This window comes from Aeromonas sp. R7-5 (genome assembly GCF_040908015.1).
GTDB lineage: Bacteria > Pseudomonadota > Gammaproteobacteria > Enterobacterales > Aeromonadaceae > Aeromonas > Aeromonas caviae.
In genome coordinates, this window is record NZ_JBFOCZ010000032.1 from 392,698 (window position 1) to 450,368 (window position 57,671).

Annotated in this window: 47 protein-coding genes and 1 tRNA gene (2 of these 48 only partly in view); 38 read left to right on the forward strand and 10 right to left on the reverse strand. The window is 58.0% G+C overall.

Annotation, left to right across the window (positions count from 1 at the left end; all coding sequences use genetic code 11):
• The 6 genes from AB5Y53_RS14870 to tesB all read left to right on the forward strand — a co-directional run.
• Positions 1 to 188: the 3' portion of a PHP domain-containing protein gene (locus AB5Y53_RS14870; protein WP_319858931.1), read on the forward strand. It extends 694 nt beyond the left edge of the window; only the last 188 of its 882 coding nucleotides appear in the window; its start codon lies off the left edge, out of view; it ends in the stop codon at positions 186 to 188.
• A 132-nt stretch (positions 189 to 320) separates the two neighbouring features.
• Positions 321 to 941, forward strand: a complete 621-nt coding sequence (locus tag AB5Y53_RS14875; protein WP_010673702.1) for an L-threonylcarbamoyladenylate synthase — start codon at positions 321 to 323, stop codon at positions 939 to 941.
• Positions 934 to 1,815, forward strand: coding sequence for a ScpA family protein (locus AB5Y53_RS14880; RefSeq protein ID WP_010673703.1), 882 nt, complete (start codon positions 934 to 936; stop codon positions 1,813 to 1,815). Before AB5Y53_RS14875 ends, AB5Y53_RS14880 begins: the two co-directional genes overlap by 8 nt.
• Before the next feature lie 41 nt (positions 1,816 to 1,856).
• A complete protein-coding gene (scpB, locus tag AB5Y53_RS14885; protein ID WP_042014199.1) occupies positions 1,857 to 2,549 on the forward strand; it encodes an SMC-Scp complex subunit ScpB in 693 nt (230 codons plus the stop codon).
• Entirely contained in the window at positions 2,542 to 3,465 is a 924-nt protein-coding gene (rluB, locus tag AB5Y53_RS14890) for a 23S rRNA pseudouridine(2605) synthase RluB (protein WP_039039190.1), read from the forward strand. Before scpB ends, rluB begins: the two co-directional genes overlap by 8 nt.
• Before the next feature lie 251 nt (positions 3,466 to 3,716).
• On the forward strand, positions 3,717 to 4,580 hold the full coding sequence (gene tesB, locus AB5Y53_RS14895) for an acyl-CoA thioesterase II (protein ID WP_041214836.1): 864 nt from the start codon (positions 3,717 to 3,719) through the stop codon (positions 4,578 to 4,580).
• A gap of 63 nt (positions 4,581 to 4,643) precedes the next feature.
• On the opposite strand, the gene AB5Y53_RS14900 is transcribed toward tesB, so the two are convergent.
• From AB5Y53_RS14900 to AB5Y53_RS14910, 3 genes are all read right to left on the reverse strand, one after another.
• Positions 4,644 to 5,819: a dicarboxylate/amino acid:cation symporter gene (locus AB5Y53_RS14900; RefSeq protein ID WP_042014198.1), complete on the reverse strand. Its 1,176-nt coding sequence runs from the start codon at positions 5,817 to 5,819 to the stop codon at positions 4,644 to 4,646.
• Between the two features lie 168 nt (positions 5,820 to 5,987).
• Positions 5,988 to 6,551, reverse strand: a complete 564-nt coding sequence (locus AB5Y53_RS14905) for a class I SAM-dependent methyltransferase (RefSeq protein ID WP_368182413.1) — start codon at positions 6,549 to 6,551, stop codon at positions 5,988 to 5,990.
• A 90-nt stretch (positions 6,552 to 6,641) separates the two neighbouring features.
• Positions 6,642 to 7,277, reverse strand: coding sequence for a TetR family transcriptional regulator (locus AB5Y53_RS14910; RefSeq protein ID WP_010673709.1), 636 nt, complete (start codon positions 7,275 to 7,277; stop codon positions 6,642 to 6,644).
• 154 nt (positions 7,278 to 7,431) lie between these two features.
• Here AB5Y53_RS14910 and AB5Y53_RS14915 point away from each other — a divergent pair, with 154 nt between their 5' ends.
• From AB5Y53_RS14915 to AB5Y53_RS14930, 4 genes are all read left to right on the forward strand, one after another.
• On the forward strand, positions 7,432 to 8,613 hold the full coding sequence (locus AB5Y53_RS14915) for an efflux RND transporter periplasmic adaptor subunit (protein ID WP_368182415.1): 1,182 nt from the start codon (positions 7,432 to 7,434) through the stop codon (positions 8,611 to 8,613).
• Between the two features lie 17 nt (positions 8,614 to 8,630).
• Positions 8,631 to 11,780, forward strand: coding sequence for an efflux RND transporter permease subunit (locus AB5Y53_RS14920; RefSeq protein ID WP_010673711.1), 3,150 nt, complete (start codon positions 8,631 to 8,633; stop codon positions 11,778 to 11,780).
• Positions 11,773 to 13,188: an efflux transporter outer membrane subunit gene (locus AB5Y53_RS14925; protein ID WP_368182417.1), complete on the forward strand. Its 1,416-nt coding sequence runs from the start codon at positions 11,773 to 11,775 to the stop codon at positions 13,186 to 13,188. Before AB5Y53_RS14920 ends, AB5Y53_RS14925 begins: the two co-directional genes overlap by 8 nt.
• A 330-nt stretch (positions 13,189 to 13,518) precedes the next feature.
• A complete protein-coding gene (locus AB5Y53_RS14930) occupies positions 13,519 to 14,514 on the forward strand; it encodes a sulfate ABC transporter substrate-binding protein (RefSeq protein ID WP_286701225.1) in 996 nt (331 codons plus the stop codon).
• 240 nt (positions 14,515 to 14,754) lie between these two features.
• On the opposite strand, the gene AB5Y53_RS14935 is transcribed toward AB5Y53_RS14930, so the two are convergent.
• A tRNA-Thr gene (locus AB5Y53_RS14935) sits at positions 14,755 to 14,830 on the reverse strand.
• Positions 14,831 to 14,917: 87 nt separating this feature from the next.
• Positions 14,918 to 15,658, reverse strand: coding sequence for a phosphatase (locus AB5Y53_RS14940; RefSeq protein WP_039041236.1), 741 nt, complete (start codon positions 15,656 to 15,658; stop codon positions 14,918 to 14,920).
• 467 nt (positions 15,659 to 16,125) lie between these two features.
• Between AB5Y53_RS14940 and AB5Y53_RS14945 the strand changes: the two genes are divergently transcribed.
• The 4 genes from AB5Y53_RS14945 (at position 16,126) to AB5Y53_RS14960 (ending at position 23,434) form a co-directional block, all read left to right on the forward strand.
• Complete coding sequence (locus AB5Y53_RS14945) at positions 16,126 to 16,779, forward strand: TetR/AcrR family transcriptional regulator (protein ID WP_005324182.1); 654 nt, start codon at positions 16,126 to 16,128, stop codon at positions 16,777 to 16,779.
• 47 nt (positions 16,780 to 16,826) lie between these two features.
• Entirely contained in the window at positions 16,827 to 19,151 is a 2,325-nt protein-coding gene (locus tag AB5Y53_RS14950; protein WP_041213197.1) for an acyl-CoA dehydrogenase, read from the forward strand.
• A 161-nt stretch (positions 19,152 to 19,312) separates the two neighbouring features.
• Positions 19,313 to 22,375, forward strand: coding sequence for an efflux RND transporter permease subunit (locus tag AB5Y53_RS14955; RefSeq protein WP_042017492.1), 3,063 nt, complete (start codon positions 19,313 to 19,315; stop codon positions 22,373 to 22,375).
• 15 nt (positions 22,376 to 22,390) lie between these two features.
• The gene (locus AB5Y53_RS14960) at positions 22,391 to 23,434 is read left to right on the forward strand and encodes an efflux RND transporter periplasmic adaptor subunit (protein ID WP_368182419.1); all 1,044 of its coding nucleotides are present in this window, start codon (positions 22,391 to 22,393) and stop codon (positions 23,432 to 23,434) included.
• 67 nt (positions 23,435 to 23,501) lie between these two features.
• On the opposite strand, the gene pyk is transcribed toward AB5Y53_RS14960, so the two are convergent.
• Positions 23,502 to 24,941 (reverse strand): pyruvate kinase, encoded by a 1,440-nt coding sequence (gene pyk, locus AB5Y53_RS14965; protein ID WP_041214849.1) that lies wholly within the window; start codon positions 24,939 to 24,941, stop codon positions 23,502 to 23,504.
• Between the two features lie 160 nt (positions 24,942 to 25,101).
• Complete coding sequence (locus AB5Y53_RS14970; protein ID WP_029314760.1) at positions 25,102 to 25,956, reverse strand: MurR/RpiR family transcriptional regulator; 855 nt, start codon at positions 25,954 to 25,956, stop codon at positions 25,102 to 25,104.
• A gap of 348 nt (positions 25,957 to 26,304) precedes the next feature.
• On the opposite strand from AB5Y53_RS14970, the gene glk reads away from it, so the two are divergent.
• The gene (gene glk / locus AB5Y53_RS14975; RefSeq protein WP_048208005.1) at positions 26,305 to 27,273 is read left to right on the forward strand and encodes a glucokinase; all 969 of its coding nucleotides are present in this window, start codon (positions 26,305 to 26,307) and stop codon (positions 27,271 to 27,273) included.
• A 369-nt stretch (positions 27,274 to 27,642) separates the two neighbouring features.
• Here glk and AB5Y53_RS14980 read toward each other — a convergent pair whose 3' ends face one another.
• On the reverse strand, positions 27,643 to 29,025 hold the full coding sequence (locus AB5Y53_RS14980) for an ATP-binding protein (RefSeq protein ID WP_368182421.1): 1,383 nt from the start codon (positions 29,023 to 29,025) through the stop codon (positions 27,643 to 27,645).
• On the reverse strand, positions 29,025 to 29,699 hold the full coding sequence (locus AB5Y53_RS14985) for a response regulator (RefSeq protein ID WP_162540546.1): 675 nt from the start codon (positions 29,697 to 29,699) through the stop codon (positions 29,025 to 29,027). The genes AB5Y53_RS14980 and AB5Y53_RS14985 overlap by 1 nt, the downstream gene beginning before the upstream one ends.
• Before the next feature lie 975 nt (positions 29,700 to 30,674).
• Between AB5Y53_RS14985 and rfbB the strand changes: the two genes are divergently transcribed.
• From rfbB to AB5Y53_RS15080, 19 genes are all read left to right on the forward strand, one after another.
• On the forward strand, positions 30,675 to 31,796 hold the full coding sequence (gene rfbB, locus AB5Y53_RS14990; RefSeq protein ID WP_368182423.1) for a dTDP-glucose 4,6-dehydratase: 1,122 nt from the start codon (positions 30,675 to 30,677) through the stop codon (positions 31,794 to 31,796).
• Positions 31,796 to 32,671 (forward strand): glucose-1-phosphate thymidylyltransferase RfbA, encoded by an 876-nt coding sequence (gene rfbA, locus AB5Y53_RS14995; protein WP_368182424.1) that lies wholly within the window; start codon positions 31,796 to 31,798, stop codon positions 32,669 to 32,671. The genes rfbB and rfbA (AB5Y53_RS14995) overlap by 1 nt, the downstream gene beginning before the upstream one ends.
• Before the next feature lie 4 nt (positions 32,672 to 32,675).
• On the forward strand, positions 32,676 to 34,106 hold the full coding sequence (locus AB5Y53_RS15000; RefSeq protein WP_368182426.1) for a lipopolysaccharide biosynthesis protein: 1,431 nt from the start codon (positions 32,676 to 32,678) through the stop codon (positions 34,104 to 34,106).
• Positions 34,107 to 34,145: 39 nt separating this feature from the next.
• A complete protein-coding gene (gene vioA / locus AB5Y53_RS15005; protein ID WP_368182428.1) occupies positions 34,146 to 35,255 on the forward strand; it encodes a dTDP-4-amino-4,6-dideoxy-D-glucose aminotransferase VioA in 1,110 nt (369 codons plus the stop codon).
• Positions 35,256 to 35,259: 4 nt separating this feature from the next.
• Positions 35,260 to 35,829: a hypothetical protein gene (locus AB5Y53_RS15010; RefSeq protein WP_368182429.1), complete on the forward strand. Its 570-nt coding sequence runs from the start codon at positions 35,260 to 35,262 to the stop codon at positions 35,827 to 35,829.
• A gap of 10 nt (positions 35,830 to 35,839) precedes the next feature.
• Positions 35,840 to 36,817 (forward strand): glycosyltransferase family 2 protein, encoded by a 978-nt coding sequence (locus AB5Y53_RS15015; RefSeq protein WP_368182431.1) that lies wholly within the window; start codon positions 35,840 to 35,842, stop codon positions 36,815 to 36,817.
• Positions 36,814 to 38,007, forward strand: coding sequence for an oligosaccharide repeat unit polymerase (gene wzy / locus AB5Y53_RS15020; RefSeq protein ID WP_368182432.1), 1,194 nt, complete (start codon positions 36,814 to 36,816; stop codon positions 38,005 to 38,007). The genes AB5Y53_RS15015 and wzy overlap by 4 nt, the downstream gene beginning before the upstream one ends.
• Positions 37,997 to 38,395, forward strand: coding sequence for an adenylyltransferase/cytidyltransferase family protein (locus AB5Y53_RS15025; RefSeq protein WP_368182433.1), 399 nt, complete (start codon positions 37,997 to 37,999; stop codon positions 38,393 to 38,395). The genes wzy and AB5Y53_RS15025 overlap by 11 nt, the downstream gene beginning before the upstream one ends.
• A 19-nt stretch (positions 38,396 to 38,414) precedes the next feature.
• A complete protein-coding gene (locus tag AB5Y53_RS15030) occupies positions 38,415 to 39,299 on the forward strand; it encodes a glycosyltransferase family 2 protein (protein ID WP_368182434.1) in 885 nt (294 codons plus the stop codon).
• Positions 39,296 to 40,450, forward strand: a complete 1,155-nt coding sequence (locus AB5Y53_RS15035; protein WP_368182435.1) for a CDP-glycerol glycerophosphotransferase family protein — start codon at positions 39,296 to 39,298, stop codon at positions 40,448 to 40,450. The genes AB5Y53_RS15030 and AB5Y53_RS15035 overlap by 4 nt, the downstream gene beginning before the upstream one ends.
• Before the next feature lie 53 nt (positions 40,451 to 40,503).
• Positions 40,504 to 41,325, forward strand: a complete 822-nt coding sequence (locus tag AB5Y53_RS15040) for a glycosyltransferase (RefSeq protein ID WP_368182436.1) — start codon at positions 40,504 to 40,506, stop codon at positions 41,323 to 41,325.
• Between the two features lie 23 nt (positions 41,326 to 41,348).
• Positions 41,349 to 42,629, forward strand: a complete 1,281-nt coding sequence (locus tag AB5Y53_RS15045) for a sugar transferase (protein ID WP_368182437.1) — start codon at positions 41,349 to 41,351, stop codon at positions 42,627 to 42,629.
• 5 nt (positions 42,630 to 42,634) lie between these two features.
• Positions 42,635 to 43,525: a dTDP-4-dehydrorhamnose reductase gene (gene rfbD / locus AB5Y53_RS15050; protein ID WP_139736362.1), complete on the forward strand. Its 891-nt coding sequence runs from the start codon at positions 42,635 to 42,637 to the stop codon at positions 43,523 to 43,525.
• Between the two features lie 47 nt (positions 43,526 to 43,572).
• Positions 43,573 to 44,478 (forward strand): glucose-1-phosphate thymidylyltransferase RfbA, encoded by a 906-nt coding sequence (gene rfbA, locus AB5Y53_RS15055; protein ID WP_045524120.1) that lies wholly within the window; start codon positions 43,573 to 43,575, stop codon positions 44,476 to 44,478.
• Positions 44,479 to 44,532: 54 nt separating this feature from the next.
• Entirely contained in the window at positions 44,533 to 45,087 is a 555-nt protein-coding gene (gene rfbC, locus AB5Y53_RS15060) for a dTDP-4-dehydrorhamnose 3,5-epimerase (protein WP_236758736.1), read from the forward strand.
• Entirely contained in the window at positions 45,084 to 46,172 is a 1,089-nt protein-coding gene (locus AB5Y53_RS15065) for an LPS O-antigen chain length determinant protein WzzB (protein WP_368182438.1), read from the forward strand. The genes rfbC and AB5Y53_RS15065 overlap by 4 nt, the downstream gene beginning before the upstream one ends.
• A gap of 94 nt (positions 46,173 to 46,266) precedes the next feature.
• Positions 46,267 to 47,970 carry a Wzy polymerase domain-containing protein gene (locus tag AB5Y53_RS15070; protein WP_368182460.1) on the forward strand — a complete coding sequence of 568 codons (1,704 nt, stop codon included), beginning with the start codon at positions 46,267 to 46,269 and terminating at the stop codon, positions 47,968 to 47,970.
• A 263-nt stretch (positions 47,971 to 48,233) separates the two neighbouring features.
• Complete coding sequence (locus AB5Y53_RS15075; protein WP_039040218.1) at positions 48,234 to 48,887, forward strand: YceH family protein; 654 nt, start codon at positions 48,234 to 48,236, stop codon at positions 48,885 to 48,887.
• 218 nt (positions 48,888 to 49,105) lie between these two features.
• The gene (locus tag AB5Y53_RS15080) at positions 49,106 to 52,942 is read left to right on the forward strand and encodes a DEAD/DEAH box helicase (RefSeq protein ID WP_368182439.1); all 3,837 of its coding nucleotides are present in this window, start codon (positions 49,106 to 49,108) and stop codon (positions 52,940 to 52,942) included.
• 81 nt (positions 52,943 to 53,023) lie between these two features.
• On the opposite strand, the gene AB5Y53_RS15085 is transcribed toward AB5Y53_RS15080, so the two are convergent.
• The gene (locus AB5Y53_RS15085; RefSeq protein ID WP_039040220.1) at positions 53,024 to 53,917 is read right to left on the reverse strand and encodes a DNA replication terminus site-binding protein; all 894 of its coding nucleotides are present in this window, start codon (positions 53,915 to 53,917) and stop codon (positions 53,024 to 53,026) included.
• A gap of 529 nt (positions 53,918 to 54,446) precedes the next feature.
• Here AB5Y53_RS15085 and AB5Y53_RS15090 point away from each other — a divergent pair.
• The 4 genes from AB5Y53_RS15090 to AB5Y53_RS15105 all read left to right on the forward strand — a co-directional run.
• Complete coding sequence (locus AB5Y53_RS15090) at positions 54,447 to 54,656, forward strand: DUF1127 domain-containing protein (RefSeq protein WP_010675316.1); 210 nt, start codon at positions 54,447 to 54,449, stop codon at positions 54,654 to 54,656.
• Between the two features lie 269 nt (positions 54,657 to 54,925).
• The gene (astE, locus tag AB5Y53_RS15095) at positions 54,926 to 55,945 is read left to right on the forward strand and encodes a succinylglutamate desuccinylase (RefSeq protein WP_010675315.1); all 1,020 of its coding nucleotides are present in this window, start codon (positions 54,926 to 54,928) and stop codon (positions 55,943 to 55,945) included.
• Positions 55,946 to 56,216: 271 nt separating this feature from the next.
• Entirely contained in the window at positions 56,217 to 57,305 is a 1,089-nt protein-coding gene (gene pdhA / locus AB5Y53_RS15100; protein ID WP_368182440.1) for a pyruvate dehydrogenase (acetyl-transferring) E1 component subunit alpha, read from the forward strand.
• A protein-coding gene (locus tag AB5Y53_RS15105; RefSeq protein WP_139736365.1) for an alpha-ketoacid dehydrogenase subunit beta crosses the window boundary here: on the forward strand, positions 57,302 to 57,671 show its 5' portion. The gene runs 617 nt beyond the window's last position; only the first 370 of its 987 coding nucleotides appear in the window; it begins with the start codon at positions 57,302 to 57,304; its stop codon lies beyond the right edge, outside the window. Before pdhA ends, AB5Y53_RS15105 begins: the two co-directional genes overlap by 4 nt.

Sequence of the window (57,671 nt, forward strand, 5' to 3'; positions counted from 1 at the left end):
TCGGCCAGTGGGCCAGGGAGCACGATCTCTATATTTCGGTGGGGTCCGATTTTCACTTCCCCTCCAACTGGACCGAGCTTGGCCGCCACCTCTGGCTCCCCAAGGAGGGGATGCCGCTGTGGCTCGGTCACCCCGGTCATTTCGGGCTCACCCCCGAGGAGCATGCGGGTCTGCTGGCCAGCCGCTAACTCCCCGGGCCCCGGGCCGGTATCTTTGATGCAGGCGAGTCTGCGTCAAACAGGTTAAGGTAGTGTCATGGGCCAAGGGGCCCTTGACCATGAAGCGGGCAACGAGCGTGCCCCCTATCGCGAGAAGAGCATATGAGTCAGCATTTTTACGTACATCCCGACAATCCCCAGGTTCGCCTCATCAGCCAGGCGGTGCAGATCCTGCAAAACGGTGGCGTCATCGTCTATCCCACCGACTCCGGCTATGCCCTGGGCTGCCAGATGGGCAACAAGGATGCCCTGGAGCGCATCTGCCGCATCCGTCGCATCGAGCCGAACCACGACTTCACCCTGGTGTGCCGGGATCTCTCGGAGATCTCCACCTATGCCAAGGTGGACAACACCGCCTTCCGGCTGGTCAAGAACAACACCCCCGGACCCTACACCTTCATCTTCAAGGCCACCAAGGAGGTGCCGCGTCGCCTCATGAACGAGAAGAAGAAGACCATCGGCATCCGGGTCCCGGCCAACAACATCGCGCTGGCCTTGCTCGAGGCCCTCGGTGAGCCGCTGCTCTCCACCACTCTGATCCTGCCGGGCTCCGAGATGGCGGAGTTCGACCCCGAGGAGATCGCCGACAAGCTCGGCAAGCAGCTGGATCTGGTGGTCAACGGCGGGTATCTGGGCGAGCAGCCCACCACTGTGGTGGACTTCTCCGACGACGAGCCCGTGCTGCGTCGCCGCGGTGCCGGGGATCCGACGCCGTTTGAGTGATCTTGCCGACCCCGTGCCCGCGCTGACAACCCCCGCGGGCACGACGGGGGAGGCTTCCCTTCCCCCGCCCATCGCCACCGTGCTGGGGCAGCCCTACCATGAGCTGCCCCAGGACTTGTTCATCCCCCCCGATGCGCTGGAGGTGTTTCTCGACACCTTCGAGGGGCCGCTGGATCTCTTGCTCTACCTCATCCGGCGCCAGCAGCTCGACATCCTCAACCTGCCCATCCTGCAGATCACCGCCCAGTACATGGAGTACGTGGATCTGATGCAGGGCCTCAACCTCGAGCTGGCGGCGGAATACCTGCTGATGGCGGCCTGGCTCGCGGAGATAAAGTCCCGCCTGCTGCTGCCCAAGGCCCCGGAGCTGGAAGACGAGGAGGAGGGAGAAGACCCTCGCGTCACCCTCATTCGTCGCCTGCAGGAGTACGAGCGCTACAAGCTGGGGGCAGAGCGGGTCAATGCCCTGCCGAGGGTGGAGCGGGAGATCTTCGTCGCCGCCGCCATGGCGCCGGATTTTGGTGCCTTGAAGCCATTGGCGCCCGATGTTTCTCTGGTTGAACTCGCCCTTTACATGCAAAGTGTGGTAAAACGCGCGACTCATTTTGAACATCACCAGATCCGCCGCGAGCAGATCCCGACCCGGGTACGGATGGCGGAGATCCTCGCCATGCTCTCCCTGGGCCAGACCCTGCGCCTGGAGCAGGTGCTGCGGGCCGAGGAGGGGCGCATGGGGGTGCTGGTGACCTTCCTGGCCCTGCTGGAGCTGTGCAAGGAACAATTGATCTGGATCTTGCAGGCGGAGCCCCTGGGGCCCATCCATTTTGCCCTGGCCAGTCAGGGGAAAGGGGAGGAGCATGAGCATCTACACTGAGCGAGGGGCTGCGCCAGGGGCGTGGACCCGGGAGGTCCACCGTGGCGCTGCCTGCTGAACGATTGAAGACCCTGATCGAGGCGGCGATCTTCGTGGCGGGGCGTCCCCTCACGGTGAGCGAAATCAAGGGCAGCGTGCTCTCGGACTACCCGGTCACCGGCCGCTATGTCCAGCTGCTGCTGGCAGAGCTCAGACAGGATTACAGCGAGCGGGGGGTCGAGCTCAAAGAGGTGGCCTCCGGCTGGCGTTTCCAGGCCCGCCAGGAGTATGCCGAGGAGCTGTCGCGCCTGTGGAGCGAGCGGGCTCCCCGTTATTCCCGCGCCGTGATGGAGACGCTGACGCTGATTGCCTATCGTCAACCCATCACCCGGGCGGAGATAGAAGCCATCCGCGGGGTGGCGGTGTCGAGCCAGATCGTCAACACCCTCAAAGAGCGTGGCTGGGTGCGCAGCATCGGTCACAAGGAGGTGGCGGGTCGCCCCGAGCTGCTCGCCACCACCCGTGAATTTCTGGACTATTTCAACCTGCAGAGTCTGGAGCAGCTCCCCGAGCTGGATCCCGAGCTGCAGGCCCCCTTGTCGCTCATGCCGGGCGAGGGCGGTGACGGTCAGCCTCTGGCAGGCCGTGCTGAGCATGAACATGGTGGGGAGGCCAACGGGGCCTTCCCACAAGAGCCAAGGTTGTCCGCGATGTCGGCGGGCAGCGATCAACAATCAGGTAAACCCGATGAGTGAAAAACTGCAAAAAGTATTGGCCCGCGCGGGTCAAGGCTCCCGTCGTGAGATGGAGGCCCTGATCACCGCAGGTCGGGTCAGCGTGGATGGCAAGGTCGCCACGCTGGGGGATCGCGTCGAAGTGAACGCCGTGATCCGGGTGGATGGCCACCAGGTCAAGACCCGCGCCGCAGAGGAAGTGATCTGCCGCGTGCTGGCCTACCACAAGCCCGAAGGGGAGATGTGCACCCGCCACGATCCGGAAGGACGTCCCACCGTGTTTGATCGTCTGCCCAAGATGGATGGCGCCCGCTGGATTGCGGTCGGCCGCCTCGACGTCAACACCTCCGGTCTCTTGTTGTTCACCACCGACGGCGAGCTGGCGAACCGGCTGATGCACCCGAGCCACGAAGTGGAGCGGGAATACGCGGTGCGCGTCTTTGGCGAGATCACCGAAGCCATGTTGCAGCGCCTGCGCAAGGGCGTGCAGCTGGAAGACGGCATGGCCAAGTTCAACAAGATCAAGCCCGCCGGCGGTGAAGGGCTGAACCAGTGGTTCAACGTCACCCTGACCGAGGGCCGCAACCGGGAAGTGCGCCGCCTGTGGGAGTCCCAGGAAGTGCAGGTGAGCCGCCTGATGCGTATCCGCTACGGCGACGTCAAGCTGGATCGCGGCATCCCCCGCGGCGGCTGGCAGGAGCTGAAACTCCCCGAGGTGAACTACCTGCGCGGCCTGGTCAACCTGCCGAACGAGACCGAATCCAAGGTCGATTTGCAGCAGGATGGCAAGAGCACCCGCCACAAGCAGGCCGCCCAGATCCGTCGCGCCGTGAAGCGCCACAAGGAGATGCAGGGCAAGGAGCCGCGCGCCCGTGCTACCACCGCCCGTCGCAAGCCGACCTCCTCCACCCGCAACTCCGGCACCGGCAGCAAGTAAGCCGCCGCCACGGGCCGCTCGCCCCGGACACGCCACAAGCCCGCCCCCCAAGGTGCGGGCTTTTTTGTGTTCCGGACATGTTCCCGGCCTAGTACGACAAAGAGGGCGGCGCAGGGGGCTTTTTCATTCCTTTTACTAATGCATTTTTGTTTTCATCAATTTCTCTTTCTTTTTTTCGACCCTGCCGAGGGAGCTGTTGCCCTGCCGGGACGGGCTTGTTAGCCTTTCGCGCACAAAGACAGGAGAAACCAATGAGCAAGGTACTGGATGAGCTGCTGGCGTTGCTGGCGCTCGAAAAGATCGAGGAGGGCCTGTTTCGGGGCCAGAGCCAGGATCTCGGGTTGCGATCCGTGTTTGGCGGACAGGTGATGGGGCAGGCCTTGTCAGCCGCCAAGCAGACGGTGGCAAGCGACCGCCAGGTCCACAGTTTCCACTCCTACTTCCTGCGCCCCGGGGATGCCAACAAGCCCATCGTCTACGACGTGGAGAACATCCGCGACGGCCAGACCGTCTCCACCCGGCGGGTCAAGGCCATCCAGAATGGCAAGCCCATCTTCTACCTCAACGCCTCCTTCCAGGTGGAGGCCGAGGGCTTCGAGCACCAGGCGAAGATGCCGGGCGGCATCACGCCTCCCGAGCAGCTCAAGAGCGAGCTGGAGCTGGTGCGTCCCTACGAGCAGATGATCCCGGCGGCCCTGCGGGACAAGATCCTGTGCGAGAAGCCCATCGAAATTCGCCCCGTGACCCTGGTGGACCCCATTCGCCCGGATGTCCACGAGCCCCTTCGCTACACCTGGTTCAAGGCCAATGGCCCGGTGCCGGATGATCAGCGGGTCCACAACTACCTGCTGGCCTATGCCTCCGACTTCCACTTTCTGTTCGCCGCCCTGCAGCCCCACGGGGTCTCCTACTGGGAGCCGGACATGCAGGTGGCCACCATCGATCACTCCATGTGGTTCCACCGGGAGTTCCGGCTGGACGACTGGCTGCTCTACGTGGTGGACAGCCCGAGCGCCAGCGGCGGTCGGGGTCTGGTGCGCGGCCAGTTCTTCACCCGGGATGGGGTATTGGTGGCGAGCACCATGCAGGAAGGGGTGATCCGCCGCCGGGGCTGAGACGCCCTCTTGCGCCAACGAAAAACGGGAGCCGATGGCTCCCGTTTTTTATTGCCTGCGCTATCAGGCTGCGTCCTGCTCGGTGCTGAGTGCTGGCTCGCCCCGGGCGAAGCGGTCGGCCCACAGGGCGATGACGCCGTCACCGGTGACGTTGCAGGCGGTGCCGAAGCTGTCCTGGGCCAGGTAGAGGGCGATCATCAGGGCGATGGAGGCCTCACCGAAGCCGAGCATGGAAGTGAGCAGGCCGAGCGCGGACATGACACCGCCACCCGGTGCGCCCGGCGCGGCAATCATGATGACGCCCAGCATCATGATGAAGGGCACCATGGTGCCGTAGCCCGGAATGGCCAGGTGTTCGGAGAGGAACATCACCGCCGTGGCGCAGGTTACCAGGGTGATGGTGGAGCCGCACAGGTGGATGGTGGCGCACAGGGGCACGGTGAAGTTGGCGATGCCGTCGCTCACGCCGTTGCGCTTGCTGGCTTGCAGGGCCACCGGAATGGTGGCGGCGCTGGACATGGTGCCAAGGGCGGTGAAGTAGGCGGGCAGCATGTTCTTGATGAGCATGACGGGGGAGCGCCCCTGGGCGAGACCGGTGCCGACGAACAGGACGCAGAGCCAGATCCAGTGCATGACGATGGCCATCACCAGCACTACCCCGAAGGTCTTGAGGGTGGCGAAGACGGTACCTTCCACCGTCATCTCGACGAAGACGCCGGCGATGTAGAAGGGCAGCAGGGGAATGATCACGCGTGCCAGCAGGCGGTCGATGATGTCACGGCCCTGATCGGCGACCCGGCGCAGGTCGGTGGCCTGGGTGGCGCTGATGCCGATGCCGAACACGAAGGCGGCGGCCAGGGCCGACATCACCCCGAACAGGGGCGGGATCTCGAGATTGATGTAGGAAGCGAGCTTGGTGGCTGCCTCGGCGGTGGGTTCGGCGGCCGTGGTCAGGTGCGGGATCAGGTGGCTCGCCACGGTGAAGGCGAACAGGCCCGCCAGTATGGTGGAGCAGTAGGAGAGCCCCACCGTCTTGCCCAGCAGCTTGCCGGAGTTCTTCGGCAGGCTGGCGATGCCGCTCATGATGAAGAAGAGGATGATGAGCGGGATGGTGAAGGTGATGAGCTGGCCTATCACCGTCTTGGCGGTGAACAGCACGCGGGCGACCCATTCGGGGGCATAGAGACCGAGCAGCAGGCCGGCGAGGATACCGGCAACCAGATTGAGAACGAGTTTCATGGGGGAATCCAGGTGTTGGTGTCTGATTTGTTATTTAATTTTGATTTTAATGCCGCTTTTTAACACAAAAACCGCATCTTGTCTGCTTTATGGTGGTTAACTCAGGGTTAAATATTGCTAATGGGCTGAATGCCGTGAGGTGTCACTGTCCCCGGGGGCTTTCGCGGATCAGCACCGCACCAGCAAGGCGTGCAGCCAGGGGCCGTTCACCTCATCTTCCCCCACCCAGCCGTGGTGCAGGGTGAAGGGGAGGGGAGCGATCAGGCGTCGCAGCCCCGCCTCGTCGAGCCGGGTCTGCAGGGGATATTCCCCCGACCGTGGCTGCGGTTCGCCCATCCCGTGGGGGAAGGAGGCGTAGAGGGGGCCCCCGGCCTTGAGCAGGGTGGCCAGATGACCGAGCGCCGGGGCTATCTCGTGCTCGGGCAGACAGGGGAGGGAGCCGCTGGCCCAGATGCCGTCATAGGGAACGACGCTTTGCATCTGCTCGAAGCGGCAGACCCGCACCGGCTGGCCGCACAGGCGCGAGGCGGCGGCGGCCTGCGCCCGGCTCGCATCGAAGGCGGTCACGGTGAGGTCCTGCTGGCGAAAGAGGCGCAGATCCTCTCCTGCCCCGCAACCGGCCTCCAGCAGATGACGGCCGCTGCCCAGCAGGGCCAGGAAGAGGGCATGGGCGCCTGCCACGAGGGCGGGGCGAGGGGCGGCGTCGTGCGCCGGCGCGGGGGCGTGTGGCAAGGGTGTCGGGCTCATCGTGGTGGGGGGCGTTACTCTAGCAGGTTTGCCCCCGGCTGTTGAGCATTGGCGGGGGCGGCGCGCCTTGCAGACTCAGGGGTGGCGGCGAAGGGTGGGGCTCGCGATGAGGGTGAACAGGGTATCGAGGAGAAAGTCCGACTCTTCAATCAGATCGATGCGATCCGGGAAGTGCAGCCAGTTGATGATGTAGCCATCCAGGGTGCAGTGGAGCAGGGTGGCGGCACGGCGCAGATCCAGCCCCTCGGGCAGTTGGCCGCGACGCACGGCATTGGCCAGGGTGATCTCCAGATCCCGGAAGAAATTCATGGATTGCAGGTGCATGTGCTCGCGCATGACGGCGGCCTCTCCCTCCATGGATTCCAGATTGAACATGATGGTGAACATCTGCTGGTGGGCGGGCTCGGTGCTGATCTTGAGCATCACCTCCTTGAGAAAGCTGCGCAGCTTGCCCAGGGGATCCGGCTCCGCCTCGTCGACGCAGGCATCGAGCTGGTGGGAGAGGGGGGCACACAGCTCCTCCCACAGGGTGACGAACAGCTCTTCTTTATTCTTGAAGTGCCAGTAGATGGCGCCCCGGGTGAGGTCCGTCGCCTTGGCGATATCGGTCAGGCTGGTGCGTGCCAGCCCCTGTTGGCAGAAGAGATCCAGGGCCGTGCTCATGATGTTGCAGCGGGTTTGCTGCGCCTCTTCTTTGGTGCGTCTGGCCATTGACTCCGGTCCTGTTTAAAAGTGAAAAAAGTTTCTTACATACATTCATGAATGTATGTATATTGCCTCATCTTCGCCGTTTTACCAACAAGGGCCTTATAAACCCTGTGGTTTTGTCACTTCTTTTTGATTGAAACTGAGGTTCAGAGACTTGATGCATAAACATATTCTCGCACGTTCGGTCGGCCTTGCCTTGCTGGCAAGCGGCCTGCTGGCTGGCTGTGGTGACAAGGACGGGGCCCAGCAGGCCATGGGGGAGATGCCTCCCGCCGCCGTGGACGTGGTCACCCTCCATACGGCCCCCCTGCAACTGTTGTCCGAGCTCACCGGCCGCACCGCCCCCCTGCGGGTGGCCGAGGTGCGTCCCCAGGTGAACGGCATCATCCTCAAGCGCCTCTTCACCGAGGGGAGCGACGTCAAGGCCGGTCAACTGCTCTATCAGATTGATCCCGCCGTCTATCAGGCCGAAGTGGCTTCCGCCAAGGCCAACCTCGCCAAGGCCGAGGCCAACGAGCGCAGCGCCCGCCTCAAGGCCCAGCGCTACGCCGAGCTGGTGAAGGTGAAAGCCATCAGCAGCCAGGAGTATGACGACGCCGACGCGGCCTGGAAACAGCAGCTGGCCGAGATCGGGGCCGCCAAGGCCGCATTGCAGACCGCCAACATCAACCTGGCTTACACCCGCATCACGGCCCCCATCAGCGGCCGCATCGGCAAGTCGGCGGTGACCGAGGGTGCCCTGGTGACCGCCCAGCAGGCGGACAGCCTCACCTCCATCTCCCAGCTCGATCCCATGTACGTGGACGTGCGCCAGTCCACCGCCGACCTGCTGCGCCTCAAGCGCCTGGTGGCCGAGGGCAAGCTGACCCAGGGGGAGAAGGACGGGGCCGGTGTCAGCTTCCAGTTGGAAGATGGCAGCCAGTATGGCGAGAAAGGGGCCCTCCAGTTCTCCGACGTGACCGTGGACGAGGCGACCGGCATGGTGACCCTGCGGGTGATCGTGCCCAACCCGGATCAACTGCTGCTGCCCGGCATGTTCATGCGCGCCACCTTGCAGGAGGGCGAGCGCCCGCAAGGCCTGCTGGTGCCCCAGACTGCCGTGACCCGTACCCCCAAGGGCGGTGCCACCGTCATGGTGGTGACGGCGGACAACAAGGTGGAACTGCGTGAAGTGCAGGTCGGCCGCATGTCCGGCGACAGCTGGGTGGTGGAGTCCGGTCTCAAGGCTGGCGAGAAGGTGATCGTCGCCGGTCTGCAGAAAGTCAAACCCGGGGTCGTGGTGGCGCCCACTGAACGTGCCGACAACAGCGCACAACAGACCCCGGCAACCAAGCAGTAGGATGGAGTAGTCGCCTCATGGCACGTTTTTTCATAGATAGACCCATTTTCGCCTGGGTGATCGCCCTGGTGATCATGCTGGCCGGGGCCATGGCCATCATCGGCCTGCCGGTGGCCCAGTACCCGACCATCGCCCCGCCGGCGGTTGGCATCTCCGCCAGCTACCCGGGGGCCTCCGCCAAGACGGTGGAAGACTCGGTGACCCAGATCATCGAGCAGAACATGACCGGGCTGGATCACCTGCTCTACATGTCGGCGCAATCCGACTCGTCAGGGAACGTCAGCGTGACCCTCACCTTCAAGCCGGGTACGGATCCCGACATCGCCCAGGTGCAGGTGCAAAACAAGCTGCAACAGGCCATGTCGCTCCTGCCCCAAGAGGTGCAGCAACAGGGCGTGCGGGTCCAGAAGACCTCCAGCAGCTTCCTGATGGTGGCCGCCTTCATCTCCACCGATGGCGCCATGACCAACGATGACCTGGCGGACTATGTGGTAGCCAACATCAAGGAGCCTCTGAGCCGTCTGGACGGGGTCGGTGACATCACCTTGTTCGGCAGCCAGTACTCCATGCGCGTCTGGCTCGATCCCCACAAGCTCAACCGGGTGCAGATGACCCCGGCCGACATTCAGGCCGCCATCAAGGCCCAGAACGCCCAGGTTGCCTTCGGCAAGCTGGGGGGGACCCCTGCGGTGAGCGATCAGCAATTTACCGCCACCATCATGGGCCAGACCCGGCTCTCCACCGTGGAGGAGTTCAACAACATCCTGCTGCGGGTGAACCAGGACGGCTCCAAGGTCCAGCTCAAGGACGTGGCCCGGGTCGAACTTGCCGGTGAAAACTACGACGCGACCGCGCTCTACAACGGCCAGGCCACCGCCGCCGTCGCCATCAAGCTGGCGACCGGTGCCAACGCCCTGGACACCGCCGAGCACGTGCGGACCAAGCTGGGTGAACTCTCCGAGTACTTCCCGGCCAACATGGAGATCGTCTATCCCTACGACACCACGCCGTTCGTGAAGATCTCCATCGAGGAGGTGGTGCAGACCCTGATCGAGGCGATCTTCCTGGTCTTCTGCGTCATGTATCTGTTCTTGCAGAACTTCCGGGCAACCCTGATTCCGACCATCGCGGTGCCCGTGGTCCTGCTCGGCACCTTCGGGGTGATGGCGGCCTTCGGCTTCTCCATCAACACCCTGACCATGTTCGGTCTGGTGCTCGCCATCGGCCTCTTGGTGGATGACGCCATCGTGGTGGTGGAGAACGTGGAGCGTCTGATGAGCGAGGAGGATCTCTCCCCCCTCGAGGCGACCCGCAAGTCCATGACCCAGATCACCGGCGCCCTGGTGGGCATCGCCCTGGTGCTGTCGGCGGTGTTCGTGCCCATGGCCTTCTTCGGTGGCTCTACCGGTGCCATCTATCGCCAGTTCTCCCTCACCATCGTCTCGGCCATGGTGCTCTCGGTGCTGGTTGCCCTGATCCTGACCCCGGCCCTGTGCGCCACCCTGCTCAAACCCATGAAGCACGGTGAATTCGGCGCCCAGCGCGGTTTCTTCGGCTGGTTCAACCGCTTCTTCGACACCAACGCCAACCGTTACCAGAACGGCGTGCGCAAGGTGATCAAGCAGGGCACCCGCTACGGCATCATCTATCTGGCCATGCTGGCGGTGCTGGCGGTGCTCTTCATGCGCATGCCCACCTCCTTCCTGCCGGAAGAGGATCAGGGGGTCATCATGTCCATGGTGCAGCTCCCGGTGGGGGCGACCAAGGAGCGGACCGAGGTGGTGCTCGGGGAGATGCGCGACTACTTCCTCGAGAACGAGAAGGAGAACGTGGACTCCGTGCTGACGGTGGCGGGCTTCAGCTTCGCCGGTAGCGGTCAGAACAGCGGCATGGCCTTCATCAAGCTCAAGGACTGGAGCGAGCGCAAGGGAGAAGAGCGCAGCGCCAATGCCATCATCGGCCGCGCCATGGGGTTCCTGTTCAGCATCAAGGAAGCCCAGGTCTTCGCCTTCAACCTGCCCCCCATTCCGGAACTCGGCACGGCCACCGGCTTCGACTTCTTCCTGCAGGACCGAGGCGGTCTGGGTCACGAGAAGCTGATGCAGGCGCGCAACCAGTTGCTCGGCATGGCGTCGCAGGATCCCAACCTGGTGCGGGTACGCCCGAACGGGATGGAAGACACGCCCCAGCTCGACATCAAGATCGATTACGAGAAGGCGCTGGCCCAGGGGCTCTCCATCACCGACATCAACAACACCCTGTCGGCGGCCTGGGGCTCCTCCTATGTGAACGACTTCGTCGACAGAGGCCGGGTCAAGAAGGTCTATCTGCAGGCGGATGCCCCTTTCCGGATGAACCCGGAAGATCTGAAGCTGTGGTACGTGCGCAACAGCGCGGGCCAGATGGTGCCCTTCTCCGCCTTTGCCAGCACGGAGTGGAGCTTCGGCTCGCCCCGTCTTGAGCGCTACAACGGTGTCTCCGCCATGGAGATCGTCGGTGAGGCGGCCCCGGGCAAGAGTACGGGTGATGCCATGGCGGCCATCGAGGAGATGGTGAAACAGTTGCCGGAAGGGATCGGCATCGAGTGGACCGGCCTCTCCTTCCAGGAGCGTCAGGCAGGCTCCCAGGCGCCGGCCCTGTACGCCATCTCGCTCCTGGTGGTCTTCCTCTGTCTGGCGGCCCTCTACGAGAGCTGGAGCATTCCGTTCTCGGTCATGCTGGTGGTGCCGCTCGGGGTGCTGGGGGCCATTTTGGCCGCGACCCTGCGCGGGCTTGAGAATGACGTCTACTTCCAGGTGGGCCTGCTCACCACGATCGGGCTGTCGGCCAAGAACGCCATCCTCATCGTCGAGTTCGCCAAGGAGCTGCACGACAAGGGGATGAGGCTCGGGGATGCGGTGGTGGAGGCCTCGCGTCAGCGTCTGCGCCCCATCCTGATGACCTCGCTCGCCTTCATCCTGGGGGTACTGCCCCTGGTGATCAGCACCGGGGCGGGCGCCAGCAGCCGAAACGCCATCGGGACCGGCGTGATGGGGGGGATGATCAGTGCCACCGTGCTCGCCATCTTCTTCGTGCCGCTCTTCTTCGTGCTGGTGATGCGCTATTTCACCGAACGCAAGCATGCCGGGGAAGAGAGTGTCCACACCAAGGAGATCAACCATGACTAAGACCCTGATCGCCCTGGGCGTGACCCTGATGCTGGGGGGCTGCTCCATGGCCCCCGACTACCAGCGCCCCGAGCTGCCCCAAGGCGCCTCCTGGCAAGCAGACCTGGCCGCCAAGGGGGAACTTGCCCCCTGGCGCCAGCAGTTCCAGGACCCGGCCCTGCAGACGCTGATCGGCACCGCCCTTGAGAGCAACCGGGATCTGCGCCTGGCAGCCCTCAACGTCGAGGCCTACGAGGCGAAATACCGTATCCAGCGGGCGGCCCAGTTGCCGACCCTGGCCGCCAGTGGCAGCGGTACCCGCCAGCAGGGATCCGATGATCTCAGTAGTACGGGGCAGGGCACCATCAGCAGCCAGTACGGCGCCAACATCGGCATCACCGCCTATGAGCTGGATCTGTTTGGCCGGATCCAGAGCCTGAAAGATCAGGCCCTTGAGACCTATCTGGCGCAAATCGAGACCCAGCGCAGCACCCAGATTGCGCTGGTGGCCTCGGTGGCCAATGCCTACTTCACCCTGCTGGCGGATCAGGAGTTGCTGGCCCTGAGCCAGGCGACCCTCGCCACCGAGCAGGAGAGTTATGCCCTGACCGAGCACAAATACCGCCTGGGTGCCGCCTCCGAGATGGAGCTGGCCCAGGGGCGCACGGCATTGGAAAACGCCAAGGTCAGTCAGGCGCAATACCAGCGTCTGGTGAAGCAGGACAGAAACGGTCTGGCCCTGCTGCTTGGCACCGATATCCCGGTGCTGGCGGCACAACCGGCCACCCTGGCCGAGGTGAAACTGGCGCCGATCCCGGTGGGAGCGCCCTCCAGCCTGTTGCAGCAACGCCCGGACATCCTGGCGGCGGAGCACAACCTGAAGGCGGCCAACGCCAACATAGGGGCGGCCCGCGCCGCCTTCTTCCCGACCATCTCGCTCACCGCGACGGCGGGCACCGCCAGCAACCAGCTGAGCGGTCTGTTTGACGGCGGCACCGGCACCTGGACTTTCATGCCCCAGATCAATCTGCCCATCTTCGATGGCGGCAAGCGCGTTGCGGATCTGGACGTGGCCGAGGTGGGGACCAGGCAGGCGGTGGCGAGCTACGAGAAGAACATCCAGACCGCCTTCAAAGAGGTCGCGGACACCCTCGGTGCCCAGGCGGACTACGCGCAGCAGTTGCAGGCGCAACAGGCGCTGGTGGATGCCAACCAGACCTACTTCAGGCTGGCGGAGGTGCGTTACGAGCAAGGGGTGGACAGCTACCTGACCCGCCTCGATGCCCAGCGTTCCCTGTTCAGCGCCAAGCAGGGGCTCATCAGCACCCGGCTCGCCCAGCTGAGTAACCAGGTCGCCCTCTACAAGGCCGTCGGTGGCGGCTGGCAGGCGCCGAAGGACGCAGAGTCGGGATCAGACAAACAGGGTTGACCCGTCGGGGTTGACGTAAAAAGCATCAGGGGCGAACCACTAGGTTCGCCCCGTTTTTTTATCTGTCATGTCGAGAAGCCAAATCGAGGCAGGTGACAACAGCGCTCCCTGCCCGGGGCAGGGAGCGGGCAGGAGGAGCCCCAGGCTCATGGGCGCCGCCCTCGGCAACCATCATGACCCGCCTGGAGGTGACCATCTCATCGCCGTCATCCGTTGCGCTGGACCCAGGAGATGCCATTTATCGCATAAGCTGAGCAGTAATTATTCTTTCAAAGAATAAATGGTCGGCTCTTATAGTCAGTCACTCGCCCCTCATTCCAAGGATGTGAAATGAAACGGCTCGTGCCCGCCACCCTGCTTGTTGCAGGACTGGCTCTCGCCCCGCTGGCCCAGGCGACCACCCTGCTCAACGCCTCCTATGACGTGATGCGCGATTTTTACAAGGAGTACAACGGAGCCTTCCTGAAGCACTGGCAGGCCGAAGGCGGGGAGCCACTGCAGATCAACATGTCCCACGGCGGATCGAGCAAGCAGGCGCGCGCCGTCATCGACGGCCTGCCCGCCGATGTCATCACCATGAACATGGCCACCGACATCAACGCCCTCGCCGAGCATGGGGGTCTGGTGCCAAAGGGGTGGGCGGATCGCCTGCCGGATCACAGCGCCCCCTTCACCTCGGCCACCGTGTTCATCGTGCGAAAGGGCAACCCCAAGGGGTTGAAGGATTGGCCTGATCTGCTCAAGGAGGGGGTACAGGTCATCGTGCCCAACCCCAAGACCTCGGGGAACGGTCGTTACACCTACCTGTCTGCCTGGGGCTATGTGCTGGAGCAGGGGGGCGATGAAGAGGCGGCCAGGGCATTTGTCGGCAAGCTGTTCAAGCAGGTTCCCGTGCTCGACACCGGCGGCCGCGCCGCCACTACCACCTTCATCCAGAACCGCATAGGGGACGTGCTGGTCACGTTCGAAAACGAAGCCGAAATGATTGCCCGGGAGTTCGGTCGTGGCAGCTTCGAGGTGGTCTATCCGAGCGTCACCGCCGTGGCCGAGCTGCCGGTGTCAGTGGTGGACAAGGTGGTCGACAAGCAGGGTACCCGCAAGGAGGCCGAAGCCTATCTGGCCTATCTCTGGTCCGACGAAGGCCAACGCATTGCTGCCAGCAACTATCTACGCCCGCGCAACCCGGCGATCCTCGCCGAGTTTGCAGACCGTTTCCCGAACGCCACCTTCCTCGACGTGGTGAAGACCTTCGGCGCGTGGCCTGTGATCCAGCGCACTCACTTCAAGGAGGGCGGGGTGTTCGACCAGATCTATGCCCAGCGCTGAGGGGCCTCTGGATAACGATGCTCGCCCAGGTGCAGCCGGGGCGTGGCTGCCTGGCTGCCCTCTCTGATGGTGGGGCCAGGTTGGTGCGTCAGGCTCTGAAAGATGAACAGGACCGTCGCGGATGGCGGTGTCCTGGAAGGGGAGGGTGTTCTGGCGCAGTCACACCGGCGTCTTGGCCCGAGACCCGGGACAAAAAGCACGAAGGGTTGGCCTCGCACTGAGGCCAACCCTTCGTCTGTCTGGTGCCGGTAATAGGAGTCGAACCTACGACCTTCGCATTACGAATGCGCTGCTCTACCAACTGAGCTATACCGGCGGTTTGATGTTCAGAGTCGTGAAAAAAGCCGGACAAGTCAATTGAGCCAACTCGATTTTATGAGTTGGCTCATGATGTTAAGGCATATCAGAGGTCAATGAACTCCGGGATGTGAGCACGGCCGCGGCTCTCGAGAAAATCGAGCAGTGCGCGGGGGGAGCGGGCCAGGATCCGCTCATGTGGGAAGTTGGCTTCGGTGACCAGCCGATGGCAGTGATCAAAGTCGCCGAGGCTGAATGCCACGTGGGAGTCGGAGCCGAAAGTGAGGTAGGCACCCAGATCGCGCGCCGCCTCGACGATGGCGCGGCAGTTGCTTTCACTGCCTGCACGGGAGTGACTGAACGAGGAGTTGTTGACCTCCAGCGCCACTCGATACTCTGCCGCTGCCTTGACCACCGCCTGGATATCGATGGGGAAGGCGGGATTGCCGGGGTGGCTTATCATGTCGACCCGACCACTTCGAATGGCGTTGATCATGGCCTGGGTGTGGGTCGCCTGATCGCAGGGGGGAAACACCGGTTCGTGAAAGCCCGCCATGATCATGTCGAGCCGCGATTCGTAGCGCTCGGGGAAGTCTATTTCACCATCGATGTTCTTGATGTTGGCTTCGATGCCGCGCAGGATACCGACCCCGTCCACAACCCTGGGCAACACGTGCAGATTGACGAAATGCCAGTAATGCGGGGCATCTGCCATGTCCGGGCCATGGTCCGTTGTGGCGAACAGCTTGATCCCCTTGGCTTTGGCGATGGGCAGGTAATCATGAATGGTGCTGTAGGCGTGGGTGCTGGCGACGGTGTGCGTGTGGGTATCGACCGTATACTTCATCTTCTCTCCCCTCTGGCATGAGGCGACAGCATAGCAAGATTGGCGAAGCCGGGCCATGTGGCTGGTTGCCATACTTTGTCACAATTTGGGTCCGTGCTGACAAAGTCTGATGACGTTTCACTGCGAGGATAGCTACATCGATGCAAGCCTGAACACCCATCGATGGGTCGACACTGGATGGTCAGACCCGTTTTCCCCGCCGTCGCCCCTGCGACGGTTTTTTTGGTTCTCTGTCGGCGCATCGGGTGACGGCAGGGTAAAAAAATGCCCAACTAGCATGACGCAGGTTGGGCGAGACTTAATGTTTAATTGCAGTGGCATAGATATAGAGTGCCGGCTCGCCGCGAAGTTCCCGCCATCTTCCCTCTTTTTTGATTAAAAACATTTAGCCAACACTTCTTCACATTCTCTTGACATGGGTGGGCGTGAAACGTACTTTTTAAACATTCGTTTAAGTGAGGTGTCCAGTGAGTAAAATCGATACCAAGAACCGTATTCTCGATGCCGCCGAGGTGCTGTTTGCCGAGCGGGGGTTCGCCGATACCTCGTTGCGTCTGATCACCAGCGAGGCCGATGTGAACCTGGCTTCGGTCAATTATCACTTCGGCTCCAAGAAGGAGCTTATCCAGGCGGTGCTCGACCGTTATCTGAGCCTCTTCATGCCGGCACTGGACGGGCGGTTGCAGACGTTGATGGCTCAGGATCAGCTGACCCTGTTGCAGGTGTTCGAGAGCTTTGTCGAACCCCTGATGAAACTGTCGGCCGTCAGGGCGAATGGCCCGGCGCTCTTCATGCAGTTGCTGGGGCGCGGCTATATCGACAGTCAGGGCCACCTGCGCCGCTTTATTACCACCCATTATGGGGCGACCCTGCACGGGATCACCCAGGCCATCTCCAAGGCCAATCCGGATTTGTCGCCAGCGGATCTCTTCTGGCGCCTGCACTTCACCCTGGGCACCGTCGTCTTCACCATGGCCTCTGCGGATGCCCTGCGTGACATCGCCCAGGCCGATTTTGGCCAGCAGCTCGATGTGGAAGGGCTGGTGCGCAACGTCATTCCTTATCTGGCGTCCGGTGTCGGGGCGCCCGTGGAGTCGACCAGGCTCTCCCTGGCCGTGTAACACCTAACAATAATCAACGGAAACAGTGAAATAGAAGGAACTTCGGTATGATCACATTGCTTGTCCTGCTGGTGCTGGCGATAGCCGTGGTGCTCGGTGTCCCCGCCATCCGTAAAAAGGTGGTGACCCGCCCCGTGTTCGGCATCTTCAAGAAGATATTGCCGCCCCTGTCGGCCACCGAGCGGGAGGCCATGGAGGCCGGCTCCGTCTGGTGGGACGGGGAGCTGTTTCGCGGCAACCCGGACTGGAAGAAACTGCACGGCTACGGCAAGGCCGAGCTGAGTGCAGAAGAGCAGGCCTTTATCGACAACCAGGTCGAAACCCTGCTCGCCATGGTGGACGACTTCAAGATCGTCAACGAGACCAAGGACCTGCCGGAGCCGGTGTGGGACTATCTGAAGAAAGAAGGCTTCTTCTCCCTGATCATCCCGAAATCCTACGGCGGCCGCGAGTTCTCGGCGATTGCCAACTCCACCATCGTCACCCGTATCGCCACCAAGAGCCTGAGCGTCGCGGTCACCGTCATGGTGCCCAACTCCCTCGGCCCGGGCGAGCTGCTGATGCATTACGGCACCCAGGCCCAGAAAGATTTCTGGCTGCCGGGGCTGGCCAACGGCAAGGAGGTACCCTGCTTCGCCCTGACCGGGCCGGAAGCGGGCTCCGATGCGGGCGCTATCCCGGACAAGGGGATCGTCTGCAAGGGGATGCACAAGGGGGAAGAGGTGCTGGGCATTCGCCTGAACTGGAACAAGCGCTACATCACCCTGGCGCCGCGCGCCACCGTGCTGGGGCTGGCGTTCAAGCTCTATGACCCGGAAAAACTGCTGGGTGACAAGGAAGAGATCGGCATCACCTGTGCACTGATCCCGACCAGTCACCCTGGCGTGCGCGTCGGCGATCGCCACTACCCCATGGGGCTGGCGTTCCTGAACGGCCCGACCTTCGGCAAGGATGTGTTCATTCCGCTCGACTGGATCATCGGCGGCCCGGATTACGCCGGCCGCGGCTGGCGCATGCTGGTGGAGTGCCTCTCCGCCGGTCGCGGCATCTCGCTGCCTGCCCTTGGCACCGCCTGTGGTCACATGGCGAGCCGCACCGTGGGCGCCTACTCCTACGTGCGCAAGCAGTTCGGCATGTCCATCGGCAAGTTTGAAGGGGTGCAGGAAGCGCTGGCCCGCATTGGCGGACTCACCTATCAGCTGGAAGGGGCTCGTCGCATGACCGCAGGTTCCCTGGATTTGGGTCAGGCACCGGCCATCGTCACCGCGATTTCCAAGTACCACATGACCGAGATGGCCCGCCAGGTGATGGATGACTCCATGGACATCCATGCTGGTCGTGCCATCCAGCTGGGCCCGAAAAACTACACCGGCTACGCCTACATGGGCATTCCGGTGGCCATCACGGTGGAAGGGGCCAACATCCTGACCCGCAACCTGATGATCTTCGGGCAAGGGGCCACCCGCTGCCATCCGTATGTGTTTGCCGAGCTGGAAGCGGCGGCCGACACCGATGTGGAGCGCGGTCTCGAGAAGTTTGACGCCCTGCTGATGAAACACATCGCCTTCGGTACCGGCAACTTCTTCGGTGCCCTGTTCCAGGGGCTGACCCTGGGCCAGTTCAACAGCGCCCCGGTGGCTGGCGAAACCGCCCGCTACTACAAGCAGCTCTCTCGCATGAGCAAGGGTCTGGCCCTGTGCGCCGACGTCTCCATGCTGATGCTGGGCGGGGATCTCAAGCGCAAGGAGATGATCTCCGCCCGTCTGGGTGACGTGCTGAGTCACCTCTACCTGGCCTCCGCTACCCTCAAGCACTACGAGGATCAGGGCCGCATGGTCTCTGACCTGCCGTTCGTCCAGTACGCGGTGGAGCGCAACCTCTACCTGATTGGCAAGGCGTTCGAGGGCTTCTTCCAGAACTTCCCGAACAAGGTGGTGGGTGCCGTACTCAAGCGGGTGGTGTTCCCGTTCGGCGTCGGTTACAAGATGCCGGCGGACGATCGCTGCCATGCAATCTGTCTGGCCATGATGACGCCGGGCGAGTTCCGGGATCGTCTGACCGCGCTCTGCTATGTGGGCAAGGACGAGGCGGATCCGGTGGGGCTGATGGAGCGTGCCTTCCAGGCCATGGTCTCGGTGCAGCCCATCGAGAAGAAGCTGGTGCAGGCCCAGAAAGAGGGCAGACTGCCCCGCAAGCTGGCGCTGCCTGAGCTGGTGGCTGCGGCCCTGTCCCAGTCCATCCTCGGCAAGGAGGAGGCGGACAAGCTGCTGGCCGCCGATGCCCTGCGCTACGAGGCTATCCAGGTGGACAACTTCGCTCCTGGCGAGCTGGAAGGATTGTCTCAACCGAACCCGGTCGAGCATGCAGCCTGACCCCGAGCGTAAACCGACAACCGGCCCTAGTGGCCGGTTTTTTGTTGTTTAACCAGGCATTTACAAGGTCGATTAATTCCAGTTTAATGCAATGGCCCCCACCCTTGGGGCAGGAAGCAAGGCCATCGGAATGGCCGATAACAACAACTCAGGAAGAGTGAATGAACCTCGCCAAAACGGCGATCGAACGCCCCATCTGGGTGGCGGTCTCGGTCGTGCTGATTTTTTTGCTGGGCTTGCTCAGCATCCGGGGACTGCCCGTCCAGCTGTTTCCCGACATAGACCGTCCTCACCTCAACATCACGGTGGACTGGCGTTCGGCCTCGCCCCAGGAGATGGAGTCGGAGATAACCGATCCCATCGAGCAGGAGATGCAGGGGGTACAGGGGCTCAAGAGTCTCAGCAGCAACAGCTACCCCGGCTTCACCGAAATCGACATGGAGTTTGCCCTCGGCACCGACATGCAGCGGGCCCAACTTGACGTCATCTCCCGCCTGAACCGGGTCTCGGGGCTGCCGGACAACATCGGTGGTCCTTACGTCAACAACTACAGCAGCAACGACACCCTGACCTTCTTCTTCATCCAGCAACTGCCCGGCGCCAAGGGGGAGATAGACGATCACCAGGCGCTGATCGAGGCGAGGGTCAAGCCCGAGCTGGAGCGGATCCCCGGGGTGTCCACGGTCGACATCGAGGGGATCAACGAGCGCCAGATCCAGATCCGCTTCGACCCTTACCGCGCCGCCGAGCTTGGGGTGGAGATCCCGGTGCTCGCCAGCCGGGCAACGACGGGCTGGGATGTGTCGGCCGGGACCCTCGACATAGGACGCTGGGAGTACAAGCTGCGCTTTGCCGGTCGCTATGACGTGGCGGCCCTGGGGGACAAGGTGGTGGACTGGCGTGACGGCCTGCCCATCTATCTGCGGGACGTTGCCGAGATCAGAGTGGCTCGGGAGGAGAACCCGGTGCTGCGCATCCAGAACGGCAACACCGCCATCGCGGCGCAGATCTTCAAGGAGAGCGGTGCCAATGCCCTGGCGGCGCTCGAGGGGATCAAGGCCAAGGTCGGGGAGCTCAACCGGGAGGTGCTGGAGCCGGTCGGCCTGCACATGGAGCAGTCGTTTGACGCTTCCCTCTACATCAACCGGGCGGTGAGCATGGTGACCGCCAACCTGGGGCTCGGGGTGCTGCTCTCCTGCGCCATCCTCTGGGTCTTTCTTCGCCAGCTCAAGGCGACCCTGATGATCGCGATCGCCATTCCCATCAGCATCATGCTCACCTTCTGCCTGCTCAAGGTGATGGGGCGGACCCTCAATATCATCTCCCTGGCGGGCATTGCGTTTGCGGTCGGCATGGTGCTCGACGCCGCCATCGTGGTGCTGGAGAGCATCTACCGGCGCCATGAGCGGGGTGACATCAGCAAGGGAGAGGCGGCGCTGGAGGGCACTCGCCGGGTGTGGACCGCTCTGGTGGCGTCCACCCTGACCACGGTCGCCATCTTCCTGCCGGTGCTGCTGCTCAACGACGTGGAAGGGCAGTTGTTTGCCGATCTTGCGCTCACCATCGCCTGCGCGGTGACCGTCTCCATGGTGGTGGCGGTCACGGTGTTGCCTGCGGTGGCGGCGCGCTGGATGGGGCACGAGCGGCTGATTGATCCCTTTGAGCGCCTGTGGTGCCGCGTCACCCGCCATGTGATCCGCTGGACTGCCACCGCCCCCAGGCGCTGGGCCATCATCGTCCTGATGATGACGGGGCCTGTGCTGGTGAGCTGGTTGATGTTGCCCAAGATGAACTACCTGCCGGATGTGAAGCGGGACGCCATCGACGTCTGGATGAGTTTCACCCCCGGGGTCAATCTCAAGGCCCAGCGGGAGGAGGTGATCGATACCCTGATTGCCCGCCTCGACCCCTATATGAAAGGGGAGAAGGAGCCTGTCCTCAAGAACTACTACATCCTGCGCTACCCGGGCGGTGCCCAAATCGGGGTGCGGCCAAAGGAGGATAACCAGATCAAGGTACTGGAGCAGCTCTTGATGAAGCAATTGCTGGTGGGCATTCCCGACACCCGGGTGTTTGGCGGTCAGGGGTCCCTGTTTGGCGGTTTTGACAGTGAAAACAGCATCTCCCTGCTGATCCAGGGGGGTGGGCTGCCCGAACTCTATCAGGCGGCCCGGGAGAGCATGACCATAGTGCAGCGGGACTTGCCCGGCGCCCAGGTCAGGCCAGAACCTGGACTCGATTTCACCGCTCCCGAGCTTCGGCTGGTGCCCCAGGACAGGCGCCTGGCCGAGGTGGGCTGGGATCGCTCCCCCATGCCCGCCATCATCCAGACCTTTGGCGATGGTCTGCGGGTCGGCGAATATTTCGACGGGGATGAGCGGCTCGACATCCTGCTGATGGGGCAGGCCTCCGCCAACCCGGATGAGCTCAAGGCGGTGCCGCTTGCGACCCCGTCCGGGCGCATCGTTCCCCTTGGGGAACTGCTGCGGGTGGAGCCGCAACTCGGGCCTGAGAGCATCTTCCGATCCGATGGGCGGCGCAGCATCAGCCTGCAGATTTCGCCCCCTGCGGGGATGAGCATGGAGCAGGTGCTCGACACCCTGCAGCACAAGAGCTTTGCCGCTATCCGGCCGTTGCTGCCGGCCGGGGGGGAGCTGCGGGTCGCCGGCAATGCCGACAGCCTGCAACAGGCGCTCGGCAACCTCGGCAGCATCTTCCTGTTCGCCGTGATGATACTGCTCATTCTGCTGTGGGGGGTCTTCGCCTCCCTCAAGGATGCCGTGCTGGTGTTGCTCACCTTGCCGCTCGCCACCGTAGGCGGCGTGCTGGCGCTGCACCTGAGCGGTCTGGTGGCGCCGCTGCCGATGGACTTGCTCACCATCATCGGCTTCGTCATCCTGCTCGGGTTGGTAGTCAACAACGCCATTTTGCTGGTGCACCAGACCAGGATGGCCGAGCGGGAGGGGATGAGCCGGCAGTCGGCAGTCACCGACGCCCTGCAAAGCCGGATGCGTCCCATCGCCATGACCAGCCTCACCAGCATCTTCGGCATGCTGCCCCTGATGCTGAGTCCGAGCGAGGGGAGCGAAATCTACCGGGGGCTGGCCACAGTCATCGTCGGCGGCATGAGCTGCAGCACCCTCTTCACCCTGATCCTGTTGCCCGCCTTCCTGCGGTTGGGGGAGCAGACCGACATACCGCACGCCCTTCGGCAGCGTGCCTGAGCAAGGAGCTCATCGATGACACAAGGTTTCACAAGGATAGTGGTGGGGGCTCTGCTGCTGGCTGGCTGCCTGCCTGCGCTTGCACAAAGCAAGATGGTGACGCTGGCGGAGGTGGCCCAGGGAGAGGCGGGGGCCAGCATCTGGGTCAGCGGCACAGTGGCGAGCCGCCAGCAGGCGGCGCTCAGCGCCGAAGTGAGCGGTCGGGTGGAGTGGATAGCCGAGTTTGGCAGCCGGGTGAAGGCGGGGGACGAGTTGCTGCGCCTGGACAGCGCGACTCTGCGCCTCTCGCTGGAGCAGGCGAGGGCGGAACAAGCCAGAGAGGGGAGCAACCTGCGTTACGCTCGCGCCGAGTTCCAGCGCCTGGATCGTTTGCACCAGCAAAAGAGTGCCTCCCAGAGTCAGTATGACAAGGCGCGCTATGACGTGGAGCAGGCTGAGCTGGCCGATCAGTTGGCGCGGGTGCAGGTGCGCCAGATTGAGGAGCAGCTGCGCAGAAGCCGCATCTTTGCCCCGTTTGACGGGGTGGTGAATGAACACTTCATCCAGCCGGGGGAGCATGTGGATGCGGGCGAACAGGCGCTTGAGCTGGTCAATCCGGACCAGCCGGACATCCGGTTGCGTGCGCCTATTGCTTGGGCCCGGCAACTGGCCACCCAGACCCGGTTGCGGGTGGAAGGGGAGCAGCTCAGCAGCCACGCCATCTATTACCAGCGGGCGGCGAGCGCCGATCCCAAGTCCCGGCTCATCGAGCTGCGCCTCAAGCCGGAAGCGGGTACCTTCATCATCGGCTCGCCGGTGCGGGTGGCGCTGCCGATGGGAGAGCAGCACACCATGCTGCTGCCACGGGATGCCCTGGTGCTCGGCACCGAGGGAAGCGTGGTCTATCAGGTGGAGCAGCGCGGCGAGGCGCTCACGGTGAACCGGGTGCCGGTCACCGTGCTCTTTGGGGACAGCCGGGAGGTGGCGGTGAGCGGCGCCCTCAAGCAGGGAGACAAGGTAGTGGTGCGCGGCGCCGGCAGCCTGCAGGATGGGGACAAGGTGGAGCTGTTTCGCGGTTGAACCTGGGCTGGCCCCATAAAAAAACGGCTCCCGCGGGAGCCGTTTTTGTTGCAGGGAGGAGGAGCGATTACTCGACCATCATCACCTTGCAGGTGTTGGTGCTGCCGACGGTCTCCATCTTGTCACCGTGGGTGAGCAATACCATGTCGCCGCTTTGCAGCAGTCCCTTGGCCTTGAGCACGTCCAGCGCGTCGCGGCACACCTCGTAGACCGGCTTGGTCTCGTCGCCATCAAACAGCACGGGGGTGACGCCGCGGTAGAGGTTGGCCCAGGCCAGGGTCTTGTTGTGAGGAGACATGGCGAAGATGGGCAGGCCGGAGCTGATGCGGGACATCAGCAGCGGGGTGGTGCCCGACTCGGTCAGCGCCACGATCGCCTTGACCCCTTCCAGGTGGTTGGCCGCATACATGGTGGACATGGCCACCGCCTCTTCCACCGAGGTGAAGGTGTAGCTCATGCGGTGGTTGGAGACGTTCAGGCTCGGGTGCTTCTCGGCGCCCACACAGACGCTGGCCATGGAGGTCACGGTCTCGATGGGGAACTGGCCGGCAGCGGTCTCGGCGGAGAGCATCACCGCATCGGTACCGTCCAGCACGGCGTTGGCCACGTCCATGACTTCGGCACGGGTCGGGAGCGGCGCGTTGATCATGGACTCCATCATCTGGGTCGCGGTGATGACCACGCGATTCAGGCGGCGGGAGTGGCGAATGAGCTTCTTCTGCACACCCACCAGTTCGGGGTCGCCGATTTCGACACCCAGGTCACCACGGGCCACCATGACGGCATCGGAGCCAAGGATGATGTCTTCCATCGCCTCGTCGCTGGCGACGGTCTCGGCGCGCTCGACCTTGGCCACGATCTTGGCGTTGGAGCCGGCTTCGCGGGCCAGTTCGCGGGCGTAGCGCAGATCATCGCCGCTGCGGGGGAAGGAGACCGCCAGGTAGTCCACGTTCATGCGGGCGGCGGTCTTGATGTCTTCCTTGTCCTTCTCGGTCAAGGCCGGGGCGGAGAGGCCGCCACCTTTCTTGTTGATGCCCTTGTTGTTGGAGAGAGGGCCGGCCACGGTCACCGTGGTGTGGATGCGGGTGCCTTCGACCTGCTCGACCTTCAGTTGCACGCGGCCATCGTCCAGCAGCAGGATGTCACCGGATACCACGTCCTGCGGCAGGCTCTTGTAGTCGATGCCGACCTGCTCCTGGCAGCCTTCGCCCTTGCCGAGGGCGGCATCGAGAATGAACTTGTCACCGATGGCGAGGTAGATCTTGCCATCCTTGAAGGTGGAGACGCGGATCTTGGGGCCTTGCAGATCGCCCATGATGGCCACGTGGCGGCCCAGCTTGGCGGCGATGTCACGCACCTGGTTGGCGCGCTGGATATGATCTTCAGGAGTGCCGTGGGAGAAGTTCATCCGCACCATGTCGGCACCGGCGCGAATGATCCCCTCGAGAATGCCGTCGCGATCGGTCGCCGGACCGAGTGTGGTAACAATCTTTGTACGTCTTGGCATGAAAGACTCCAATGTGAAGTTGATATGACTTGAAATACTGCCCCGTCAAGCATGTGGCATGGCGCCAACTGGCAGGCCATCTGGGTGGCCTTGTTTGATTGAATTTCGATACTACACCAAGCCCGTTGGCATAGACAGTCGGGGGCGGACCCCCGAATGATCAGGAGGAGTGCGGGGTATCAAAGCGGGATTCGCGCAAACCTTCTTTGACTTTCTTCAGGTTTTCGCGAAATTTCATGCCACGGCGCAGGGTGAAACCGGTGGCCAGCACGTCCACCAGGGCGAGCTGGGCGATGCGCGAGGCCATGGGCATGTAGACGTCGGTGTCTTCCGGCACGTCCATGGAGAGCACCAGGTTGCATTCGCGGGCCAGGGGAGAGTCCTTGGCGGTCATGCCGATGACGGTGGCATCGTTTTCCCGGGCCAGCGCGGCAATTTCCACCAGGGCCTTGGTGCGGCCGGTGTGGGAGATGAGGACCACCACGTCCCCTTCGCTGCTGTTGATGCAGCTCATGCGCATCATGACGATGTCATCGAAGCTCACCACGGGGATGTTGAAGCGGAAGAACTTGTTCTGGGCATCCCGGGCAACGGCGGAGGAGGCGCCCAGACCAAAGAAGCTGATCTTCTTGGACTGGGTCAGAATATCGACGCAGCGGTTGATGGCCGAGATGTCCAGGCTGTTCTTGGCGGCATCAAGGCAGGCCATGGTGGATTCGAAGATCTTGGCGGTATAGGTGTCCGGGCCGTCTTCCGCTTCCACGTGGCGGTTCACATAAGGGGTGCCGTTGGCCAGGCTCTGGGCCAGGTGCAGCTTGAAATCGGGAAACCCCTTGGTATCGAGGCGACGGCAGAAACGGTTGACGGTCGGTTCGCTCACATCGGCCAGCTTGGCCAGGGTAGCAATGCTGGAGTGAATGGCGGTCTGGGGTGAGGCCAGGATCACTTCAGCCACCTTACGCTCTGATTTACTGAAACTTTCCAGATTGTTCGTAATTTTATCGAGGGTATTCATCATTACCACCAGGCATTTTTGTAATTTAACTTCAGTGTCTGTGCACTAAATTCACAGCTCAAGCAGGTTTCCAGTCTCCGCGATGACTATACAAGACAAGCGCTTATCGGAACTAATCTCGGCCCTGCAAAGTATGACTCATGTCTAATTATTTCGTGTTTTTAGTTGCAAACTTCCATTTGCGTCTTGAAAACGCTTACAAATGTTGCAAAGCAACAACACTGTGAGCGGGCGCACACTTGTCTGCATAAATCGCGCAGCCCGGCTGCGGGCTCGAGTAGTATTGCAGCCAAATAATAATGTCGGGACGGTAAGGGCCGCCCCGAGTCGGTAACGAAGGAGTTTGTTATGCAGCATACCCATGCGCTGGTGGGCGACGTTGGCGGTACCAATGCCCGACTGGCCCTCTGTGAACTGGCGACGGGCGCCATTTCCCAGGCAAAAACCTATTCGGGGCTGGCCCATCCCAGCCTGGAGGCTGTGGTGCGCCTCTATCTCGAAGAGCACGATGCCACCGTGGGCGAGGCGTGCATCGCCATCGCCTGTCCCATCAATGGTGACTGGGTCGCCATGACCAACCACAGCTGGGAGTTCTCCATCCGCGAGATGCAGGCCAACCTCGGCCTTGCGCGCCTGCAGGTGATCAACGATTTCACTGCCGTCTCCATGGCGGTGCCCGTGCTCGGCGAGAGCGATCGCATCCAGCTCGGGGGCGCGGCCCCGGTGGCCGGCAAGCCCATCGCCATCTATGGCGCAGGGACCGGCCTTGGCGTCGCCCACCTGGTGCAGGCCGGTGAGACGTGGCTGAGCCTGCCGGGTGAGGGCGGTCACGTGGACTTCGCCGCCAACACGGAAGAGGAAGATGCGGTGCTGCAGGTGATGCGCGGCGAGCTGGGCCACGTGTCGGCGGAGCGTTTCCTCTCGGGCCCCGGGCTCGTCAATCTCTATCGCGGCCTGGTCAAATCCGATGGCCGCGAGCCCGAACCCTTTGCCCCCAAGGACATTACCGAGCGCGCGCTGGCGGGGGATTGCCTCGATTGCCGCCGCACCTTGAGCCTGTTCTGCGTGCTCATGGGCCGCTTTGCCGGCAACCTGGCACTCAACATGGGCACCTTCGGCGGTGTCTACATCGCCGGTGGCATAGTGCCGCGCTTCCAGGAGTTCTTCATCGGATCGGGCTTTCGGGTCGCCTTCGAGGACAAGGGGCGCTTCAAGCCTTATCTCAAAGACATTCCGGTCTTCCTCATCACCCATGAAGGGCCGGGGCTGCTCGGGGCGGGAGCCTATCTGCGCCAGTCCCTCGGGATCCGTCTCTGAGCCTTGCCAGGGTGAACATGGTTCAGTCCCGATTCAGTGACCGGGGCGTAAAGTGAACCTACGTACTCAAGAGGACGGGGCTTCATAGGGAATTGAAACCGGTCTTCATCCGCTGGGTGCGCATTGTCACCTGACAAGCCTGAACTGTTTTACCGGCCCTCGCGGCCGGTTTTTTTATGCCTGTCGTTTCTGCGCGAGCATGGGGCTGAGGGGAGCGGCAGGCCAGCTTCTGATGGGGGCGCAAGCTCGTCAGCCTCGCAGCCATGTGCTTGGCCTGGTCGAAGCATAAGGAGTGAGGCGTGAGACAGGGAAAGCACCGGAATGGCAACGCCCGAATGCGGCAGAAGCCAGGTACTGGCCTCTGCGCTGTCAGGGGAGGGTGATGTGGAATCTCGCGCCGCCGAGCGGGGAGTCATCCACCCGGATCTCGCCGCCGTAGCTGTGCACGATTTCGGTCACCACGGCGAGGCCAATCCCCTGGCCGGGGGAGCTGTCAGCCCGCACACCACGCTGGAAGATCTGCTGCGATTTGCCGGGATCGATGCCGGGGCCGTCGTCTTCCACCACGATGAGCAGGCCGCGCTCCCGGTGGCGGACATGAACCCGGATCTCGCTGATGGCGAACTTGCAGGCGTTGTCCAGCAGGTTGCCCATCAGCTCCATCAGATCGCCCTGCTCGCCGTGAAAGAAGACATCGTCGTCAAACTGGAAGCCGGTCTGCAGCTTCTTGTGGCGATAGACCTTGGCGAGGCTGGCCAGCAGCTTCTCGATAAGGGGAACCGGTTCGGTGCCCTTGCTCGCGAGGCGCTTTCGCCCGGTGACGGCGCGGCGCAACTGGTACTGGATGATCTGATCCATGGTGGTGATCTGTTCATTGATGTTGTCATGGATGTCGTGGCCGAGCTTGAGCTCCTGGGCGGTGATCTGGATGAGCGCCAGCCGGGTTTTCAGGCTGTGGGCGAGATCGTTGAGGGCGTGCTGGTAGCGCTGGGTCTGCTGGCGTTCGTTCTCCAGCAACTGGTTGACCGAGCTTGTCAGGGGGGTCAGCTCGCGCTCGTAGTCGTTTGACAGCGCCTCTCGCGTACCGGCGCGGATCTCGTCAATCTGGCGCGCCATGGTGCGCAGGGTGGAGAGGCTCCAGAAACTGGTGAGCAGCAACAGGGCGCCCAGCAGACAGTAGGCGAGCAGCGCCTGGCGAATGCAGCGGTAGAGGTAATCGCGGGTCTGGGCCTGATAGCGCCGGGCGGAATCGACCATCACCACGTAGTAGGTGGTGGGGCCGGCGCCATGATTGCGCAGGAAACGCAGGCTGTAGATGAAGTAGCTCTCGCCGTTCTTGATGGTATGCAGCTTGAAGAAATAGTCCTGATCCAGTCCCCCCAGGTATCTCATCAGATCCCGGCAGATGGTCTCCTTGATGGAGACCACCTCCGGCATGTGCAGGCTGGACCAGCTCAGCACTCCGTCGGCGCGGCAGATCAGGGTATCGAGATTGGGATCGATGGCATCCGGGGTGAGCTTGCCTAGATCCGTCATGGCGTGGGGCTCCGGCTGCTTTGACGAGAACAGCTTGGAGAGGTTCTCCTGCATGCGGACACTGGCTTTCTGGGCCTGCTCCTCGGCATGGCCGAGGTAGAGTATGTAGACGGAGAAGGCCATGATGAGCGCGATGACCAGCATGGCACTCAGCATCAGCTTGAGGTGCAAGGAGCGGCGGATCAGGGTCAGGGGATGCAACATGGCAAGGCGCATCAGCTGCAGGCGAGGTTGAAGATGTAGCCCTGGCGGCGGATGGTGGAGATGGGCTGGATGCTCCCTTCCGGATCCAGTTTTTTGCGAAGCCGGCTCACCATCACCTCGATGGTGTTGGGATCCCCTTCACCATCCCCATAGAGCTGATCCAGCAACTGCTGTTTGGAGACCACCTGACGGGCATTTCGCATCAGGTATTCCAGGATCAGATATTCGAAACTGGTCAGCACAGTGACCTCGCCGGCGATGGTCAGCTCCTTGCGGGAGAGATCCAGCTCGTAGTCACCCGCCTTCACTCTGGGGGAGATGAAGCCGGCGCTGCGGCGTACCAGCGCATTGAGGCGGGCCAGCAGCTCGTCCTTCTGGAAGGGTTTGACCAGGTAGTCGTCCGCCCCGGCCTCCAGTCCTTCCACCTTGTCCTGCCAGTTGCCTCTGGCCGTCAGCACAATGATGGGAAAGGGGATCTGCTGCTCGCGCAGGCGGGTGATGAGCTGAAGGCCATCCATGTCAGGCAGGCCCAGATCGATGATGGCGACATCGATGGGGTAGTCGGCTGCGTAGTGCTGCGCCACCTGGGCATTGTCCGTGCTGTAAACCTGGTTCTGGGCCTCGGTCAACAGGGTGGAGAGGTGGTGATTGAGCAGCTTGTCGTCTTCAACCAGTAGGATTTTCATAAGATGCATGATGATGAGGGTCCAGGCTGCCAATTAGAGGGTCAACAAGAGGGAGAGTCAATCCGGATCCTACCTGACCCCGCTGTATCGGGACTGAATCATCCCTGTCTTCTTTCCTCATGCATTTCCCATGATGCAACGCTGTGTCATCAGCCTCGCGTTCAGGCTCGCTATCCGTGCCTGCCGGTATCTGGGTGTTGAGGGTCAGAGCCGGTGCAGGGGCTGGTCGCGACCATTCTTATCGCACAAGCGGCTTGCCGCTTTCAGCCTGCCGGTACACAGGGGCGGGGGGCCTTGTTGGCGTCAGGCCATCCCCGAGTGCCTGCAAGCGCTTGAGGTATGAATTTAATTGTTTGAAATTAAACATGTTTACATGCCCTGGCCTGGATGCTGGAACAAAGCAGGGCAATCCCCGGCAACGGCTGAGTGGATTCACGGAGGGCAGTATCACATGAATGGTTTTTTTTGAATCCTGATTTCAATAGGCGCTTTCCTATTGTTTTGACTGTTCATCTTTGGGTTAAACAAGATAGAATCTGACCCCGAATCGGGTTTGGGGCGCAGATAGCCCAAGATGTGAGCAATGCAGGCGGTGGACTGCCTGGGTGTGCAATGTAATGCGACAACATTGTTAAACATCAATCAAAACAAGAAGCTGGAGGATGCGATGGCCAACAGCACGGACAATCAGGTTAAAAGCAGCATGTTGGGAGCTGTAACCCAAGGGCGGTAGCATAAGCCTTGTTCACCTTCTGGGCTGACAACGGCATAATCTGCGTTTCCATCAATGTTGTTTTTCCACGCTCCTGAAATAAAGCGCCAACCTATTGAGGTAAATGGACTCCTCCCACACCTGTCCTGGTGTCTGTGCCATTACATCATTAGCTCGTTTATAGATGTGGTGGCATACGGCCGCCAACCATGAATCTCTTAATCTCTTTTCCATTTAATCAGATTGCAATCGGGAACCTTTCAATGAAGATCCTCGTGACTGGTGGTGCCGGTTTTATCGGTTCTGCCGTTGTTCGTCATATCATCCGGCACACCCAAGATTCAGTAGTCAACCTCGATAAGCTGACTTATGCGGGCAACCTGGAATCCTTGGCGGCTGTCTCTGCTAGCGACCGCTATGCGTTTGAACAAGTTGACATTTGCAACCGCGCCGAACTGGATCGGATCTTCGCTGGCCACCAACCCGATGCCGTGATGCACTTGGCCGCCGAGAGTCACGTTGATCGCTCCATCACTGGCCCCGCCGACTTCATCGAGACCAATATCGTCGGCACCTATATGTTGCTGGAAGCCGCACGCGCCTATTGGAACGGTTTGGACGAGGCGCGCAAGGCGGCCTTCCGCTTCCACCATATCTCCACCGACGAGGTGTATGGCGACCTGCCACATCCGGATGAAGCGTCTACCGGTGAGCCCTTGCCACTCTTTACTGAAGCGACCCCCTACGCCCCCAGCAGCCCCTATTCTGCCTCCAAGGCCTCCAGTGACCATCTGGTGCGAGCCTGGCGCCGTACTTATGGCCTGCCGACTATCGTTACCAACTGCTCCAACAACTATGGCCCCTATCATTTCCCCGAAAAGTTGATCCCGCTGGTCATCCTCAATGCGCTGGATGGCAAGCCGCTGCCGGTTTATGGCAAGGGCGACCAGATCCGCGATTGGCTCTATGTTGAGGATCATGCGCGTGCACTCTATACCGTGGTCACCACAGGTGTGATCGGTGAAACCTACAACATTGGCGGTCACAACGAGAAACAGAATCTGGACGTCGTTCATACCATCTGCGATCTGCTCGACGAGATGGTGCCTCTGTCTCCCTCGCACCTTGGGGGAGAGGGCTGGGATGAGAGGAGAAGCTACCGCGATCAAATCACCTATGTGGCCGATCGTCCCGGTCACGATCGCCGCTATGCCATCGATGCTAGCAAGATGAGCGCCGAACTCGCCTGGCAACCGCAAGAGACCTTCGAGTCTGGTATCCGTAAGACGGTGCAGTGGTATCTGGATAACCAGCAGTGGGTTAACAATGTCAAAAGCGGTGCCTACCAATCTTGGATAGCTAAGCAGTACGGGGAGAAGAAGTAATGAAAGGAATTATTCTGGCTGGCGGTTCTGGCACTCGTCTGTACCCTATCACCATGGGAGTCTCCAAACAGCTCTTGCCAGTTTATGACAAGCCTATGATTTATTATCCACTGTCCGTACTGATGCTTGCCGGGATCAGGGAAGTTCTGATTATCACGACACCTGAAGATCAAGACAGCTTTCAACGTTTGTTAGGTGATGGCAGTCAATTTGGTATTTCACTGGAATATGCAGTTCAGCCAAGCCCGGATGGTCTTGCTCAAGCATTCATTATTGGTGAGCAATTTATTGGTGGCGATGCGGTTTGTTTAGTGCTTGGTGATAACATTTTTTATGGCCAAAACTTCAGTGCGAAGTTAAAAAAAGCAGTCGCCAAAGCTGAGTCTGGGGAAGGTGCAACAGTTTTTGGGTATCAGGTAAAAGACCCAGAGCGTTTTGGTGTTGTTGAGTTTGATGAAAATCAAAAAGCCATCTCGATTGAAGAAAAACCTGAAAAACCAAAAAGTCACTATGCGGTAACCGGTCTTTATTTTTATCAAAATGATGTTGTTAATAATGCAAAATGTGTGAAACCATCTGCTCGTGGCGAGTTAGAGATCACCAGCCTAAATGAGATATATTTAAGTAAAGGTAATCTGCATGTAGAAATGCTAGGCCGTGGCTTTGCTTGGCTTGATACCGGAACTCATGAGAGTCTGTTAGAAGCAGCACAATTTGTTGAAACGTTAGAGAAACGACAAGGCTATAAAATTGCATGTTTAGAAGAAATTGCCCATATTCAAGGTTGGTTGGACCAAGAACAGTTGTTCTCCCGCGGTGAATTAATGAGCAAAAATAGTTATGGTCAATATTTGTTAACGTTGGCAAAGGCATAAAATCATGCCAGAATTAGTGAATAAGACTAAAAAAGGCCTGCAATGGAGTGCAATTGAACGCATATTAACGCAAGGTATTCAACTACTTATCACCATATTTATGGCCCGTTTGTTGGGACCGAATGCATTTGGTTTGGTTGGTATGTTAGCAGTGTTTATTGCCATTGCAAATGTGTTTGTCGATAGTGGTTTTACTTCGGCGTTAATTCGCAAGACCGATCGTACCGAAAGCGATTTGGTCACTGCCTTTTATTACAATATTGCTGTATCTGTATTATGTTATCTGGCGCTTTATATAAGTGCCCCCTATGTGGCCCATTTTTATCAGCAACATGAATTAAAAAATCTGCTGTGGGTATTAGGTCTAACGGTTGTTATTAATGCATTCACCTTAATCCCCCGAGTAAAACTCGTTGTTATGATGGATTTTAAAACCCAGGCGAAAGTATCCATCGTCAGCGTAGTGATTAGCGGTACCACTGCCATCTTGTTAGCTATAAACGGTTTTGGGGTATGGGCACTGGTCACCCAGACCTTGCTAAATGCCAGCTGTAACACTCTGTTGTATAATTTGTTGGCTCCCTGGCTGCCGATCGGTAAGGTTAGCAAGCAATCGTTTAATTATCTGTTTGGATATGGTAGTAAATTACTACTTTCAGGTTTATTAGACGTGACCTATAACAACCTGTATCAAATCATCATAGGTAAAAAATTTAGCCCTGCAGTGGTTGGGCATTTTAGCCAAGCCAACCAGCTGGCCAGTGTACCCGCAAGTACCTTGACGGGCATTATTCAACGGGTCAGCTTTCCGATGTTCAGTCAATTACAAGAAGACCTGAGCAAGCTGGGCAATGCGTATCAGTTGACGCTAAAAATGGCTGCAATGGTGATATTCCCTATAATAATGGGGCTGGGCTTGATTGCAGAACCATTATTAATGTCTTTATTAGGTAGCCAGTGGCAACCGGCAGCAGTCTTGCTAACGGTGTTATGTTTAGGCTATATGCTCTACCCCATTCACGCTATCAATTTAAATCTATTACAAGTCACAGGACGTAGCGATCTCTTTTTAAAACTTGAAGTACTCAAAAAAATCATTGGTGTGACCATATTACTACTATCCATACCTTATGGTGTATTGGTGATGGCAATAGGTTTGAGCATTACTTCATATATAGCATTATTACTTAACACTTATTATACCGCCAAGCTGACTCATATTAGCCAGTGGCAGCAATGTAAGGATCTCGCCCCTATCTGGTTCGCTGTGATCTTGTCTACCGCCTTTGCCTATGTTACGGGTTTGGCATGGCGAGAAAAACCCTTGTTACAGATAATGATTAATCTTGGTGTTGCTCTATTATGCTATTTACTGTATTTATTTTTGGCCCAAAAGCCACTGATGCTGCAGTTACGTACCATTCTACGTCGTTAATTGAACTGAATATTTCAATAATATAATTGTGGAATCCTTATGAGTAATAAAAATATTCCTGTCACTCAGCCATTCTTGCCAGATTTGAACGAGTTTATTCCTTACCTTGAAAAAATTTGGGATAATCGCTGGTTGACAAATAATGGTCCATTCCATCAGCAGCTTGAGGCTGCATTGTGTGAGTATCTTGGTGTAGAGCATGTCTCGCTGTTTAATAATGCAACCATTGCGTTAATCACTGCTCTGCAAGCGTTGCGCATCAGTGGTGAAGTGATCACCACCCCCTATTCCTTCGTGGCAACTAGCCACTCGATCATGTGGAATGGTCTGGAACCTATATTTGTCGATATAGACCCAACTACATTCAATATTGACCCGAGCAAAATTGAAGCGGCTATTACTCCACGTACGACGGCCATTATGCCGGTGCATTGCTATTCCAATCCTTGTGATGTTGAAGCGATTCAAAGAATTGCTGACAACTATGGTCTGAAGGTGATTTATGATGCCGCCCATGCTTTTGGGGTGAGCTATAAAGGTGAAAGCTTACTTAAATGGGGTGATCTTTCTATTTTAAGCTTTCACGCCACCAAGGTATTCAATACCTTTGAAGGCGGTGCGATTATCAGCCAGGATGCCAAAACCAAACAACGCATCGATCGCTTGAAAAACTTCGGTATAGCTGACGAACTGACGGTGACTGCACCGGGGATTAACGGCAAAATGAGCGAAATCAATGCCGCATTTGGTTTGGTGCAGCTTAAGCATATTGATCAGGCTATGGCGCTGCGCCAAGCCGTCGATGAGCGTTACCGTACCGAGCTTGCTGGAGTAACAGGCATTACCCTGTATCAGCATAATGCTCACTCCAACAGTAATTTCTCTTATTTCCCGATTTTGGTTGAGGCGGAATACCCGCTTAGCCGCGATGAGTTATATGATAAGCTTAAAGCGCATGGCGTATTATCTCGTCGTTATTTCTACCCATTGATCAGCAATATGCCAATCTACCGTGGTCAAAAGAGTGCAGCAATAACCCATTTACCACAGGCGAATGTGTTAGCTGAGAAAGTTCTGTGCTTACCAATTTTTAATGAACTGACAATAGCTGAACAACAGCAGGTCATTCAATTAATAAAAGGAAATTAATGACATGGGATTTCTTACCGCACAACAACTAAGTAAAATGGGGTTTGCTGCTCTCGGTAGCAATGTGCTGATTTCTGATAAAGCTTCTATTTATGGTGCTCAACGCATCAAGATTGGCAATAATGTCCGTATTGATGATTTTTGTGTGTTGTCTGCAGGTGAGGGGGGAATTGAAATTGGTAATTATATTCATATCGCAGTTCATAGTACATTAATTGGTGCTGGTAAAATAACATTGTCAGATTTTTCTAATATTTCCTCCAAGGTTGGTATTTATTCTAGTAATGATGATTATAGTGGAGTCTTTATGACTAATCCTATGGTGCCTACCGAATATACTAATGTGACTCATGCGGATGTGACGCTGGGTAAGCATGTCATTATTGGCTCTGGCTCAGTGGTGTTACCCGGCGTCACTTTATATGAAGGTGTGGCGGTTGGTTCCCTCTCCTTGGTAACCAAAGATTGCGAAGCTTTTGGAGTTTATATCGGTACACCTGTCAAGAAAGTAAAAATTCGCAAGCGTGATTTATTGGCACTTGAGGCTTTTTTAATTACCACATCAAATAATTAAGGTAAATATTTTGTTTCATTTGACTGAAGCTGAAATTATAGCTAACTGGCCAGTGGATGAACCTATTCGAGTCAGTGTATGTTGCATTACCTATAAACAAGAGCAATATATCGCCCAAGCAATAGATAGTTTCTTAATGCAAAAAACTACTTTTCCATTTGAAATTGTGATTGGGGAGGATTGTGGTGGTGATGGGACTATACCAATTCTCTATGAGTATCAGACGCGTTATCCTAAATTAATTAAGATTATCACCTCCGAAAAAAATATTGGTGCTAATGCAAATTTATTAAGAGTATTTACTGCCGCAAGAGGTGATTACATTGCGGTTTGTGAAGGGGATGATTATTGGATTTCAGAACAGAAACTCACCAAACAAAAGGAAATACTAGATACATACAGTGATATAGAACTCGTCACTAGTAATGCTATATGTGTAGATAAAAATAGTATCTACATTAAGGATTTTTATTGCGGGCACAGTTTTTTTTCAACCTTGAAAGATGTTCTTCTTTCACCATGGCAGTTTGCACCGACAGCATCATATTTTTTTAGAAAACGATCTCTCGATAAAATACCTATATGGTTTACGAATGCGACCATAGGTGATATATATATAGAGTTGTATTTAGGTGAAAGCGGAATTATTGTTTGTGATGAGTATCTTTGTGCTTATAGAATTGGTGCAGAGAATAGTTGGTCGAGTACTATAAATAAATCAAAAGTAAATTCAATAGTGTCGCATTACGAAAACTTTATATATTCGCTTGAAATTGCTAAGAAAGAACTATGTGGCTTTGATTATTTTTTTGATTTTAAAATTAATGATATAAGGTTGTCAAAGGCAAAGACTTATCTTAAGGTTGCAAGATATAAAGATGCGTATGTTGAAATGTTAAACGTGAATCTATTCAAAGAAATGTCAGTTAAAAATAAATTTATTTACTATATTTTTAGACTCGTCAACATGCTTGTGCCAAAAAAATGAGAATTAATATAACTTTACTATTGTTTTTATTTTATTTTTTAGCTAATTTCTATGGCTTTATATCATTTTTTATCCAGAATGAACTCGGTGGTGACTTTAAAGGTTGGCCTATTTCAGACACGGTGGAATACTTTTTTTCTGGAGTTTTAGAATTGTCGCTGATGGTGGGATTTTATTGTCTCATATCGCTCTTATCTAAAGAAAGAAAAGAATCATATAACTTCAGTTGTGGCGATAAAATAGCCGGCCGATTGCTTTTTTTTGTTCTTATTTTGCAAGTGGTCTATTTTTATTATTCAATATCAACGGGGGTAGGTTCTTTATCTTATGAAGGGCCAACAGTTGATGTCGGCGTGGTGAAATATTTCTTCACACTGTTTAATCCAGATGCTATTACTTTATTATCTCTATTTATCTGTGATAAAAACAACAAAAAATTAAAGTCGATTAATATCGGTTTGTTTGTTTTGTCAAACTTGTATAGAGGATGGGTTGCGGGGGCGTTAATGTCATTATTTGTCATTTTCTTATCTCGACAGCAATCAATAAAAATAAAATTGCCTAAGTTTTTTATTATATTATGTGTATTTCTGGCTATATCGCCCTCTATATATTATGTCAAATATGTTTCGAGAGGGGCTGAAAACATCAGTATTGAATCCTATACTAAATATTATTCTTTTGAGACGTATAAAGAAGTATTGAGTTCAATCGCAAGCCGTTTTCAACACATTTCAGAAGTATATGTTTTATTTACTCATAGAGATGAGCTGCGTAATGCTTTTGATAATGGATCTTTTGTGCCAATGGTATTTGATAACCATATAAGAAGGCAATTATCATCATGGTTTTCTATTGAGTATCAGACTGTTGGTGAATACGCAGCTAAATATATACTCCAAAGACCTAGTGGTGGAAACATTCACGTGGGTATCCTCACTTGGTTCTATTTTGGTTTTCATTTACTTTTCATATATATATTGTCTTTTGTTTTTTACGTTAAATTTTTTCATTATTTCTGCAGTCGCTTGGTACCACATCATACAGCTAAAACAATGTTAGTTTGGTTTTGGCTTTTGTTTTTCATGCATGGCTGGTTTTCTTCAATCTCTATTTATATTTTGTCAGTGATGGAGATATATTTTTTCATGCATTTTTTTGGAACAAAGGAGGATAAAATTGAAAGGTAAAGTTGTCATCACATTTGGTACATTTGATGTTTTTCATGTTGGTCATATTAATATTCTAGAGAGGGCTAAAGAATATGGTGATTATCTTATAGTGGGGATATCATCAGATGCTCTCAATATGGCGAAAAAAAATCGCTACCCCATTTACTCTCAGAATGAGCGAATTAAAATTATTCGCGCACTTAGATGCGTGGATGAGGTTTTCATTGAAGAATCTTTAGAGCTAAAAATGAACTACATTAAGCAATATTCTGCTGATGTATTGGTGATGGGTGATGATTGGACAGGTCGATTTGACTGGGTCAAAGATGCTTGCGATGTAGTCTACTTGCCCAGAACTCCATCTGTGTCTACAACAGAAATCATTGAAATTGTGAAAAAAATATAAAAATTCTTTGGCGTCTATTATGATCATTAGTATTATTATTACAGCATACAATCGTGATCATTGCATATCAAATGCAATCAATAGTGCTCTTTCACAGGAATGTTTAGAGCCTTACGAAATTATAGTAATTGATGACGGCTCGACTGATGAAACAAGAAGTATCTTGAACGAGTTTATTGAAAGTTCTCAGATTCAATACTATTTTAAAGAAAATGGTGGCGCAGCTTCGGCTAAAAATTTTGGAGCTTGTGTCGCTAATGGTGACTTCATTATATTTCTTGATAGTGACGATATTTTCTACGATAGGTATGTGTTAGATAAATTTGTTATTGAGATAAAAAATTCATCCATAGATTTTTCCAGTTTTGATAAAGTATCCATCAGAAAAAACAATGAAAGTAGATTAGATATTATGCATGGGATTGATGAGTTTGCTCAATCACCACTTACCTATATGTTGCATTCTCCGCTAAATTATCCTGGGAAACCACCGTATTTATTTAGAAAGGAAACATTTATTAAGGCTGGCATGTTTGATGAGTCAGCTAAATGGGGAGATGCCATGGCCTTCTGGCGCCACTTCTTTGTTTTGGTAAAGGATGTTTCTGTAATTAAATCTATCGGTTATGTTTATGACCAGTCATCGGATTTCTCTGTAAGTCGTGGTAATAAAAACAAGTATCGTCTTGCTCTATCTGTATTGTACTCTACATACTTTAAAAATGAGAAAAATATAAAGTCGTTCGCTTTTGAGCCTGTTTGGTTTTTGTGCATGTTGCATTATTCACTAAAGTCGCATGATGTAAAAAGGTCGTTTTTATTATTGCTATCATTGCTGAAATTTGGTGTGAGAAAAACGTTCAGTTCCATAGTATATTTACTTAAATCAAAAGGGCTTTTATGAATTCATTATGGCTTGTGATGCAAGCAGTGCTATCATTATTTTCTATAGTGCTTCCGTTAAAAAAAAGTAGAATAATATTTAATTCTACCGGAAATAAAAATTATAACTTCAACTCACGTTTCTTATTTGAGTATATGGTTGATAGAGATAAAGGTGAACGTGAGATTTTATTTGTCATTAATGATAAGGCAAAGAGGGAGGAATTGATAAAATCTGGAGTAACAGGGGTAATTAATGCAAATTCTATATCAGGCATTTTTTTATGCCTAACAGCAAAGGTCTGGGTTTGTTCAACTATTGAATCCCCTGTTTTTTCATTGATAAGAAAAAAAAACAGAATCGTTTATCATCTTGGGCATGGCATTCCATTAAAAAATATAGGCTTGGCTGAAAATAATATATCCCTTTTAAGAAGAGTAAATCGACATATTAGATTGAGGCTTTTTACCCATGTGACTTGTTATTCTGATCTTTTCATGCCTGTACTTAGTAATGCCTTCAGAAATAAATTTGCGGTATACCTTAAATTTGGGCAACCAAGAAATGATTTTTTAATTAAATCTGCTAATCAGCATTCTGATATATTGTCTATTCCCATTGAGGGAAGGGTAAATAAAATATTATACTCGCCAACGTGGCGACCTTATGCGGAAACTCAATTTTTCCCTTTTGCTGATATGTGTGTTAAAACTTTACATGATTTCTTAGAGAAAACGAATTCCATTATTTACCTGAGGCCACATCCGTACTATCCAGCAATAATTGATGAGACGTTGTATACATCCCCAAGAGTTATTTATATGGGGTGTGATGTGATCACAGATATAACTCCAAATCTGGATTGCTTTAATATATTGGTTACTGATTACTCTAGTGTGTTTTTGGATTTTTATGCATTGGATAATAAAGCGGTAATATTTATTCCATATGACTTGGTTAAATATGAGGGTTTGGTTGGGTTTAGTGTTCCATATGAAATGTTAACCAAAGGGGAGCATGTATGTTCACTATCTGGGTTTCTCAAAAACATTGAAATAGCTATAAATAATTCTGGCGATAATTATGGCAATATACGGAAATTGCTCAACATTAAGTCTGATGGTAACTGTCTTGAGCATTTTTTAGAGATAGAGCGACTTCGTGTTTTATAAAGATTATTATATCAGCATTCAAAATTTTATGCTGTGTGTAAGGAGGGGCCCCCTTGAGTAGTTTTTATAATTTCACATTGTTGATGTCAGTTTATAAGAATGATAATCCACATCATCTTTATGATGCTTTACTGAGTGTAGTCAATTCTACTTTGCTACCACATGAAGTTGTTATCGTTGAAGATGGTGAAATTCCGAATTTGTTATCTGAAACTATTTCTGAATTTGAACATAAGTTGCCGATAAAAAGAATACCGCTGGAAAGAAATCTTGGTTTGGGGAAAGCGTTATCCATAGGGTTGTTACAGTGTAGTCACGAATGGGTTGCTAGATTTGATAGTGATGACATTTGTCATCCTCTTCGTTTTGAAAAACAACTTTATTATATAAAAAAATATGGAAATATAAGTATTGTTGGCAGTTGGATTGCAGAATTTCAAACTTCACCCGAAAATAGCCATGCCTATAGAAAAACACCTACTTCTCATCAGACGATAGTCGAGTATGCCAAATCAAGAAATCCTTTCAATCACATGACAGTTATGTATAGAAAAAAAGCAGTGTTATCGGCAGGAAGCTATCAGGATGACTATCTCTATGAGGATTATGCCCTCTGGGTTAGGATGATTCAAAATGGATGTATAACTGCTAATATCCCTGAAGTGTTGGTCCACGCCAGAACTGGAAACGGAATGGAGGTTCGTAGAGGTGGTATCAAATATGTGAAGTCAGAAGTTAAGGCGCAATATAATTTCTATAAATTAGGCTTCATTTCATTAACTGCGTTGGTCAAGAACTTGGCTATCAGGGTACCTGTAAGGCTTGTACCTGGTAGCGTTAGGAAATTTATCTATCGTAAAACCCTACGCAGATAAACGATAAGTTACTGAGGATTGTTGTGAGCACCCATTATTACGAACGTCGTCACTCACGCTGGTATGAGCGTGTATTATTCAGCCCTCCTGCCTTGTTCATCTTCGGGGCTTTGTTGGCAGTTTGTCTACCTGCCATCGAGCGTTGGGGATGGGGATTCTGGGAGGGGCTCAACGCCGTCAGAATCAATACCCTGAGCGGTGCCTTTGTGGCGTTTCTGCTGACCGGGATTGTGCTGCATCGCTTCCTGCGCTATCCGGGCGCGAGTCCCGTGGCCTATATGATCCCGACTGTCACGACGCTCTACGGTACTTTGGTGGGGGTTCTCTTCTTCCTGCGGCTGCCTTACAGCCGCCAGGTATTGTTCGAGTCGTATCTGGTTGCCTTGCTCTGCTGCTGGCTGGCCTACTTCATCGGCCGCCGTTACCGGACCCCCAAATACGCCTTGCTGCCCTTTGGGGACTATCAGGCCCTGACCCGGCACGAGTGTGTGCAGTGGCGTCTGCTGGACAAACCCGATCTCGGGGCCGTGCGTTATGACGCCGTGGTGGCAGATCTTCGGGATGAGAAGCTGGCGGGTGAGTGGGAGCGTTTCCTGGCGCGCTGCGCCCTGGCCCACATTCCCGTCTATCACATCAAGCAGATCAGCGAGACCCTGACCGGGCGCGTGAAGATTGATCATCTGCACGAGAACCAGCTTGGTTCCCTCTTGCCGTCCCCCGTCTATGCCTTCATCAAACGTGGAATGGACATTCTGGCCGCGTTGATCGCGATCCCGCTGTTCTCCCCCCTGATGCTGGTGACGGCGATCCTCATCAAGCTGGAGAGTCCGGGCCCCGTGATGTTCCTGCAAAACCGGGTAGGGAAGGGGAACAAGGATTTTCGCATCTACAAGTTCCGCAGCATGTGCAAGGATTCGGAAAAAGCCGGCGCCCAGTTTGCCCAGGACGGCGACATGCGCGTCACCCGGGTGGGCAAGGTGATCCGCAAGCTGCGCATCGACGAGCTGCCGCAGTTCTTCAACGTCCTTAAAGGGGACATGAGCCTGATTGGGCCAAGACCGGAGCAGCGCACGTTCGTCGATCAGTTCGAACGGGAGATCCCGTTCTACATGTACCGTCACATCGTGCGGCCCGGGATCAGTGGCTGGGCCCAGGTGGTCCACGGTTATGCCGCCGATGCCGATGATACCCGCATCAAGATCGAGCACGATTTTTACTACATCAAGCACTTCTCCCTCTGGCTGGATGTGCTCATCGTGTTCAAGACCATCCGCACCATCCTGACCGGTTTTGGCGCGCGGTAATCCCGATGCGGATCTTGTTGCTGGGGGCTCGTGGCCAGTTGGGACGAGCCCTTTTTTCTGCCCTTTGCCGGGATTATCCCCATTGGCAGGTGACGGCCCTTGGCAGGGATGCGTGTGATATCACCGACCCCGGTGCGCTGATCAGCGCCCTGAACCGCCATCAGCCTGATGTCATCCTCAACGGTGCGGCCTATACGGCAGTCGATCTCGCACAGAGCCAGCCCGAGCTGGCAGAGCGTATCAATCATCAGGCCGTCGCACTGCTTGCCCGGGAAGCCGGTGCCAGGGGGGCGCTGCTGGTACATTTTTCCACCGACTATGTGTTCGATGGCTCCGGCAGCGCTCCCTGGCGCGAGGTGGATGTGCCTGCCCCGCTCAATGTCTACGGTGCCAGCAAGCTGGCCGGAGAGCAGGCCATTCAGGGGCTGTGTCCCCATCATCTGATCGTGCGCACCAGCTGGGTTTATGGTGGGGAAGAGGCACACTTCGCCCGAGCCATCTTGCGCCGTGCCAACGAGGGCCAGCCCCTTGAGGTGGTGGCGGATCAGTGGGGGGCGCCGACCCAGGTGGACTGGCTGGCAACGTCCGTTCTCCTGGCGCTGACACAGGTTGTAAAGGCGCCAGACAAGGGCGGCCTCTATCATCTCTGCCCCGCAGGCGAGACGAGCTGGCATGGCTTTGCATCGGCTCTGGTTGAGGAAGGTTGTCGGCTTGGTCTGCTGGCGCAGCCCGTTCCGATAAAACCCATTCCATCTGCAAACTGGCCCCAGGCAGCCCGTCGGCCATCCAACTCCAGGCTCGATTGTCGACGGTTTGCCACTGTTTTCGGGATCCAGATCCCGGCCTGGGAAGGGCTGATGAGCCGCTGGCTTGCCAGTCAGTGTGAAGGTGAATGACGTGACGCGTGTCTTGATGGCTCTCTGTTCTCCTCTGGAGGTGTTCCATGCACCAGCGTAAAGGCATCATCCTGGCCGGGGGATCCGCCACCCGTCTCTATCCGGCGACGCTGGCCATCAGCAAGCAACTGCTGCCGGTCTATGACAAGCCCATGATCTATTACCCCCTCTCAACCCTGATGCAGGCGGGTATCCGTGAGATTCTCATCATCAGCACACCGCTGGATCTGTCCCGCTTCGAGCTGCTGTTGGGGGATGGCAGCCAGTGGGGGATGCAATTTTGCTACGCGGTGCAGGAAGAGCCTGCCGGGCTGGCCCAGGCGTTGCTCATTGCGGAGCCCTTTCTGGCCGGCAACCCCTGCTGCCTGATTCTGGGGGACAACATCTTCTATGGCACCGAGCTGCCCCGCCAGTTGCAGCGCGCGAGCGCCAAGACGCAAGGCGCCACCCTGTTTGCCTATCATGTACAGGATCCCGAACGTTACGGTGTGCTGGGGTTCGACGGTGAGGGGCGGGTCGAGTCGATCGTCGAGAAGCCGGCATCTCCTGCCAGTCAATACGCAGTGACGGGCATCTATTTCTACGATGCCACGGCAAGCGAGATTGCCCGGGGCCTGCGCCCTTCGTCACGGGGAGAGCTCGAGATCACCGATGTCAATCTCCATTATCTGGCACAGCAAAGTCTGGAGGTCTGTTTCATGGGGCGTGGTGCTGCCTGGCTGGATACCGGGACCCATGACAGCCTGCAGGAGGCGAGCAGCTTCATCCAGACCCTGGAGAAACGCCAGGGGCTCAAGGTGGCCGCTCCGGAGGAGATCGCCTGGCGCCAGGGCTGGATCTCTGACGAGGCGCTGGCGTCACTGGCACAGCCACTGGCAAAAAGCGGGTATGGCGCCTATCTGTTGCGTCTGCTGCAAGAGCCCTTTGGCAAAATGCACCCCGATTGGGATTGATAAGGCACTCCATTGGGTGATATATCCTTGCCCATTATTCCAAAGAAAACACCTATGCACTTTATTTCATTGAAGATTCCGGATGTTATCCAGATCCGCCACCAGCGTCATCCAGATGAGCGGGGCGACTTCATGGAGCTGTTTCGCCACGATCTCTTCACCCGCAGATGCGGTGATTTTTGCTTCGTTCAGGACAATTTGAGTCGTTCCCGACAAGGGACACTACGGGGGCTGCATTATCAACGCCAGCGGCCCCAAGGCAAGCTGATACAGGTGCTGGCAGGCACCATCTTCGACGTGGCCGTCGACGTGCGCGCCGGGAGCCCGACCCTGGGCCAGTGGGTGGGGGTGTCGCTCTCGGCCGAGGAGGGAACCTCCCTCTGGATCCCGCCAGGTTTTGCCCACGGTTTTTATGTTCAGAGCGAATGGGCCCAGGTGCTTTACAAATGCACCGATTATTACGCTCCCGAGCTGGAAGCCTCCCTTCACTGGTCGGATCCGACACTGGCTATTGAGTGGCCCCTCATGGACAATGTGCCATTACGCTTGTCAGAGAAAGACCGTCACGCCCCTCTCTGGCAATCAACTCATCTTCAGAGCCCGATATGAACAAACAAGTATTCGATAATTCAGACAGTCAGTTGCCCCAGGGTTGGCAAGCCTCTTCCGGTGATGAAATCGATCTGCGTGAGCTGATCCTGGTCCTGTGGCGCCAGAAAATACTGATCCTGCTGGTCGCAGGCGTCTTTGCCGCAGCAGGTATCGCCTATGCCCTGCTGGCCCCCCAGGTCTGGGTCAGCCAGGCCGAGATCAGGTCGCCCACCCTCAAGGAGGTGGAGTCCCTCGAGCTCAACATCAACCAGCTGATCAATGCTCAGGTACCGGTGGCGGCTTTTACTGCCTTTGACAAGAAGGCGCTTTATAGCGACTTCGTCAACAACTTCAACAGCTTCAACAACAAGCGCCAGTTCCTGCAAGAAAGGGGTTACCTGGATGCCGAGGCCGTGCAGGCCGACGTCACAGACCCCAAAGGCAAGCGGCTGCTGCTCAAGAAGATGGCCGAGGGGATCAGCGCCAAGGCACCGGACAAATTGCGTGAAGAGGTGACGCTCTCCTTTGCCGCGGCCACGGCGGGGGAGGCCAAATCCCGGCTGGAGCAGTACATCGCCTTTATCCAGCATCAGGAGTCGGCGGCCAAGGGCAAGGAGCTGTATACCATCTGGCAGAACCGCATCAAGACGCTGCAGACCCAGTTCGAGAGTGCCAAGGCCGATACCCTCAAGCAGTTGCAAGACGATATTCTGCGTACCGAATATGGTTTGCGCATTACACAGGCGGCCGGGCTGGAGGCGCCGGTGCAGAATCTGCAGGAGCAGGGGAGCCTTCCCATCGATCTGGGGGCGCGCGCCCTCTCCGAGAAGCTCAAGATCCTCAAGGAGATCAAGAACCCCGAGTTCCTCAACCCGGCGCTGAGCGACCTGCGCCTGCAATTGGGCAGTCTTGAGGCCCTCAAGCTTGAAGCACAGCCCTTCCAGTCGTTCGCCTATCTGGCTTCGCCGAGTGAGCCCCTGAGCCGCGAGCAGCCCAAGCGCCCTCTGGTCGTGGTGCTGGCTACCCTGCTCGGTGGCATGCTGGGGGTGGGCATCGTGCTGGTGCGCCATGCGTTTTGCCGACCGGAATCGGCACAAGGATGATTGAAGTGAACAAGGGGGGCTTTGCCCCCCTTCATGTATGGCGTGTCGGAAGAAAACGAGCATGAGCATGACACAACAGGGAGCAGTGACGGTGATGTCGACGACAGGGATATTGGGGGTTGTCAGCCTCCTTTACTGGTTGTTTGGCATGCATTTTTTCATGCACAACCCGGGCGGGGCAGGGCTCTATCTGCCGTTCAATGCCTGGGGCTGGATCTTCGCCAGCCTGGTGATGGCCCTGGGGCTGTGGCATGTGACCCTCAGCCAGCGACTGGTGGTCTCGCCGCTGCTGACTGCCCAGTGGCTGGGGGGGATCTTGTTGTTGCTGCCCATGGCCTATCCGGGATTCGAGCTCAAGGACTATGCCATTCCCCGGCTGCTGGGGCTGTTTGCCGGCCTGCTGTTTCTGGCAAGCCTCTATCAGTGGCGATTCGGCCGCGAGGGGCGGGACAGGCTGCTCTATCTGCTGCTGGGGGCCGTTGCCATCGAGGCGCTGCTCGGCCTGGTGCAGTATTACCTGCTGGTGCCGGGCAACTGGATTGGGTACGACACCCAGACCAACCGCCCCTATGGCATCTTCCAGCAACCCAACGTGATGGCGAGCTTCATGGCGACCGGCCTGTCACTGGCCATCTGGCTGGAGCTGCGCGGTGATGCCAACCCTTGGCTCAAGGGGCTGCGCTATGGGGTGATCCTGGCCACTTCTCTGCTGCTGGTGGTCCTGCAATCGCGAGTCGGGCAACTGGGCGGCGTGATGGCTCTCTTGCTGCTGTCCGCCCAGCTGGGGCGTGAGCGGCGGCTGGGCCGGATGCTCGCGCTGGTGGCCCTGGGCATTCTGCTCGGGCTGGCCTCGCAATACCTGATGGCCGGAGCCAGACGAGGGCTGGAGATCTACCAGTCCGGCGGCATGCGCTCCATCTACTGGCCCTACGCCGCCAAGCTGATTGCCCAGATGCCCTGGACCGGTTGGGGCTATGGCAGCTTCGAGTCGGTGTTTCTCCATCACTACATGGCCGACAAGGCGCTGAACCTGGCCATGGTGCAGATCGAGTACAACCTGGATCACCCCCACAACGAGTTTCTCTACTGGGCGGTGGAAGGGGGTCTGGCACCCATGCTGGGCATGGTGCTGATGGGCGGGGCCCTGCTGTGGCGTCTGAGCCGGGCGGGCTGGGTCAAGGGCGCCGCCTTGCTTGCGCTGGTGACCCCCATCTTGCTGCACACCCAGACCGAGTACCCCTTTTACCACGCCATCGCCCTGTGGTGGGCGCTCCTGCTGCTCCTGTATGCGATGGATGCGGAGGTGGAGGAGCAAGGCCACGGCAACTGGCGCGACCATCTGTGCCGCCCCTGGTTGCTGCTGCGCTTCATGGCCATCGCCATTCCCCTGATCGTCATCCCCTTCATGCTGACCGCCATGCACACCGCCTGGGTGGTGACCAAGTATGAGCGGGGCGGTTACAAGCAGCCTGCGCTCCTGCTCGACATCGTCAACCCCATGGCCTGGCTGACCCGGGTGGAGTTCGACGTGAACGCGGTGCGCCTCATGGTCGGTCTGCAGGCCAACAACCAGGCGGAGCTTGAAGCCTACCTCGACTGGGGGCAGGCCTTCGTGCGCCATACCCCGAGGGCCAATATCTACGCCAACATGGTGATCGCCCTCAATGCCCTGGGGCGCACGGCGGAGGCGGACAACCTGCGGGCAAGCGCCCTGATGCTCTATCCGGGTGAGCCTTTGCTCACCGTGTCGGCCGCAAGAAAGGTGGCCGCGACCCTGGAGCGCAAGCCCTCTTCATGAGGGCCGTCTCAACCCGTTTAACCTCACGGCCGCCTTTGCGGCCGTGATGGTTTTTGTGCCCGCCTCGTTGAAGGGGGAGGGGGCTGGTTGCCAAAGAGGTTCCCGGCCATCCGTTCACCTCGCCCGCGCACCGCGGCCGTTTTGCTGTACAAGGTTGCAGCAAGGGTTTCATCGGCTCGCAAAAATGGGGTTATCTGCTGGACGGCGCAAGCGCCTTGGTTAAGATAACCGTCTTAACGTCTTGTTTGGCAAGGGAGTATGACATGGAGATAGTACTAGGCCCATTAGAGGCCCGCGTGATCGGCTGCCTGATTGAGAAAGAGATCTGCACGCCGGATCAGTACCCTCTCTCGCTCAATGCACTGGTCAATGCCTGCAACCAGAAGAGCAACCGGGAACCCGTGCTGGAGCTCGCCGAGCTGGATATTCGCGCCGTGATCGACGAGCTGATCCGACGCCGTCTGGTGGTCAATACCGCCGGTTTCAACGCCAGGGTGCCCCGCTATCAGCATCGTTTCTGCAATACCGAGTTCGGCGAGCTGAAGTTCTCGGCCCAGGAGCTCGGCATTATCTGCGAACTCTTGCTGCGTGGCCCGCAGACCCCGGGTGAGCTGCGCTCGCGCACCAACCGGCTGTGCAGTTTTGACGATGTGACCGAAGTGGATGCCGTGCTGGCCACCCTCATCGAGCGGGGGCCCTATGTGGTCAAGCTGCCCCGTGAGCCGGGCAAGCGGGAATCCCGCTACGCGCACCTGTTCAGTGGCGAGGTGGATCTGCAGGCGCTGGCCGACGCGGCGCCCGCTGGCAACCTTGTGTCACCGGCGGCAGACAGACTGGCGGCGCTCGAAGAAGAGGTCGAGCACCTCAAGGGGCAGTTGCAGGGGCTGGAAGCCCGTCTGGCCCGGCTGGAAGGCTGAGCCAACAATCTGTTTCCAGAAGGCGCTGCGGCGCCTTTTTTGATGACCGCGCCCCTCCTGCGGCCCGTTGCCCGGTGGCAGGGGCGAGTGCCCTGTCAGCCCTGTCGCTAGTGTACCCATCAAAGGCGCCAGCTTTTTTGCACTATTTCGCGCTTAAGGGTCGAGCCGCCGCCGCTTTCCCGTTAAAATTCCGCCTTTGCACTTGCCCGTGAGTTCTGATGTCAGCCTTCACCCTCTCTTCAGATTGCTATGCCCTGCTGTGCGAGCTGCAATTGCAGCGCGCCGCCAGCACTCGTTACCTGCAAGACACCCTCTATGCCCCGGGCGCACCCGGGCGTGCGCTGCTGGACACCCTTGATCAGTTGCAGCAGTGGGGGCTTGTCCGTCAACGAACGGAGCAGCAGTGGAGTCTGACGGCAGAGGGAACCCTGACCCTGATCCTGGCGGTGCGTGCGGGAGAGTGCCCCATGCCGCAGTGGTCCCGCATCCCCTCGGTCACGGGCCTGGAGCGGGCACAGGAGGTGGTGCGCGAGCTCTGTCTGGGGGAGGCGGGGCAGATCCCGGCCTATTACCAGAGTGCCGAGCTCCTGAGCCTCCTGGATCTCCCCGATGCTCCCCGCCTGCTGGCAGGCTCCAGCCCCGCCTGGCAGGCCCTGCTGCTCGAACACTTCGCCCTGCAGGCCCTGCTTGACGCAGAGCCTGACGAGGGCTGGCCGCTGGCAACGCTGGTCGCCTCCTGCTCCCCGGCGCTCTCTGGCCAGATCCAGGCTCGCGCCCGAGAATGGGAGTGGCTCTGCGGTTCCTTTGGGGGCGAGGTAACCACTCACTGGCCTGCACTGCAACAACTGGCGCAGCAGGGGGATGAGCAACCTCTGGCCGAGCGGCTGCTGGGGGCGCTTGGCCAGTGGCAGGGGCAAGAGGCGTCGCCCTGGCCCCGGATGTTCAGCGCCTTGCTCTGGCTCGGCTGGTTGCAACAGGCAGATCCGGTGCAGGGGAGCGAGCAGCGCAAGAAGTGGCAGCGCAGTCTGGGCCATCACTCCCCCCTGCTGGCCGATCTGCTGGGGCAGTGGGCCGGAGATCGCCACGGCCAGGCGGTCGGCCTGTTCGATACCCTGCAACTGCCGCTGGAGGAGCTCCACTGGGGTTACCTCTGGCTCGATCTCTGCGCCCTGGCGCGCCACGGCGAGCAGAGCCCCCAGGTGACCATCTTGCACAAGTGGGACCTCTCCCACGTGCTGGACGCCGAGCCCCGGCATCGCCTGATGGCCTTCTGCCAGGATCTGCTGCGACTCCTGCTGGGCCGGGAAGCCGCCCATTGGCCCCTGCGCGCGTTGCGTCCTGCTCAAGGGGAGGAAGAGGATGCCACCGAGGAGGAAGGCAAGGCCCCCGCCTCGGCAAGCTGGCTCAACTGGCTGCAGGGGTTGGGACGCTCGAGCGGGGTGCGCAAGCCCCAGGAGCGGCTGGTCTGGCTGCTCCACGCAGAGGGGCCTGAGCTTGAGTGCAAGATCCAGAAGCAGAGCACCAAGGGGGAGTGGACCGCCGGGCGAAGGGTCGATCCGGCCCTGCTTTCCACCCAGTACGCCAGCCTGCTGGACGAGGCTGACTGGGCACTGGTGCGCACCCTGCCGCGCAACATGGGCAAGCTGCCCCGGGATGCCTGGGTGCCCCTGGCAAACCACCCTCGCCTCTTCAATGCCAAGGGGCAGAAGCTGCAACTGGCCGTCAGCGCCCCCCTGCTGCAACTGGTACAGAGCGGGGAGGGCATGAGTGCCAGACTACATCCTGCTCCCGCCGCCCGTGGTGCGCACATCGTCCCCCTGGCTCAGGATTTGTGGCAGCTTATTCTGACACCGCAGGCACTGCTGGACAGATTACCGGCCCTGGAGGCCATTCCGGCATTGCCGCCGGCCGGGCTCGAGGAGCTGCAACGCACGCTGGATGCGATCCCCGATCTCCCCTGGCACAGCCAGGTGGCGGGGCTCAGGGGCAATGCCGAGCTGGCCCCCTGGCCCGGCGTTCCTTCCGTCCTGCTCGACTGGCAGGAGGGGCAGCTCGTGGTCCAGCTGGTGACCCGGGAGGGGGACCTGCCGCCCTTGCCTCTGGGCAAGGGGGAGGCCATCGTGCGCCAGGGTATCCGGGAGTATCACTACTGGCAGCGGGATCTGGCTGCCGAGAAGGACGATGCCCAGCGCCTTCGCAACCAGTTGCCCATCGGCCTGCCCGGCAACGAGTGGAAGCTGGACGGGGAGCAGGCGCTTACCCTGGTCAACGCCCTGCCCGAGCTGGTGGACGCCGGTGTGGTGGTGCACTGGCACCAGGACAGCGCCCGCCTCAAGAGCCTTGATGAGGCGGCCCTGAGCCTGCGCATCGAGCGGCGTCAGGACTGGTTCCAGGTGGAGGGGGCGCTCTCGTTGGACGAGCACCAGATCCTCGATCTTCGCCTAATCCTGCGCCAGCTGACCCCGGGCCAGCGTACGGTGCAGCTCGACGAGAAGACCAGCCTGATGCTGAGCGACAAGCTGGTGGAACGCCTCACCGTGCTCGGGGCCATGCTGGACAACGAGCAGCGCATCAACAACACGCTGGCCTATCCGCTGGCCCGCCTGCTCTCCGTCATCACCACCGAGGGGGATGCCGCCTGGCAGAATCTCCAGCAGGAGTGGCAGCAGGAGGTGAGCTGTCCCCCCGAGCTGCTGACGGCGCTGCGGGACTATCAGAAGGAGGGGGTACGCTGGATGGCGACCCTGGCCCATCACGGCTTTGGCGCCTGTCTGGCCGATGACATGGGCCTGGGCAAGACCTTGCAGGCCCTCATCGTGCTGCGTATGCGCCAGCACCTGGGCCCGGCGCTGGTAGTGGTGCCCAAGTCAGTGGTCACCAACTGGCAGGAGGAGGTGGCCCGCTTTGCCCCCGAGCTCGAGGTGGTGGTGTTCGACCATCCCGCCGAGCGGGAGACCTTGATCCAGGGGGCCAGGGCCGGACAGATCGTCCTGGTCAACTACGGCATGCTCGGCAGTCTCTCCCAGGCGCTCAAGTCCCGCCGCTGGTCGAGCATGGTGCTGGATGAGGCACAGCAGATCAAGAATGCCGGTACCCAGCGCGCCAAGCTGCTGTTCCAGCTCGACGGGGATTTTCGCCTCGCCCTCTCCGGCACCCCCATCGAGAACCATCTGGGGGAGCTGTGGAGCCTGTTCAGCTTCATCAACCCCGGCCTGCTCGGGAGCCTCGGGGAGTTCAAGCGCCGCTTTGGCAAGGCGGTCAAGGATCCCCAGCACATGGCGATGCTGCGGGCGGTGATCAGCCCCTTCATCCTGCGCCGCCTCAAGCAACAGGTGCTGACGGAGCTGCCGGACAAGACCGAGATCATCCATCACATCAGCCTCTCCCCCGAGGAGCGTCAGCTCTACGAGGCGACCCGGCGCGAGGTGGTGCAGCAGGTGCAAAGTGCCGATGGCCGTGCCCTGATGCATGTGCTGAGCGGCCTGACCCGGCTGCGCCGACTCTGCTGCTCCCCCCAGCTGGTGATGCCGGAGTGGTCCCAGACCAGCAGCAAGCTGGACGAGGCGATGGCGCTGCTGGACGAAGCCATCGATGGTGGCCACCGGGTGCTGGTGTTCAGCCAGTTTGTCGATCTGCTGAGCCTGCTGCGCAGCCGTATCGAACAGCGGCAGTGGGACTACTGCTATCTGGACGGGGGCTGCTCGGCCAAGTCCCGTCAGGAGTCCATCCTGCGTTTTCGCCACGAAACGGTGCCGCTCTTCCTCATCAGCCTCAAGGCGGGGGGCACGGGTCTCAACCTGACCCAGGCCGATACCGTGCTGCACCTCGATCCCTGGTGGAACCCGGCGGTGGAGGATCAGGCGAGCGATCGGGCGCACCGCATGGGCCAGACCCAGCCGGTGACCGTCTATCGCCTGGTGTGCGAGCAGACGGTGGAGGAGAAGATAGTGGCGCTGCACGACGAGAAGCGGGCACTGGCCGACGGCCTCCTGAGCGGCCAGTCCGAGGTGAAGGGGCTGGATGTGGAGAGCCTGCGGGCACTGCTGATGAGCTGACGGCGATGGGCTGTCGCCCGATGTGACAAGGGGAGCATCCGTGATGCTCCCCTTGTCGTTTGTGGCGGTGCCGAGCCTGCGCTACCCCTGATAGAGGTAGAGGTGCAGCCGCTCTATGATGGGGTCACCGCCAATCTTGCGATCCCGGCGTGCCTGGCGCAGCTTGGGCGGGTAGTGGCCCAGATGGGTGACGGCCGGCTGGGTATCGGAGCAGAGCAGCAGGGGAAGGCTCGCCTTGATCTGCTGCTTGCGGGGCTCCCGGTCCTGCCAGAGCAGGTTGATCATGGGGTGGGTCTTGACCGGCCTGCGGATCCGCAGGGCGGCATCCGCCGGCAGGCGGCGAATGTCGTATACCTCCTGATCCACCATCTTGCTCCACTCTTCGTTGTCAAAGAGCGCCGGTACATACCGGCGGCTGCGCTCCAGCATCTCCAGTACCTGCTCCCGGCTGAGGCGGCTGATGCTCTGCTTGTCGGCCCAGGTGAAGCCCAGCGAATGCAGATCCCCCTGAAGCCAGGTCAGCTTGCGATAGACCTGCAGGGTGATGACACCGGGCAGGGCGCCGTGCACCAGCTCGAACTTCTCGTCCCGCCCGCCCGCCGCCTGCACCATGGCCTTGAAGGCGAGCTTGTGCGCGTTGATCTCCTCGATGACGGGGGCCAGCTCCCTGGCGCAGGCGGCAGGAAAGCGCAGCCAGCCGGGCAGACGGTGGGTCGCCTTGGTGGAGCAGCCGGGGCGGGCGCTGTGGTCCTGAAAGGCGGCGAGGGTGGCGGCCAGGGCCGCCTCGCCCGAGAGATAGCCCACCTCGATGGCCTCGATGGGCTCATGCTCTTCCCCCTGGGCCACGGCCGGGAGAGGATAGACATGAGCCTCCAGCAGGTCGAGCTGGCCCAGTTGCCGGGCAAGGCGTGCCAGCGACGCCTCCAGCAGGGCCATCTGTTGACGCAGGGCGGCGGTGGGGGTAAAGGTGTCCATCGGCAGATCCTGTGTGTGCCCCTCCCCTGTTCAGCATGATATTGGGGCAGTGTGGGGAGGCAGCATGATAAACCACTGTATAAATAACCATACCAGTATGATGGCAGGGTGCCAAGTGTCCGGTGCCACCCTGACAATGGGGGTGACATGGGAGGCATCCGGTTCAGGTTGCCTGTTCGTATCTTTTTGTTAAATAACGATCTTGTCGCGATCTATTTGTTAACAAACCCTGGTGACCGAGAGTTTGCACCCTGCTGACTCGTCGTCGTGCCGTGCATAGCTAGCGTGGGAAAGTGCATAGTTAGAAGTGGGTAGCGCAGGAGAAAATGCTGCCAGGCTGCCAGGAGGAAAGTTTCAGTATTATTTCATTTTAAAATCATATGGTTATGGTTATTGCCCTGGCGATATCAACCATTACTTTTACTAATGTCATGTATCAAAATTCGTCAATTGAGGCACCTCCCCGCCCTGACTAAGCTTTGCGCATCAAATCCGAGCCTTGCGCAGAACGAGAGAGAGGAGCCATATCATGGCCAACATGACTTATACCGAAGCCGGTTACCAGCATTCCAGCGAATCGAATCTGGTTGCTCGCGTCAAGATGACCGTCCTGACCTGGCTGGAACGCAGCCGCAGCCGCCGCCAGCTCTCCGAGCTGCCCGCCTACCTGCTCAAGGACATCGGTCTGAACGAAGCCGACCGCTATCAAGAGACCACCAAGCCGTTCTGGCGTGGTTGATCAGCCGGGCATGGATGCCTTGTTTTTCTGCTGATCCCAGGGGCATGCTGCCCGCCTGTCTGCCGAAGACATGCTGTCTTCACCTGCCGATACCCGTTCACCGCTTTCCCTCTCCCGTGTTTCCCCCCGCTTGATCCTGTTGCTTGAGTTGTCACTCATTTTCACCATTTTTGTATCCTTACTGTTTGAATTTGTTTAAAAACTGATTTTAAGCCCGGTTGCCTTGCGTATAATCCGGCCATGGCATTCCAGACTAAAGGGTGAGACGGATGATTCCCCAGCATGACTTTTTGGCCCTGACGCGCCGCCATGAGTGGCAGCTCGAGCCTTTCGCCTTCAATCTGACCGACGGTACCCGGGTGAGCGTGTGGGATACCGGCGTGATCTGCCTGGAACCCGCTTCCGAGGCGGGGCAACCCGGGCACAAGGACATCGTCCTCTCCTGCGGCATCCACGGCAACGAGACAGCCCCCATCGAGATCTGCAACCAGTTGCTGACCCGGTTGCTCGCAGAGGAGCTCAAGGTTCGTCACCGGGTGCTCTTCCTCTTTGGCAACCCCGCCGCCATGAACCAGGGGGTGAGGGAGGTGGAAGAGAACATGAACCGCCTCTTCTCGGGCGCCCACAGCAAGGGGGAGGGGCTGTGCAACCGGGAGCGCATCCGCGCCATGCGTCTGGAGCAGTATGTGAGCCGCTTCTTTGCCGACTCGGCCAGGCCCCGTTACCACTACGATCTCCATACCGCCATTCGCGGCTCGCGCCACGAGAAGTTTGCCGTCTATCCCTTCCCCCACGAACGCCCTCACTGCAAGGAGCAGGTACGTTTCCTCGGTGCCTGCGGCGTGCGCACCATACTGCTCTCGAGCGGCCCGACCACCACCTTCAGCTATTACAGCTCGCACCAGCACGGCGCCCATGCCTTTACGGTGGAGCTGGGCAAGGTGCGGCCCTTCGGTGAAAACGACATGACTCGCTTCATCGAGGTGCGCCAGACATTGCAGGAGCTGGTGACCCGGGATGAGGTGGCCCTCGAGCCCTGGCGAGCCGATGACTTCACCCTTTTTGCCATAGATCGGGTGATCAACAAGCAGTCGGAGCAGTTCCGCTTCCTGTTTGCCAGCGATGTGGACAACTTCACCGAATTTCCCCAGGGTTTTGTGCTGGCAGAAGATGGGGATCGGCAATACAGGGTAGAGAAACCGCGGGAAGCGGTGGTCTTCCCCAACGCCAACGTGGCCATCGGACAGCGCACCATGCTGCTGGTGGTACCCACCCGTTTGTGGGAGTGAATTGATGCCTTTTTGTCATGCTGATCCTGCGCCACGGGCGGTGGCAAGCAGCATGGCGGTGATGGGCGTGATCCCGAACTCGATATGACAGGGAGCCTGAACAGGCTCCCTTCTTTGTTTCTGCTCGACGAAAATTCCAATTACCTTCGAGAATAAAAGAAGTTTCTACTGGTCTTACCTGGATGAATCTCGTTGCCCTTTGATTAACATGTTGTTTACATTTTAAATGTCACCTCATGGTGGTGACGCTGACAACGGCAAGGAGCCAGTTATGACCCATGTCGACATCCCCTTCCTTCGTTACCTCGATGAGGAGGGGCGCCCGGTCGCGACACTGCCGACCTGGCTGGACAAGGCGATGCTGCACACCTTCTACCGCAACATGGTGATGGTGCGCAGTTACGACAAGAAAGCGATAGCACTGCAGCGAACCGGCAAACTCGGCACTTTTCCCTCTCATCTCGGGGCGGAAGCGGTGGGGATCGGGGTCGGGCTCGCCATGCAGCCAGAGGATGTCTATGTGCCCTACTACCGGGACATGCCCACTCTCTACGTGAGGGGCGTGCCCATGGAGCAGAACCTGCAGTATTGGGGCGGCGATGAACGGGGCAGTGTCTTCTACAAGGCCGATGGCGAGTTGTCGGAAGACTTGCCCATCTGCGTTCCCATCGCCACCCAGATCACCCATGCTGCCGGCATCGCGGCCGCCTTCAAGCTGCGCAACCAGCCCAGGGTCGCCGTGGTGACCATCGGCGATGGCGGCACCTCCAAGGGAGACTTCCTCGAGGGGCTCAACTGTGCCGGTGTCTGGCATCTCCCCATGGTGATGATCATCAACAACAACCAGTGGGCCATCTCGGTGCCGCGCAAGTTGCAGTCGAGCGCGCCCACTCTGGCCCAGAAGGGCATAGGAGCCGGGGTGCGCAGCCTTCAGGTGGACGGCAATGACGTGGTGGCGGTCTATGAGGCGACCCGCGCCGCCGTCGAGCGGGCTCGCAGCGGCAAGGGGCCGACGCTCATCGAAGCCGTCAGCTACCGGCTCGGGGATCACACCACCGCCGATGATGCGACTCGCTATCGTGACGGCGCCGAGGTGGAAGCGGCCTGGGCCAGGGAACCGGTCAAGCGGCTGCGCCAGTTCATGTTTGAACGGGGCTGGTGGGACGAGCATAAGGAACAGGCGCTGCTGGCAGAGGCGGGCCGGGAAGTGGAACGCGCCGTTGCCGCCTATGAGGCCATCACGCCCCAGGCGCCGGAGACCCTGCTCGATTACCAGTTTGCCGAGCTGCCGAAGGCCTATCTTGCCCAGCGCCAGCGCATCATCGCCAAGGGCATGCAGCAGAGCGGGGAGGGACTATGAGCGATATCACGCTGCTCGAAGCGATCAATCTGGCGTTGCACCACGAGATGGCACGCGATCCTGATGTGGTGGTACTGGGGGAGGATGTGGGGGTCAACGGCGGTGTGTTTCGCGCCACTGTGGGGCTTCGCGATAAATTCGGGTTCAAGCGGGTCATCGATACGCCGCTGGCCGAAGGACTCATCGCCGGGGTGGCGGTGGGCATGGCGACCCAGGGGCTCAAACCCGTGGCCGAATTCCAGTTCCAGGGCTTCATCTTCCCGGGCATGGAGCAGATCATCTGCCAGGCGGCACGGATGCGAAACCGGACCCGTGGCCGCATCACCTGTCCCATCGTTTACCGCTCCCCCTACGGCGCCGGCATCC

Coding starts and splice junctions, on each gene's coding strand:
- AB5Y53_RS14875 (WP_010673702.1), top strand. CDS start 321: ATGAGTCAGCATTTTTACGTACATCCCGACAATCCCCAGGTTCGCCTC.
- rluB (WP_039039190.1), top strand. CDS start 2,542: ATGAGTGAAAAACTGCAAAAAGTATTGGCCCGCGCGGGTCAAGGCTCC.
- tesB (WP_041214836.1), top strand. CDS start 3,717: ATGAGCAAGGTACTGGATGAGCTGCTGGCGTTGCTGGCGCTCGAAAAG.
- AB5Y53_RS14900 (WP_042014198.1), bottom strand. CDS start 5,819: ATGAAACTCGTTCTCAATCTGGTTGCCGGTATCCTCGCCGGCCTGCTG.
- AB5Y53_RS14910 (WP_010673709.1), bottom strand. CDS start 7,277: ATGGCCAGACGCACCAAAGAAGAGGCGCAGCAAACCCGCTGCAACATC.
- AB5Y53_RS14915 (WP_368182415.1), top strand. CDS start 7,432: ATGCATAAACATATTCTCGCACGTTCGGTCGGCCTTGCCTTGCTGGCA.
- AB5Y53_RS14920 (WP_010673711.1), top strand. CDS start 8,631: ATGGCACGTTTTTTCATAGATAGACCCATTTTCGCCTGGGTGATCGCC.
- AB5Y53_RS14925 (WP_368182417.1), top strand. CDS start 11,773: ATGACTAAGACCCTGATCGCCCTGGGCGTGACCCTGATGCTGGGGGGC.
- AB5Y53_RS14930 (WP_286701225.1), top strand. CDS start 13,519: ATGAAACGGCTCGTGCCCGCCACCCTGCTTGTTGCAGGACTGGCTCTC.
- AB5Y53_RS14940 (WP_039041236.1), bottom strand. CDS start 15,658: ATGAAGTATACGGTCGATACCCACACGCACACCGTCGCCAGCACCCAC.
- AB5Y53_RS14950 (WP_041213197.1), top strand. CDS start 16,827: ATGATCACATTGCTTGTCCTGCTGGTGCTGGCGATAGCCGTGGTGCTC.
- AB5Y53_RS14955 (WP_042017492.1), top strand. CDS start 19,313: ATGAACCTCGCCAAAACGGCGATCGAACGCCCCATCTGGGTGGCGGTC.
- AB5Y53_RS14960 (WP_368182419.1), top strand. CDS start 22,391: ATGACACAAGGTTTCACAAGGATAGTGGTGGGGGCTCTGCTGCTGGCT.
- pyk (WP_041214849.1), bottom strand. CDS start 24,941: ATGCCAAGACGTACAAAGATTGTTACCACACTCGGTCCGGCGACCGAT.
- AB5Y53_RS14970 (WP_029314760.1), bottom strand. CDS start 25,956: ATGAATACCCTCGATAAAATTACGAACAATCTGGAAAGTTTCAGTAAA.
- glk (WP_048208005.1), top strand. CDS start 26,305: ATGCAGCATACCCATGCGCTGGTGGGCGACGTTGGCGGTACCAATGCC.
- AB5Y53_RS14980 (WP_368182421.1), bottom strand. CDS start 29,025: ATGCGCCTTGCCATGTTGCATCCCCTGACCCTGATCCGCCGCTCCTTG.
- AB5Y53_RS14985 (WP_162540546.1), bottom strand. CDS start 29,699: ATGAAAATCCTACTGGTTGAAGACGACAAGCTGCTCAATCACCACCTC.
- rfbB (WP_368182423.1), top strand. CDS start 30,675: ATGAAGATCCTCGTGACTGGTGGTGCCGGTTTTATCGGTTCTGCCGTT.
- rfbA (WP_368182424.1), top strand. CDS start 31,796: ATGAAAGGAATTATTCTGGCTGGCGGTTCTGGCACTCGTCTGTACCCT.
- AB5Y53_RS15000 (WP_368182426.1), top strand. CDS start 32,676: ATGCCAGAATTAGTGAATAAGACTAAAAAAGGCCTGCAATGGAGTGCA.
- vioA (WP_368182428.1), top strand. CDS start 34,146: ATGAGTAATAAAAATATTCCTGTCACTCAGCCATTCTTGCCAGATTTG.
- AB5Y53_RS15010 (WP_368182429.1), top strand. CDS start 35,260: ATGGGATTTCTTACCGCACAACAACTAAGTAAAATGGGGTTTGCTGCT.
- wzy (WP_368182432.1), top strand. CDS start 36,814: ATGAGAATTAATATAACTTTACTATTGTTTTTATTTTATTTTTTAGCT.
- AB5Y53_RS15030 (WP_368182434.1), top strand. CDS start 38,415: ATGATCATTAGTATTATTATTACAGCATACAATCGTGATCATTGCATA.
- AB5Y53_RS15035 (WP_368182435.1), top strand. CDS start 39,296: ATGAATTCATTATGGCTTGTGATGCAAGCAGTGCTATCATTATTTTCT.
- rfbD (WP_139736362.1), top strand. CDS start 42,635: ATGCGGATCTTGTTGCTGGGGGCTCGTGGCCAGTTGGGACGAGCCCTT.
- rfbA (WP_045524120.1), top strand. CDS start 43,573: ATGCACCAGCGTAAAGGCATCATCCTGGCCGGGGGATCCGCCACCCGT.
- rfbC (WP_236758736.1), top strand. CDS start 44,533: ATGCACTTTATTTCATTGAAGATTCCGGATGTTATCCAGATCCGCCAC.
- AB5Y53_RS15065 (WP_368182438.1), top strand. CDS start 45,084: ATGAACAAACAAGTATTCGATAATTCAGACAGTCAGTTGCCCCAGGGT.
- AB5Y53_RS15070 (WP_368182460.1), top strand. CDS start 46,267: ATGTCGACGACAGGGATATTGGGGGTTGTCAGCCTCCTTTACTGGTTG.
- AB5Y53_RS15075 (WP_039040218.1), top strand. CDS start 48,234: ATGGAGATAGTACTAGGCCCATTAGAGGCCCGCGTGATCGGCTGCCTG.
- AB5Y53_RS15080 (WP_368182439.1), top strand. CDS start 49,106: ATGTCAGCCTTCACCCTCTCTTCAGATTGCTATGCCCTGCTGTGCGAG.
- AB5Y53_RS15085 (WP_039040220.1), bottom strand. CDS start 53,917: ATGGACACCTTTACCCCCACCGCCGCCCTGCGTCAACAGATGGCCCTG.
- AB5Y53_RS15090 (WP_010675316.1), top strand. CDS start 54,447: ATGGCCAACATGACTTATACCGAAGCCGGTTACCAGCATTCCAGCGAA.
- astE (WP_010675315.1), top strand. CDS start 54,926: ATGATTCCCCAGCATGACTTTTTGGCCCTGACGCGCCGCCATGAGTGG.
- pdhA (WP_368182440.1), top strand. CDS start 56,217: ATGACCCATGTCGACATCCCCTTCCTTCGTTACCTCGATGAGGAGGGG.